Source organism: Flagellimonas sp. 389 (assembly GCF_018449435.1).
In the GTDB taxonomy this organism is placed as follows: domain Bacteria; phylum Bacteroidota; class Bacteroidia; order Flavobacteriales; family Flavobacteriaceae; genus Flagellimonas.
Map to the genome: position 1 here is coordinate 57,672 of NZ_JAHCMU010000006.1, position 57,671 is coordinate 115,342.

Consider the following 57,671-nt stretch of genomic DNA (forward strand, 5'->3'; position numbering starts at 1 on the left):
ACTTGTCAGTCCGGAATATAAAACAGCTTGTGCATCTGCATATTGAAAGATCATGGATGTTTGAAGCTCTGTCCCATTCGGATGGAAATTGGAAGAAGCAAGCACTTCATTGGGCATTCCCAAGATAAGGTATGCTAAAAAAATAGGGTAGATACCAATATCCAATAGTGACCCAGAAGCTAAATTTGGGTTTAGAAGCCTAGAATCTTCCCCCCTATCCAAGCCATAAAAAGCAAAATCTGCGTGTACATATGATATTTTACCTATTTCACCCATGTCAATGAGCTCCTTTACTTTTTGAATGGATGGGTTAAACCTTGACCATAAACCCTCCATTAAAAATACTTTACTTGTTCTGGCGACTTTTATAAGTTCCTCAACTTCAGATCTGGATACGCCAAGTGGTTTTTCGCAAAGGACATGTTTGCCAGACTCCATGGCCTTTATAGCCAAATCTTTATGAAAGTTGTGTGGCGTAGCAATGTAAACAACATCTGAGGTTTGCGCTGTAAATAATTCTTCATAGCTGCCATAAGCATTTTCAATTCCAAACTCATTGGCAAACTTTTGTGCTTTTTCCAAGCTTCTGGAAGCTACTGCCCCAATTTCTACATCTTCAAAAAGTTGAAGATCTTTAGTAAATTTTTTAGCAATATTTCCAGGGCCTATGATACCCCATCTAATTTTAGTTTTCATATGAAATCAAAAGTAATGATTATAACTCCTTATCTTTAACCATCAAGACAAAACTGGTTTAATAGCTATGGATATTAACTTCAATAAAAATGAAGACCACAACAAATTAAAGCTTTCAGAACTTCGGAAAAGACTGACTGCAGTAAAGCTTGGAGGAGGTAAAAAGCGAATTGAGAAACATCATGCCAAAGGCAAAATGACAGCGCGTGAGCGTATTGAACATCTTTTGGATACTGATACCGATTCTATTGAAATTGGAGCTTTTGCAGGTGATGGAATGTATGCGGAACATGGAGGTTGTCCATCCGCAGGGGTTGTTGTTAAAATTGGCTATGTGCAGGGCAAACAATGTGTTGTCGTTGCTAATGATGCCACGGTAAAAGCTGGGGCTTGGTTTCCCATTACGGGAAAGAAAAACCTAAGAGCCCAAGAGATTTCTATAGAAAACAAATTACCGATTATATATTTGGTCGATAGTGCCGGCGTTTACTTACCCATGCAAGATGAGATTTTCCCCGACAAAGAACATTTTGGTCGGATTTTTAGGAACAACGCCATTATGAGCAGTATGGGTATCACTCAAATATCCGCTGTCATGGGTAGTTGCGTAGCTGGCGGGGCTTATTTACCCATTATGAGCGATGAAGCAATAATAGTCGATAAAACAGGGAGTATCTTTTTAGCCGGGAGCTATTTAGTGAAAGCTGCTATTGGTGAGAGCATCGATAATGAAAGCTTAGGGGGCGCTACCACTCACTCTGAGATTAGTGGAGTCACCGATTACAAAGCCAAGGATGACAAAGATGCACTGGATAAAATAAAGAATATCGTTTCTAAAATCGGTGATTTTGAAAAAGCTGGTTTCAATAGAATCGAAAGTAAAAATCCTGCTGAAAATGGTGATGATATTTATGGAATTCTTCCGGCTTCGAGAGGTGATCAATACGATATGTTGGAGATTATAAAACGCTTGGTCGATAACTCAGAATTTGATCAATACAAAGAAGGTTTTGGTAAGAGCATTTTAACAGGCTACGCCCGAATTGATGGATGGGCCGTTGGTATAGTTGCCAATCAGCGGAAAGTTGTGAAAACCAAAAAGGGTGAAATGCAATTTGGAGGAGTTATTTATTCCGACTCCGCCGATAAAGCCACCAGATTCATTGCAAATTGCAATCAAAAGAAAATACCATTGATCTTTTTACAGGATGTTACCGGTTTTATGGTCGGCAGTAAAAGTGAACACGGTGGTATTATAAAGGACGGTGCCAAAATGGTAAATGCCGTGAGTAACTCCGTAGTACCAAAATTCACGGTAGTCATTGGTAACAGCTATGGCGCAGGAAATTATGCCATGTGTGGAAAAGCCTATGACCCCAGGCTTATCGTAGCTTGGCCAAGTGCAGAGCTTGCGGTAATGAGCGGAAACTCTGCCGCTAAGGTATTAATGCAGATTGAAAAGGCTTCGTTGGAAAAAAATGGGGAAAAATTAGATGCCGAAAAAGAGAAAGCATTGTTCGATGAAATTAAACAACGATATGACAATCAGATTTCGCCGTATTACGCAGCATCAAGACTATGGACCGATGCCATAATCGACCCATTGGATACCAGGAAATGGATATCGATGGGGATTGAAGCTGCCAATCATGCACCTATTGAGAAACAATTCAATATGGGGGTTTTGCAAGTGTAGCTAAGATGATGTTCTTAGTTTAAGCTTAACATTTAAAGAAGGTCTTTTTCTCACTTGTAAACTGGTGTTGAAATAGCCTTTTTTAGTAAAAAGAAGCCTGTCTTTGGGTTTTGCATGAAGTGTATACCTACCATTTTCATCGCTTGTAGTCCACTCTTTGGTTCTTAGATTTCGGACGGTCACATTAGAAATCATATTACTGTTTTCTATAACAAAACCAGAAATCATGGGCAGCTTTTCTTTGCGCCTTTTCTCTCTCTTTCTTATCCTTTCTGCTTCATTTACAGAAACGAAATACGAAGTTTCCATAAAAAAGGCCATGCTCTTCTCCGATATTTTCTCCCACTTATCTTGGCTGGCATATTTTCTAAAAGAACCATTACCATAAGAGACTCCTGCCAAAGCCATTCTCGGTTTTTCTTTGCCATATACTTGGAGTAATTCAATAGAAACAATAAAATCGTCCCTTACAAAAATGGAAAAAGGGATTAAATCTACATGTGCGAACATATCATTCTTCTTTATAGTATGCAGGATATTTTCTGTAGATTGATTCAGGTTATTTTTTGGAAAACCCCAAGACTTGTCTATATCATAAACATTTATCCGTACCAGAACACTATCAGATATATTTTCCCAGACTTCGAATCCAAAGGATTTAAGCTGCCGTAGTCCTTTAGCAATGGAAATATGAGAGGCTAATTCTCCACCAAGTGCAATATTGTCCTTCCAGTATCCATATACTTTTTCACCTGTATTTTTGTAACCAACGGATTTTTCTACAAAATCTCCTTTTTTGTCCGTTACGATGACCTCATTCAATTCTAAAATCGAAGGATTTAATTTTAGTGTCGGATATTCATTGTATACAAATTTCAAATTAGAAATGGGAATCTCTAGTGTTTCATATCCTAAGGAAGAAAATAAAACAACATCCTTCGAAGTGTAGAGATCAGGATTAAATTCCAGATGAAATATACCCTCCTCATCACTGACCGTACCAACACCCTTTTCAATTATTCCAATATTTACATAAGGTATGGGCAATCCACTTTTAGCATCAAGAATTTTACCCTTATAATCAAGTTGAGCAGATAGAATATTTGAAAGTAATATGGTACATCCCAAAAAAAGACCATAGCATATTTTCATAGCATCTATTTTGAGGCCACCGAAACATTTTTTGTTATGTTGAAAAGCTCCCTATTGGCATTTTTGATGTCCAGTTTGAAGACCTTTGTTTCACTATATTGGGATTTCTCTCCATAATTATGGTAAATCTTCGCTTTAAGATATGTAGGGGTCAAGCTTTTGTTGCCCAAGTACTTAATGTTCACTTTCCATGTACCCGCCAAAGAATCATCTATCAAGTATTCAGAGCATGAATATCCTAAATTCTTTTCTGTGGCAATAGTATCAGCATTTGCCTCTAGACTATGGTTCCAAATATAATATTGGTTATCTGGGTTCAAGAATTGTAAATCAAATTCTGCTTCACTGTCGTTCCATTCAAAAACCAATCGGGTTCCTTTAAAATCCTCATCCGCTACCTTTATTTTCTTACCTTCAGAACGTTTCATCATATCTGTTTTTTCCAAGGCCAGTAGGTTATTGAATTCTCTATTGATTATCTTGGAGAAACTGCTAGTATCTGCTTGCATAAAGTTTTCATCCAACAAATAAAAGTAACGTGCATAAAGCATCGCTGCTTTCTTAGGTTCACTTACAGTTCTATTGCTCAGCGCTAAGTCTCTATAAGATTGCGCATAGTTTGGTCTAAGAATAAAAACCTCTTTATATGCATCATTGGCAAACTCGTAACGTTCCTGCGACTCATAAATGTAAGCCAGTGCTTTTAGCAGAAGAGGATTATTACCGAAAATGGAAAAGCTATCATCAATAATCTTATCAGCATAGGCTTCTTGGTTCCATTTTTCGAAGAAATATTGGTAGGAATCCAGAATGAAGTATGGAGAATTCCTATACTTTTCAACATTGGATTCATACTTGGTTTTTGCCTCTTCAAAAGAATTGGAACTTTTTAATTCCTTAAGATAGTTGGGTGCATTTTTTAGAATATCCGCCTCGGTAAGCGCTGTTCCCATGTAATAATTATTCAAAAGTCTAGCACTATCCATCACTAGGTTGTTTTTATCCTTTGGAATTATAGTCCCGGTTTTTGTATTTATGACCACTACGCCACCACTACCTACATTTCCGTAACGAACAGTTCCTGCTGCTGATGCTATAACCGCAATACGTTCTATATTCTGGACATCGATAAAATCAGGGAAATCAGTAAATATTTGACCATCTACATCATAGATAGCCCTTTTGCCCCTGATTAGAACTGTCGCATTACTCGTTTGCGTACTTAAAGCGTTAAACTCTGGACTGCCAGGAATGGTAAGTACTCCGGTAGTAGCGCCCCTTAAAACAGTAACACCTGCAAATCTACCCCGTAATACCCTGACCAAATCATACTCTCCCTGCAAGAAGTCCTTACTGTCCAATATCCTCATAGAGTAAGAAGCCTTTTCTTTATTCAAATAGCCGAAAGCAGTTTTGATAATATTTGGGTTACTGGCATAATCTATCTCCAACTCCTTTTGACTGTTACGTCTTTTTTTGGTCACGGTTACGTTTTCCAATTTTTCAATTCTAGGAAATAGTTCCAGATTTAGTCTTTTGGTAACATCCTCTACACGAATTTGAACTGGTTCCATTCCTTCTGCACTATAAAAAAGCACATCTCCCGGTGATGCAGCAATCGTATAATACCCATCCGCATCAGAAGTCGCGGATACATCTTGATTTATGACTTGGATTTTTGCATTTTGGAAAAAATCACCTCCTCCATCAGTTATTTTGCCAGTTATCAATCGTTCTTGTGAAAAACAAATAGTAACGACAAAAAAAGATAGGAAACACGTAAATAGTATTTTCATAGCATGTGGGTTTTAAAGATTATACTTGATTTAGTACAACCAAAAGCTTACATGTTTAAGATACTGAAAGGCAACTATTTAAACAACCTTAATTTCCTAAATGTTCCTTAATTCTGGGGATTAAAAGAAGTTCGGTCTGTCTACCGTTAACATAGCGAAATCCATCTTCGCCATAAAACCCTGCTTCTTCAAGCATAATTCGAATGTCACGTTTCCATTCTGGAATTGTAATAGTGGTATTTAGCTCTATAGCATAAACTGTATTTGGATTTAAAGGGTAGTTTTCCCCGTCATCTTTCATCACACCGTCCTGGGCATCCCACATGCCGATTGTAGTACCAGCAGAATGTCCATAGAGCCCAAGCGGATGTGTATAAATTGCCGGACGCAATCCTGCACCTTTTGCTTCTTGTAACGACTTTGCCAAGATTTGGTTTCCAGTTCTTCCCTTTATCATATTTTGTGTAAGAAAATCTTGGACACGATTTCCATCTTTCAATCCATCGACCAAGAATTTAGGTGCAGCTTTTTCATTAGGTTTTAGCACATAAGCCAGTTCTTGACAGTCTGTGTTCAAACGTAAATAGGTTATACCAAAATCGCAATGCAACAAATCTCCCGGTTGAATAATCAAATCATCAGGTCTACCGGAGAATGAATACAAATGTCCTACCAATTCTTCACTGGTTCGTTGTACATCAACCGTTGGATGAAACCACGTTTCCAATCCCAAATCCGTAACTTTTTGACGCATCCACCACTCTACTTCCGTTGTTGTGGTAACTCCGGGCGTAATCGTCTTTTCTGAAAACGCTTCAGCAATGATATCATGGGTTATGTCCACCAATTGATTATAGATGACCATCTCCCTATTTATACGTGTCTCAATCCAACGGACTGCCAATTGTTCCGCAGATACTACTTTTGATTGTTGCTTTTTTGGCAGGTTGGCCATAAACTCATCATAATCTGTTTTATCCAAACCATCGGCAATATTATGATCTTTGGAAAAGTTAAGGCCTATTTTTTTGGGGTTTCGTTCTTCTATGAGCTGCATTAAGCGTTTCCATTGATTTGGCTCTTTTTCCTTATCCCATGCCGATTGAATGCTTTTTCCAACATTATAACGTGCCACGGCCAGTTTATCAATGGAATTCTTGGCCTTGTTCCTGTAAAAAAGTAAAATAGTCCTTCTGCGGGCATTCAACCATGTCGCAGGTAGCATTGTTTTTAGGACTGGATCCTCATTATACTCTCTGGAAATGAGAATCCACATATCTATTCCCGTATCGTCCATAAGTTTCGGAAGCAAATTGTTGAAGCGTTCTTCCAATATCTCGTCCACTACTTTGGCTCGTTCAACTTCTGGTAAAATCTGTTGGGCATATGCAATGGATGAAACAATACTGAAAAGGCAAAGGATACTTTTTTTCATGGTGAAAATCTTTACTCTAAAAATACATCATTTCACATAGACAAAAACAAGCTCTTTAAAAAAGCTACTTGTCATCTTTGTCAGGTTGAGTCTGTCGAAACCGATTGTAAATAATCGATAAATTAAACTATTCGACAGGCTCAATATAACAAATGAACACACTTTTTAGACGCTATCTTTTTACATACTTTCATTATATGATTTAACAAGCCTTATAAATTCTGTTCTGTACCCCTGGTTATCATTTACAATCCCGTTTTCGGCAAGATTAATGACATCATCTAAAGATGTATTATTGGTGTACTGGGATTTTCTTAAGTGAAGCCCGAACAACGCCACCGAAGCTGCAAAACTAAAATCTGGTGAAATAGCGGTTACATGGTCTTTCAATACTTGGTTGATTTCCGTGCTTACGTTTCCATCAGGCTTCTTGTACCTAAATTTGACGGTCAATAAGTCATTTGATTCTTCTTTGACCTTTAGATTTGAATATTTTAAATCGTGAACCTTTTTAAGATAGGGACTTTCTACTCCACTAGGAATTATTTCATATAGTGCTGTTACAGTATGACCACTGCCCAGCTCACCTGCATCCTTGGTATCATCGATAAAATCCTCATCTGCCAACATTCTATTTTCATATCCTATGAGTCGGTATGCCTTAACTGCTTGTGGATTGAATTCTACTTGAATTTTGACATCCTTGGCTATCGTGTACAGGGTTCCACCAAATTCTTGTCCAAAAACCTTTTGTGCTTCCTGCATTGTATCGATATATGCGTGGTTGCCATTACCTTTATCCGCCAACTTTTCCATTTTGGAATCTTTATAATTCCCCATACCAAATCCCAAAACGGATAAGAACACTCCAGTTTTGCGTTTTTCCTCAATCAATTCGACCATAGCCTTATCGCTTGAGCGTCCTACATTAAAATCACCATCGGTCGCTAGAATCACCCGATTGTTTCCGTTCTTAATAAAGTTTTTCTGTGCCAACCTATAGGCAAGTTCTATGCCTGCACCACCAGCCGTTGAACCTCCCGATTCCAAGTTTTCAATAGCATTTATGATTTTTTCTTTGTTACTACCTCTTGTCGGTGACAAGACCTCTCCAGCTGCACCAGCATAAACCACAATGGCTACCTTATCCTTTTCACGTAATTGGTTCACCAATAATTTAAAAGCGGATTTTAGGAGCGGCAATTTGTTGGTACTTCCCATTGAACCAGACACATCTATTAAAAAGGTAAGGTTGGATGGGGGTAATTCGTCATCTGAGTATGATTTGCCCTGCAACCCTATTCTAACCAGTTTGGTGTCTTTGTTCCAAGGAGTGCGCACTACTTCCGTGTTTATTGAAAAGGGGTGCTCTGTTGGTTGTGGATACTCATAATTGAAGTAGTTGACCATCTCTTCAATCTTTACAGCATCGATTGGAATCTGTTGCCCATTATTGATCATTCGTCTTACATTGCTATACGAAGCTTTATCTACATCAATGGAAAAAGTCGACAACGGGCTTAGGGTAACCTGTTCAAATTTATTTTCAGAGATGTGCGCATAGTTTTCATCATTTTCTATATGATAATTGCCCTTTTTGGTCGTGATGACGATACAACCATTTTTAGCAGAAGACCCGAACATCTGTCTTGCTTTGGCTCCATTGTACACATTTAATTTGTCTATAGCATTGGGGTCGATATTGGCAACAACACTATTGTTCATTTTTTGAATGGGAATCCCATCTACAATATATAAAGGTTCTTTTCCTGCTTTAATTGTGTTAATACCTCTAATTTTTATATTTGGTGCAGTACTGGGGGCAAGGCTTTTATTGGTTATTTGGACACCAGCTACTTTACCTTGCAAGACTTGCGAAATTGAGTTATGGTATGCTTTCTGTTTTTTTCTCCTTACTTGTGCGGGGGATGGAGCACTTTTTGGTGGAGAAATATATGAATCGTATGCTACGATAACAACTTCTTCAAGTGCTTGCGAGTCTTCTTTCATACTAACATTAATGATATTACCAGCACCGATTTTGGCTTTGAAAGTTTTAAACCCTATATAATTGAATACCAAAGTTTGCCCTTGGTGTGCAGTGATACTATAGTTTCCATCAAAATCGGTCTGGGTTCCTTTTGAAGTTCCTTCGACCATGACATTTACGCCCGGAAGTGGTTGTTTGGCTTCATCTGTTACCACTCCGGTGATATTTTTCGATTGGGCAGCTACTTGCAGTGTCGATAGAATGATAAAAAGAAAGATTAGATTTTTCATAATTGAAATGGTTTTTTAGATTTAATGCTAACCTACTATCAATCACGTCTGGAAAAAATCGCAAATTAGTTTGAAGGCGATATTTTAAAGTAACCGTACCTTTTGAATGAGTTTAAGCCTGAAGGGCTTCCACAGTTTTAATCCGGTCTATTTTACCACTTTTGGTTTCAACAAAGGATGGAAATGCGTAGATTTCCTTTGGAATTTCATATTTTCCGATGTCTTCCAAAGCTTCTATTTTCTGAAGTAATTCGGATTTTTCAATGTTCTCCGATTCCACAAATAAAACCAATTTTTCTCCCAGAGATACATCAGCAATACCAGTGATGAAAAAACGGCAACCGATCACTTGTGCCAATTTAGCTTCAATTTGTTCTGGAATCAATTTAATACCACCCGAATTAATGATGGAATCCAATCTCCCCAGCCATCTAAACCTTGACTTGTCCAATAACTCCACAATATCATTGGTGACAATTATACCATCGGAAACTTTGGGAGCGTTTATGACCAAGCAATCCCTATCGTCTTTTGAAATTGTTACATTGGGCAATGTTTCAAAATAGGTATCGACTGCGCTCGACCTGACTTGAGCCTTACCAATTTTTTTCATTGCAATATGGGTAATGGTCTCGGTCATCCCATACGTCTCAAAAATAGCACTGTCAGTTTGCTCTAGTTTTTTTTGCAGCGAACTGGATATAGGTGCACCGCCTATGATAATCGTATTAATTTGTGAAAGTTGTGTTATTGACTTTTTGGCCTGCAAAGGAACAAGTGCTACAAAATCATATGGCTTATGCAGTAATGCCAATGGTGTTGATGATGGTTCAATATAATCAAGTTCCAAACCTAAGACCATTGCTCTAACCAGCATCATTTTACCTGCTATACTTTCACAAGGCAGGCAAAGTAGCGATGTATCACCAGCTTTCAAATCAAGATATTTCCCTGTAGCATTGGCAGAATTTACCATATGCTCTTTTTGGAGTGTAATTTTTTTTGGTTTCCCAGTTGAACCAGAGGTGAAGACTTCGACTGTTGGTATATCGCTTATCCAATCCAATAAAAAATCACCTATCGAATTCTCAAAAGTTTGCCCTTCTTTGATAAGGCTATATCCAATTTCCGATAGTTCCATTTGGAAACACGGAACTCCGTTGAACTTAAAATCTGGATGTATGTTACGCCACGTTGGATTCACTTTCAGTAAGGGCTACAAATTCTTCTTTGGTCATAACAGTGCCAAACAGTCTATCTTTCCAGTTATTCCATTTATACTTTTTAGAAAACAAAAACAGTAGTATTGGAAAAATCACAAAAACAGGAATTAAGACGTCCCACCCGAGCACTGGTTCAGAAATATCCTTGTAAACAGAATTGGTCTGAAAAGCGGTCCATTCTGCAGTAACCAAAAGTGCGGTTATCAAGTTATTGGCAGCATGAAAGCCGAGCGCCAACTCCAATCCCTCGTCCATTAAGGTCAATATTCCCAGAAAAAATCCGGTCCCTATATAGTAGACCATGATTCCATAGCCTAGTTTTTCCACTTCTGGATTGGCAATATGCATCACTCCAAACAAAACCGATGTTATCACTAACGGCACCCATCTGTTTTTAGCCAGAATTCCCAAACCCTGCATCATATGGCCTCGAAACAGATATTCTTCAAAACTGGTCTGTAATGGAATCAAAATAATAGCAATAACCGCTAACGCCAAAAACTTGTTCAAATCAAAATTGAGCACATAATCATCTGGGGAAAGGTAAATATCAAGTCCAGTCAATAAAATAGTTACACCGCCCCACAATGTGAATGCAAACACTATTCGTTTCCAATCTATTTTCTTTCTAGAAGTCGTTAACGAAGTGATGGATTGTTGGTGTACGAGCCAAGTCCATCCTAAAACGACAAACAGCCCTACTGCCAAAGGAGCTAATAGGATTATGAGTACGATATTAGAACCCAATTGGTCAATAAGTTGCGCCATAGTATCTTCCACACTAATTGGAGAATTTACCGTTGCAATATAGTTTAGTACCATAAAACCAATAAATGCCAATGGAATAACAAAATACTTCCAAATTCCAATGTTTCCTTTATATCCTTGTTCTATGTACATACTTCCTCTATTATGTTGGTTTTCCAGTTTTTGGCCGATCTATAAAAAAGTTTACCATCAGATACCTCTAATGGCGATTCAAAATTGTTGGTATATAAACTTCCCGTCCCTAAACCTTGTGGCAGCGTTGTTTTTAGGGTATGCGTCCACTGTGCTATGGCATTTAGCCCAATATTGCTTTCCAAAGCGCTGGTTACCCACCAACCGATGTCATATTGCTCCGCAAAGTTTATCCACTCTTGGCTAGCTGCGTAGCCTCCTATTAAGCTTGGTTTTAAAATAATGTACTGCGGCTGTATGGTTTGTAGCAATTTTTCTTTTTCCGTTACAGCTTGTATACCAATTAATTCTTCATCCAAAGCTATTGGCAGTGGTGTTCTTTCACAAAGCTCCGCCATAGTCTCCCAGTTATTGGGTTTTATAGGTTGTTCAATGGAGTGAATTTGACACTCTGATAATTTTTGTAATTTTTCTAAAGCACTGGACAACGAAAAAGCACCGTTTGCATCTACACGCAACTCGATTTCATCAACTGTAAAGTTTGCTCGAATTGATTTCAGGATTTTAAGTTCGGTTTCAAAATCAATGGCACCGATCTTCATTTTAATGCATTTGAAGCCTTCTTTTAGCTTTTGTTCCAATTGTGATAGCATAAAGGCCTCGCTGCCCATCCATATTAATCCGTTTATTAAAACTGGTGACTCTTTTGTAGTAAATGCTGATGGAAATAATTCAAATGGATGATTGGATCCAAGTGATAAAAATGCTTGTTCCAGACCAAACCGAATGGATGGAAATTCAATAAGTGCTTCCAGTAACTTTCTTTCCCCTAAATGAATATTATCGCATACCCATGAAAGTTTTGATTCGTAATCGGGAACGTCATCGATACTGAGGCCTTTTAATAGCCCGCATTCACCTATTCCATAATTTTTAGTGTCCTGTAGTACCAAAAACCAAGTTTCTTTCTTGGTCATTACGCCTCTAGAAGTGCCACTGGGCGCTTTAAAATTGAGTGTGTACTTAGTGTAGCTAGCTTTCATGCAATTGTTTCAAATTTAGGTATATTTTGGGTTATACCAAGAAACAATATGCCTTGAGTACATACACACCAAAAAAGGTCTTAAGGGAATTGAAGAAGTTTAACTAAAGTTGAACCAAAAACGAACGCCATCATTTTCTTTATCGATGTTCATCTTTGATTGAAGTTGGTTTACAAGTCGGTTCATCAATCGAATTCCCATTGAAGAGTGGGCACGTTCATCGGCATCTTCTGGAAGTCCTACGCCATTATCGGTATATTCAAAATAGCCCTGATCACCATTCTTACGTAAATGGATATATATTTTTCCATGCTCATCGTTCTCGGGAAAAGCGTACTTGAATGAGTTGGAAACTAGCTCGTTTAAAATTAAACCAAATGGGATTGCTCGGTCTATATCCAACTCGGTTCCTTCAGCATCAATGGTAATGCTGATGTTATGTCCTCCTTTTTTATATACGGACTGTACACTATTGATGAGACTTTCAATATACCCTTGCATTTCGATTACAGATAGGTCATCATTTTGGTACAACTTCTGATGGATAAGTGCCATAGCCTTTACCCTACTCTTACCTTCTTCTAAAGCAACAATAGCAGCTTTGCTCCGTGTATTTTTAGTTTGCAAGCTCAAAAGACTGGAAACCATTTGAAGATTGTTCTTTACTCTGTGGTGGATTTCTTTGAGCAAGGAATCTTTTTCTACCAACGAATTTTCAATAATATGTTTTTGTTCGGCTATTAATCGTTGGTTTTTTATACTCTTAAGATAGGCATAGACCAAACCGGCGAAACCAAGTAGCGTGAAAATCAAAGAAATAAATACAAAATTGATTTGCTCGTCCTTTAACTTCATTTCGCTACGTGCCAACTCGTTTATTTTTTTCTGCTCATCTATTAGCCTTTGGGAGTTTTCCAAATCTTCATTGGCGACTATGGTAACCAATTGTTGTTTTATAAGGGACGACTGTTTTAAATTGAGGGAATCCTTGATACGTTCGTTCCGCTTGTAATACGTTGCAGCATTCTTAAAATTTTCAACTTTATCATAATACTCAGCCAATAAACTGTTTCGCTTAATACTTTGAAGTGTGCTGATATTCTCAAAATTGATATCCAGACTATTTTTAGCCGCAAAATATTTCTCCAATTGCAGATTGGCATCGGCCAAATGCAAGGTGTTTTCAATAACTTCGCTCTTGTAGTTGCTTTTAGCGGACGTACTTAAAACTTCGATACTGTTTTTTAAAAGGGGTATTGCCTCTTCGTATTCGTTCAAAAGCACATGGCATTTTCCAATATTACCTTCTATCTCTGCTTTTAGAAGATCACTTTCAAATAGCTGTTCCTCAGTTTTCTGCTTGGAAATATCGTTGATGAAAACATCCAAATAAGCTTTGGCTTTTTTAAGTTCGCTCAATGCGGTTGGTGCAGAATTATCCAATCTTAGATAATTGCCCACTTTGCTGTGGTACTTTGCCAGACCATAGGAATCATTATCCGCTATAGTAGGCTTTACTTCCATGATGTACTGGTTTCTAGCCTTTCTATGAAGTCCAAGATTACTGTAGATATCATAAAAAGCAACATTGTCAGATAATCCCAGCTCACGCTTTTCTTTGCGTATTTCTATTTGCTTGTCGTAGAGTTGTAAATTGGCATAATTGTCATCTAAAACGTTTAGCACTATACGTTTGGAATTGGAGTCCAAAGAATCTTTTGCGGCATATAGTTCTTTTGCTAAGGCCGTACTTTTATCGTATTCGCCTAAATCGTTATAGACCTGGGTCTGCATAACCTTATAAAGTCGAATGGCCACGGAGTCATTTACCTTTTGCGCATTTGAAAGGTAGACTTTAATGGTATCTAACCAATCATAAGCAGAATTTACATTGTATCTATTAACTGAGCTGAAGAAAGTATCGAAGCGGTTCGTTGAGCCAGAAGCATCTTGAAACTCTTTTAATACACTACGCTCTTGCGTGTCTACAGATTGTGCGGCAACCTGCATTACGAAAACCAATAACAATACCGAAAATAATCGCTTTAAATGATGTCCCATTAATTTAATCCCGAGGTACTTGTAGTAAGACTTGAAACACTATGATTATAAATGCTTGCTCTTTTAAAACTACCGTGTCCTTACATTACAATTCATTTTTTGCTTAACAAAAAGACAACCTTCAAGGTTTATTATTGTTTTATCTTTTCTTAAGCATAACCTATATAAAGAACGCTAGATTTACCGCAAAATTAAATCCAAACCCAAAGACTTATTCAGTATTGTTGTGAAAGTGCTCATTTATGTTGTGAAAGCGAAATGGTTGTATGTAAAATCGCACTTTATCGATGTTTTGTGCATTTCATGGATAATCAAAGTGACTTGCCATATTTAAATCACTAAAAAAGGCCTTGCTTTTACAACAAGACCCTTTTACGAGAACACTATATGAAAATGAAAAAATTTACTTTTTTATTATTAATTACACTGCTAAAGTATGGGCATACTTTCACAGTGAAAAAATATTGTTGTGAACGGGTTGAAAGTTGTGGTAATCCACCAAAACCTAGATATCAATGAATAAATAGGAGCATTAAAAATAGAGGTGATCAAGAAATATAATTAACTGTTCATCGAAGAAATGATAAACTCCTTAAAGTCTTTGGATATTGGAATCAAGTTGTTGTTGATCATGATATCCTTTGAGTTAATGGCATCAATATGGTCTACATTAACTATATAAGACTTATGTGCTCTGTAGAACTTGTTCTTTGGCAGTTTTTCTAGATAGTCCTTCAGCGGTGAACGCACCAAGAATTTTTTATCGACAGTATTCACTTCCAAATAAACATTATCAGCTTTTATAAATTGGATATCACCAAATTGTATTCTATAATAAAGATGTTGTTTTTTTACAAAAATTGAATCTTTTAACACCGAATTAGATGTAAAAGCATCACCTTCCGCACCAGCTATCTCTTTGCTATTCTCTTTCTTGGAATAATTGAAATTGGAGAGTGCGATCTCAATTGAGGTATATAAATCTTGCTGTTCAAAAGGCTTTACCAGATAACCATCGGGTTTAACCGTTTTTGCATTTTCTACAGTTGCTCTATCTGAATTGGAAGTGACGAATATAAAAGGAATATTATATGCTTCTCTTATGTGCTTCCCAAGGTCTATTCCTGTCTTGTCAGAGGCTAGGATAATATCAATAAGAACTAAATCAACATGATTGTTCTTTAAAACTTCTACCGCCTGTTCGTATACAATTACATTGTCAACAATCTCATAGCCAATTTCTTCTAGCATAGATTGCATGTCATCTGCAATTATTACATTATCCTCTACGATTAATATTTTGATGGAATGTTCCAAGTTAGTCTAGGTTTAGTGAGTGTATATCAAATTTACAAAAAAATATTAACTGTCAAATAAAACAGTATCGACAGTAAAAACGTACTCAAAGCCAGCTTCTTAAGCTCACCATCTAGCCGTATGGGCTCTTTTGTATTCAACACTTTATACAGATGGAAAAAGATAGGTACAAAGGCCAATAAATATAATGATTCTAGAATACCAATGCCTTCTAACCATGTGTACCCTAGCATACTAATAAATGCAATCAGAATTAGAAAAAGGTGATAAATCTTTCCGTTTTCAAACCCCATCTTTACCACAAGCGTATTTTTATTATGCTTTTTGTCCGAAACAACATCCCTTAAATTGTTCAAGTTTAAAACACCAACACATAACAGTCCAATAACTACAGCCGGTAATACAGTAACCCAATACAAAGACTTTGTATAAAGGAACATGCTTCCCAAAACACCTACAAGGCCAAAGAATAGAAATACAAATGCATCACCAAAGCCTTTATATCCATAAGGATTAGAACCCATGGTGTATTTTATGGCTGCCCAAATGCTGAAAATTCCAAGAACTAGAAATAACAGAATGTACTTCAGGTTCTCAAAGCCAAAAGCAAGGTAGATAAGTACTATTGCTAACAACAGACTCAAAACGGTAGCCACAATTATCCCTTTTTTAAGAACTGATGGGGTAAGAGACCCACTTTGAATAGCTCTAGAAGGCCCTATCCTATCTTCATTATCTGTCCCCTTAATACCATCACCGTAATCATTGGCGAAATTAGAAGTGACCTGAAATCCAATAGTCGTCAGTAATGCTAAAATAAAAATGGAAATATCGAAAAAACCTTGTTTGTGTGCTAAAGCTGAACCAACTATAATACCCGAAAGCGATAGCGGGAGTGTTCGCAATCTAGCGGCCTGTACCCAAGCCTTGAATTTATCCAAATTAATAGGGGTCTTCTATTTGTACTCTTTTCCCATCTTGGTAAGAAGCAACAAAAGCATCTTTAAAGCCCATGTCCACCAATTGTTTTCTGAAGGATTGTGCTTCATCCAAGGTTTCAAAGTTACCTAACGAATAGGCATAAAAAGGATTGGTTTTTACAAATAAAGTGTTTGTCAAGGCCTCTGATGCCAATGTCATATTGTTTTCTACAAACGACTTTACTTGAACTGAATATATGGTCTCTTTATCCAAGAATGCTTTAGCAAGGTAAAACTCCTTTACCAAGCTTAATTCTTCATTTTGAACTTTAAGATTATCTATACGTGTTTTTATGGCATCTAAACTATCTATTGAGACCAATAAGTTACTCTGATTTTCAAATGAGTTTTTGCTGCTTAGTCCAGCCGTAAATGAAGTTATGGCCAATAAACCGATAACAAAAAGACCCGTTATTCCTAATAGAACATTGCGCTGTAGCCTAACTTTTTGTAAATCTCTGTTCTTAAATTTTATTTGATCTAAAAGTCTTTCGTTGATAATCTGTGCTTTATCAACGTCCTTATGTAAATCCAGTAAATCGCTTTCTTCAATAAATGGCATATTAGTTGGGTTAAAGTTTATGAAAACAAGCTAAAAGCATAGCTTTCAGAGGGTTAATATACACTAACGCAAAAGTATAGTTTTTGTCCTAAGAAAAAAACTTACAGCTCTTAAATTACTAACTTTAATTTAACAATCCAACAGTTTCCCATTTCGTAAGAATTACAACATCCGAATTCCGTCAGATTCTATTGTAATTTTACGTTCTTTATATAAAGTTCCTATTGCTTTTTTGAATGCTTTTTTACTTAAATGAAGGGTGTTCCTTATATCCTCTGGAGCAGATTTATCGTTCAAGGCCAAAAATCCATCGTTATCTTTTAATTTTTCAAAAATCAAGTTAGCAGTGGGCTCTAGCATCTTAGCGCCAATTGGTTGCAATGAAATATCTATTTTAGCATCCGGTCGAACTGCTTTGATATATCCTTTAAGATTTTTTCCAATGGAAATTGGTTTAAATACATCGCTCTCGAATACCAGTCCCTTATATTTTCCGTTAATTATGACTTCCCATCCTAAAGGTGTTTTTCGATAGACCAATAAATCTACCTCATCATTTACTGGAATATCAAAACCGTCATTCGATAAAAACCTCTTAATTCGACTTGAGCCTGTTAATCTAAAGGTTTCTTCATCTAAATAACAATAAACAACGTATTTTTTCCCTTCTTCCATTTCAACACCCTGCTCCCTGAACGGTACAAGTAGGTGCTTTTCCAACCCCCAGTCCATAAAAGCACCAAAAGTACCAACTTCGGCAACTTCCAAAAAAGCAAAACTATTGCGAATTATATAGGGTTTAATCGTTGTAGCTATAGGTCGCTCGTTATTGTCCAAATAACAAAACACCTCTAAATGACTATCGATTTCAAAATCTTCTGGCACATATTTATTGGGCAAAAGAACTTCTGTACCCTCATCATCTCCCAAAAATAATCCTACACTTGTGCTCCTTAATACCTTTAAAGTATTATAATTCCCCAATTCTATCATAGCACAAAGGTATACTGAAATTTGGGTATAAAAAAAGCTGCCAAAGGCAGCTTTCCAAAACGTTTCGTCCTATTAATTATAAATGGATTCTTTTCCAAAATGTTTTGCTAACATATAATAGATAACAGCACGATGTTTGTTTCTATCGCTTCTTCCATATTTATCAATGACACTGTTGATAGCGTTCATTAAATCTGGACTATCCGAAAGACCTAGTTTCTTGATAAGGAAATTGTTTTTTACAGTTTCCAATTCTTTGTCATCCGATCCCGAAACTTTTGAAGCATCTAGATTGTAAATAGCTGGTCCAAGACCGATAGCAACTTTGGTCAAAAGATTCATATCTGGAGTTTCACCAAACTTATCCTTTACATCTGCTGCGTACTTTTCAATTAATTCGTCTCTTTTACTCATGATTGTTAGTGTTCTTTATAAGATTACAAGATTTCTTAGCTTCTAAGATATAAAATCAAAATAACTAAGCAAAATTTTATCATTTTGTAATCGAGGGGTATCTATTTCCAATATTTTGGCATACTGGGATTTACTGTAAAAGTCTTTCAAGCAATTTTTAAGCTCTTTTTCGTTATCAGCTTTTAAATATTCCAAGCCATACATCTTGGCCATATGCTCAGCTGTAAGCCCGTGTTCAGTTTCAAAAAAAGTAGCAAACTCCTTTGTTTCTTCTTTTCCCGGTAAAATTCTAAAGATGCCTCCACCAGAATTATTAATAAGTATAATCCTAAAATCTGGTCGAATATAACCGTTCCATAGCGCATTGCTATCGTAGAAAAAACTCAAATCACCTGTTATCAAAAGTGTTGGTTCTTTGGCATAAACCGATGCTCCAATTGCCGTAGAGGTACTTCCGTCTATACCACTTGTGCCCCGATTACAATAGACTTTTAAAGACGCATCCATCGGAAACAATTGTGTATACCTTACGGTTGAACTATTTGCCAGATGAACCTGATATCCATGCGGAATGGTTTTCTGTAACAGGTCAAAAACAGTAAAGTCCGAAAACTCAATTTGATTTATATATGTTTCACGCCCAGCATCATACTTTTCTTTTACTTTACTCCAATATTGGTAGTAGTCACTGCTGATATTGCTATTTGAGTCCAACATTCTTCGTAGAAAATAATTTACATCTAGCTTTATATGTTCAGACAAACAAAAGAAAGTGTCATATGCTTTTTTAGTATCGATATGCCAATGCGCCTTAGGCTGGTACTTTCTTAAAAAGGATTTTATTTTTTTCGAAACAATAAGTCCGCCAAAGGTAATTAACAGTTCAGGTTGAAGCGCTTTAAAAAGTTCTTCGTGCCTTTCTGATTTTTCTATTGGAGCAATTATACTGTCTATACTGGAGAAAAATTTTGGATGATGAATATTCGAAGTTGTCTCTGTAAACACCAACATTGTATCGTCATCTGCAAGTGATTCCAAAATTCCTTCATCAATTTCATTGGGATGGTTCACCCCTACTAGAATCATTTTACGTTTACTGGAGTTCCAGGTTTTTAGGAATGCATCCCAATTTTTAATATCAGATTCAATCTCTCTGTTTTTTGTAACCCCGGGGACTTTAATGCTTGTTGTCTCAACACAACCATATAAGGGCTCTTCAAAAGGTATATTGATATGAACAGGTACATTCTTTAAAATTGCTATGTCCAGTACCTTGCTTATTTCCGATTCATTATAAACCTGAACAATGTCTTGGGAATCTATATCTTGTGGTTTAGTAAAATGGGCGACCTTGTCAGGAGAATGGGCAACGTCTTGCTTTAAATTAGCATTGTAACCAATATGTTTTTCAAGAACATTTTCCTGCCTTATCGTTTGTCCATCACCAATATCAATTTTATATAAGGGCCTATCCGCGGATACGACAATAAGCGGAATATCACTATAGAATGCTTCCGCTACCGCAGGATAGTAATTTAACAGGGCACTCCCCGAAGTACATACAACCGCAACCGGTTCCCGTAGTTGTTGTGCCATCCCCAGGGCGAAGAAACCGGCACACCGCTCATCAACAATACTAAAACAATTAAAAAATGGATTTTTAGTAAAACCAAGTGTTAACGGGGCATTTCTAGATCCCGGCGAAATCACAATATTTTTTATTCCCCTCGATTTAAAATAAAGAACAAGCGTCTGTGCCGAAGGAATATTCGAATACATCATGGATTACAAAAATACGTTCCAAAAAGACATTCGCCCAAAATTAATATGCATCAAATTAAATTGTGCGTAAGATTGTTTTGCTTTTGTTCTGTGTTTCAGACCATTCACTTTCAGGTTGTGATGCCGATGTTATTCCGCCACCAACAAAAATAGAGGCCTCATCATCTTTTAACTCCATACACCTTAAATTAACGAATAAGGCTATCGTTTTTGTCGCTCCTAAATTGAGTTCCCCTAAAAACCCAGTATAAAAAGTACGTTCATAATTTTCATTTTCCTTAATAAAAGCCTTTGCCTCATAAGTTGGGATACCACAAACGGCTGGTGTAGGATGTAATGCGGCTATGATACTCTTTATTTTTGTTTCTGATGTTATTGTTCCAGTGATTTCAGACTTTAAATGCCACAATTTTCCGGCTTTTACAGACTTAACTTTTCCAACCTTGAGGTCTTCTACAGCATCACGAAGCTTGTCCTTGATGTAATCGGTAACCATTTTTTGCTCTTCTATCTCCTTACTGCCCCAATCAGGCAAAGAAGTTTTCTCCACAGGCAAAGTTCCCGCGAGCGACATTGTGCGTAGGTTTTTGTTATGGGTTCGCATTAAGGTTTCGGGTGTTGCTCCACACCATGTTCCAACTTTTGGGTGATAAAACCAATAACAAAATGCATCTTGATAGCGGTTTAAGAGATTTTGAAAGATTTCATAAGGTGGTTTTGATAAAGGCACATCAATTTTACGGGACAATACCACTTTTCTTAATAGCCCCTTATTAATTTGTTTGATTCCTTTTGCTATCAAATTCAAATGAAAGTCTTTTCCTGACTCTGCTAATGTAACATTCACATCTAAATCTAACCGCTCCGCTTCAAAAGGGACAGTTTTGCTCTCATCCGCTTTAATCAAAATAGCATTGTCATCTAAATCAAAAGGCGCAAAAACAAATCCGCTCTCCTCAAAATCCAAAGTAAAATTTAAGTCAGGGGTAGTTTGAAAAACGGCCCTAACTTCATTTTCTGAAGGTTTTCTATAGATTGAAAATGGCAATCCTTCTTTTATATAAAGATTCGCCTTTTCTAGAAGTTGATGAAAGTCGCTATTCTTTTGGTAAGGCAATGGTAGTCAGTTTACAATTGGAAATTAAATCTCCTTCCTCGTTTGTAATTTTTATTTCCCAAAGTTGGGTAGTTCTACCTTTATGTATTATTGAAGCTTTGGCATATACAAAACCTTCGCGTATTCCTTTAACATGATTCGCTGCAATCTCAATACCTCTTACATAAAATTCTTGTCCATCCAAGAAAATATAAGATGCAGCACTACCAACACTTTCCGCCAGTGCAACAGAAGCCCCCCCATGCAACACGCCATCTGGCTGGTGCACCTTAGGAGTCACTGGCATTCGCGCTATCAAAAAATTCTCTCCCACATCAACATAGGTAATGTCCAAGGTCTCCATTAAGGTTCCTTTGCAGATACCGTTGCAAACTGCTAGAATTTTCTCTTTATGCTCGTTCATACTTCATTTTTTTGTAAAATTACGCAAAGCTTGATCAATTGTCCCCAAGTTTTTAAACTCCTAAATGTATCTATGGAAAAGACCGTCTCCTACAATACTAAAAATACATATGTAACCTTGAATACGTTGACCCATGAAACAAAAAATGTATGGGTCGTCTTTCATGGAATTGGTTATTTAAGTCGCTATTTTATTAAGCATTTTGAACGTTTAAATACCAATCAAAACTATATTATAGCGCCACAAGCACCATCAAAATATTATTTAAAAAACGAATATAAGTATGTGGGCGCGAGTTGGCTTACCAAGGAGAACACCCTGATGGAAACAGAAAACGTATTGAACTATATTGATGCAGTGTTCAATGCAGAACAAATTCCTCCTGAAGTCAATCTTATCGTTTTTGGATTTTCACAGGGAGTTTCGATAGCAACACGCTGGGTAACCAAAAGAAAAATACAATGCGAGAGCTTGATTCTTTATGCTGGTGGAATTCCCAATGAATTGACCAAAGAAGATTTTGAATATTTAAATTGGAATGCGACAACTGTTAAAATCGTATATGGTGAAAAGGACGATTATTTAAATGAAGAACGATTGAAGCAAGAGAAAGTTAAAATCGATAAGCTATTTCAAGGAAATGCTAAACTCATTCGTTTTGAAGGTGGCCACGAAATGAATACAGAGGTGATTAAAAATTTGGTTTGAAAATCTCTACAGAAACCTTTGGGATTTGCTTCAACTAAAAAAGAAGTTTTAACCTTCTTTCTCATCAACAGGAAAATATGTAATTCTACGTGTGGTGTAGGTATTGTCCGGTGTTATGATCTGTTTTATCCAATTTTTCTCCTTATTACTGTCAAACTGAAAAATATACTCCTTTACAGATTGGGAAGTCGCTGTTTTTGAAGTGACTTTATCCAACATGCCGTCCTTATCATAGGTGTATAATAACTTCTTTTCTTGAACAAATTTCTTTTCGGTGGTACTGTACCTAAAAAATTCTTTGGAAATCAGTTTTTCATTCACATCAAAAATCTCTTCTACGGCAGTATTTGGTTCACCATCAATGTACTCCTTGGTCAAAACTATTTTTTGGACTCCTGCCTTACCTTTTCTTTCTGAGGTTCTAATTGATTTTTCAAGCACTGAATTAATGAAAAAACTCTTGGTCAATTCATTTTTGTATGGGGTATATTCCACCGTGGTTTCGTCAACCCCATCTTCATTTGAAGTCGTAATTTTTACCAACCTACCTTTGGCATCGTAAACATATTCTTGTTGCTCTAAAAACTCCTTGTCGTAGGAGATGATTTTTTCAAGAACTTTTTTTTGGGGCAAACTGTCAACCGAATAAAAATTAGCCATAGAAGTGGTGGCGTCAAGGATATTGTTTTTATAACTCTCCATACGCTTTTCCAAAAGCTCGTTGTTGCTGTATTTATAATAGGTGATATCCTGGTCCGTATCATTGTATTGTGTTACAGTCTTTACAAGAAGACCGTCTCTATTGAACTCAAAAGATTCTTTTCCATAATCCGTAATTACTAAACACGACTTCACCTTCCCTTTAAGGTCAAAATCTTGAACCTTAAATATTTGCATATCCTGCGACTGAAGAACAGCAAGAAAGACAAGATTAAAAAATAAAAGTGCAACGTAGTTTTTCACCATATTGCAAAATTACTTCTTAATGAGGCAATTAAAAAATTAAAAACGTGTCTTGCTCTTAAAAATAACCTAAAGAAAATATGATTTAAAACTTTCGCTGCGGAGCAAATGGAACGATCTCCATAGACAATTTCTTTCCAGAAATTAGTTCTGTGACCAATTTACCTGTTGCGGGGCCCAAACTCCATCCCATCATTGCATGGCCAGTAGCAAAGGTCAAATTCTTATGTTTTAGGGAGGTTCCGATGTAGGGAAGTCCATCTGGTGTCACGGGTCGTAACCCACATTGAGCATTACTTTTATCTTCTTCAGATATTTTAAGACCTTTATAATAACGCGCAGCACCATGGGCAATAGCTTCTACTCGTTCTTTACGTATTATTTTGTTGATGCCAGAGAATTCCATGGTTCCAGCAAAACGAGTAAATCCTTTCATAGGCGTAACTGCCATCTTAGCTTCCATTAAAATAGCTGGCATTGTTATATTGGTAGGACCCGCTACATTTATTCGATACCCTTTACCTGCTTGCAAGGGTAAATTTATGTTCATTTTTTTAGAAAGTGCTGAAGTCCATGAGCCCGCAGCAAAAACCACTTCATCCGCATGGTACTCATTCTTGTTGGTCTTTACTTTTGTTATTGCATCTCCATTGGAAACTATATCCAATACTTCTTCGTTCTTCCGAAGCTTCACTCCTACCTTGGGCAAAAAGTTGACCATTCGTTCCATAAACTGCGAGGGAGTTGTATGTCCATCACATTCATAGTGGATAGCACCCAAGGCATTCAAATCAACATTAGGCTCTACCTTTTGTAAGCCACTAGCATCCAAATAATTAACTTCCAGTCCAAGATCTCCAGCTTTCTGTGCTACTTCCATTTCATGGTCTCTGGCCTTTTCTGTTTGGTAGAGCATCAATAGACCTTTGCGCTCTAAATGAAAATCCCCTAAATCTCCAGAAGCTTTTATATCCTCATAGAGCTCCCTGCTCAGCAGATTAATATCCCTAATAATGGGCATGGCACGCTCCACCTTTTCCTTTGAGGATGATTTTTTAAAATACCAGGCCCATTTCATAAAATCCAAATCAAATCTTGGTTTCATGTAGAAGGGGCTGGAAGAATTGAACATGTACTTGATTCCTTTGGAAATCATTCCTGGAGACGCCAACGGGACAATATGACTGGGAGTAATGTACCCAGCATTTACAAAAGAAGCTCCAGAAGTAATATCGCTTTTCTCCAACACCGTAACCTGATGCCCTTCTTTTTGAAGAAAATAAGCTGTGGAAAGGCCTACTATACCTCCGCCTACAACAATAACACTCTTGTTTGCTCCCATATTACAACACTTGAAATCCCATTGCATAAGGATCATTATCCGTATCTATGGTAATGGTATTCCTTCCATAGATTTTTGCCCATCCCTTTATGCTAGGTATGATTGCCTTTTGATTCATTATTGTGGTCTCCTGTTCCACTTTCCCAACAAATTTAGAACCAATAAAGCTCTCATGTATATATTCTTCTCCAATTTTTAATAGTCCCTTGGCGTGTAGCTGCGCCATACGAGCAGAAGTACCTGTACCACAAGGAGACCGATCTATAGCTTTATCACCATAAAAAACTGCATTTCTACCCGAAGCATTTTTGTCGATTGGATTGCCTGTCCATAAAATATGGGAAATCTTGTTGATGTTGGCATTCTCTGGATGGATAAAACGATTTGGGTAGGTATCGTTGATTTTCTTTCTGATCTCCTGTGAAAACTGAATCAATTCACTAGCCTTAAAACTATGCATTCCTGAAAAATTTTTCTGTGGGTCGATGATGGCATAGAAATTACCACCAAAAGCAACATCAAAAAAAAGCTCTCCAAGTCTGGAAGAGTGGACCTTTAGTTGTGTTTCTGCGAGATAACTTTTAACATTGGTAAGTTTTACCCACTCCACTTTCTTATTTGGCTTATGATAGTCTATTTCTACCAAACCCGCTGGGGTTTCCAATCGTACGTTCCCCTTTCTTTTTGGTTGGATCAATCCTTCTTCCAATGCAATGGTAATGGTTCCTATTGTCCCATGTCCGCACATTGGCAGGCAACCGCTTGTCTCTATAAAAAGAACCGCAATATCATTTTTGGAATCATGTGGTGGATATAGGATACTTCCACTCATCATATCATGTCCGCGTGGTTCGAACATTAGTCCCCTGCGAATCCAATCATATTCCCGTAGAAAATGTTGTCGCTTTTCCTCCATCGTCTTTCCTTCGAGCTTGGGTCCACCATCGACAACCAAACGCACAGGATTTCCACAGGTATGCGCATCAATACATTTAAATGTATGAACTGCCATTTAGAATGATGGTATTTCGGGTCTGGTCTTCACTCCTTCCTCAATAATCGATAGTACGCGGCTACGTTCCTTGCCCTGTAATGGCATTCGTGGTAATCGTACATGTTCGGTTCCTATGCCAGTCGCAACTTCGGCCAGTTTTATGTTTTGTACCAGTTGTGGATTTATATCCAACTCTAGTAAAGGCATAAACCACCTATAAATTTTAGTGGCTTCCGCTACCCTGCCCACCTTGATCAACTCATAAATTGCCACAGTTTCCCTTGGGAAGGCACAAACCAAACCTGCGACCCAACCTTCGGCACCCATTACAAGACTTTCCATAGCTAGGGTATCAACTCCACAGAGAACCTTCAAACGTTCCCCAAATCTATTTTTAATACGGGTTATATTGGTAAGGTCCCGGGTGGAATCTTTAACTGCTTTCACATTTTCGTTTTTTACAAGTTCCGCGAACATATCAAGGGTTACCTCAATTTTGTAGTCCACTGGATTGTTATAAATCATTATTGGTAAGGAGGTGCTTTTTGCTATTGAATCAAAGTAAGCCAGCGTTTCATAATCCGTTGCTTTATATTGCATTGGAGGAAGGATCATTAATCCTGAAGCTCCGTATTGCTTAGCTTTTTCCGCTGCAGCAATAGCATTTTTCGTTGTCTTTTCGGCTATGTTCATGATGACAGGGATTTTACCGTCAACCAACTCCACCGTATGCTCAATCAATACCTTTTTCTCGTTATCGTCAAGTGTACTCGCTTCGCCCAATGATCCACCTAGTATTATGGCGTGTACTCCAGCTTTTATCTGGGCATTAATGTTTGTTGTAAACATTTGCATGTCCAATTCATCATTTGCGGTAAACTTGGTGGTGACCGCAGGCATTACTCCTTCCCAATCTATTTTCATTAGTATAAATAGTTGATTATTAAGTTACCAATATACATAAAAGGCATCTTAAAAGTATATGTTTTCTTTAGCTATCTTTTGATTATTTTTGGGAAATTTTGAAAACATATTTCATGAAGAAAATTTCTTTGATAGTTATAGGTATTATATGCTCCTGTAACACTTCGCAGAAAACAATTTCTGAATACTCGACTCCAAAAAAAGAGGTAGATCCAATAGCGTATGCTCAAACCATAACGGAAGAAGATTTAAAAGAGCACCTCTATACCTATGCTTCAGATGAGTTTGAAGGTCGTGAAACTGGTAAACCCGGACAAAAAAAAGCGGTTGCTTACCTTAAAGCAGCATATGAAAAATTAGAAATACCCGCAGCCAAAACAGATGGAGATTATTTTCAAAATGTACCGTTAGAAGTCGCCAAAGTTCCAAAAGGAACAGTTTTGATTGATGGGAACACGTTTCAATTAGGTGAAGATATCCTCACTTTTACTGCAGCTGAAGGCGATTTTTCCAATGTGGTCTACGCTGGCTACGGTATTGAGGAAGGTGATTATTCCGACTATAGCGAATTAGATGTAAAGGACAAATTAGTCCTGATCAAAGCTGGTGAGCCAATGAACAGTAATGGCACTTACGTGCTATCTGGCACAGAAGAAAAATCGGCATGGAGCAACATGTCCGAAGCGATGGGGAAAAAATCCAACTTAGCCGTTGAAAAAGGAGCAATTGGTGTCCTGTACTACGATGCACAGAATTTTGCCCGATTCAAAAATTATTATGAATTCATGAAAGGGAACAATAGTGGAAAAATGGCGCTTAAAGATGAAACCAGTTCCAATTTTATTGTGCTATTGAACAATAAATCCGCTACTACTTTTATGAATGATATTGATGGGGACAATGTTCCAAAATCAATTTCAACAGATGTGAAAATCGATATAGTCAGTGGAAACGACCAGATAAATTCAGAAAACGTTGTTGCTGTCCTAAAAGGTTCTGAAAAGCCTGACGAATACGTGGTTATATCCTCACATTTAGATCATATTGGTGTTACCGCTAACGGACAAATAAACAATGGTGCCGATGATGATGGATCCGGTACTGTTGCGCTCCTTGAAATTGCAGAAGCTTTTAAAAAAGCGGCAGAAGCTGGAGAAGGTCCAAAACGTTCCATTGTTTTTCTACATGTCACTGGTGAAGAAAAAGGTCTTCTGGGCTCAAAATATTATACGGATTATAATCCTATTTTTCCATTGTCCCAAACAGTAGCAAACCTCAACATTGATATGATAGGAAGGATTGACCCAAAGCGTGTAGGAGACCGAAACTATGTCTATTTAATAGGTTCCGATAAACTGAGTACTGAATTGCATGACCTTTCTGAAACTATAAATCAAAAGTATACCAATATCGAATTGGATTATACCTATAATGATGAGAACGACCCTAACAGATTTTATTACAGGAGCGATCATTACAATTTTGCCAAAAATAATATCCCGATCATCTTTTATTTTAATGGTACACATGCCGATTATCACCGTCCCGGAGATACACCAGATAAGATAAATTATGATTTACTATCCAACAGAACTAAACTTGTTTTTCATACAGCTTGGGAAGTTGCAAATAGGGAAGAAAAAGTTATTGTGGATAAGCCATCCAAGTAAAATAAAACTTATCCAAGAACAAAAAAGCCCCTTTGAATAAGTGGGCTTTTTTGGATGGAATGTCCCGTCCTGAAATAAGTCGACTTTGCGTCAACTTATTTTAGGACGACTCATAAAACGGGATTCACTTCGGCTGAGCTTCTCACCCCTCCCTTTAATACCAAAAATAAAATCCCGAGCCTTGAAACAGACCCGGGATAGATTTGAAATTATGGGTGGAAGACGGGATTCGAACCCGCGACCCTCGGTACCACAAACCGATGCTCTAACCAACTGAGCTACAACCACCATTTAAGCGGTGGCAAAAATACTTCTTTTTATTAATTCAATCAAATGAAATTTAACTTTACTTACTAAAAAAAGACAAAAAACAGCACATACAATACCTATTCATTTCTAGTACTCAGTATCAGTACTCTTATGTAATATTTTGTGGCAGTAGAGACAAAAATTTGGTTGATTGCATGCATGATTTAGTACAAAACTTCGGTGAACAACACTTTAAAATAGTTAAAACACACAATTATTGAGCTTTCACAACATTTTATTCCTAAAAAGTGCGCTCTAAACTATTTTTATGATTCAAGATTTTGAAAATATATGCCCCAATCGACCTGCTTTTATAACCTACAAAAGTTATTGTACAGAATAACATTGATCAGTTGTGTCGTATTCATAGTATACCCCCTCCAATCCCAAAAAATAAAGAGGGACAGTATTGTCTACAAATTAAATCGATTACAATCCTCAAAGCAGTTTAATCCACAGGATACCACATACATAAACTTGCTCTCCAGCCTTGCTTCTACTTATCGTTTTATAAACAAGGACAGTCTGTATGTTATTTCCAAAAGAGTATTAAAACTTAGTAAGGATGTAAATTATACAAATGGTAAAATTAAGGCCCTGGAGGCAATAGGTGATTTTTTTTCTGATGAGGGAAATCATAAAAAATCAATGGCCTACTTTAAAAAAGCACTCCATCTAGCGCGAAAAACCGGCAATAAAGAATATGAACTTAGTATTATAAACGGGCTTGGTCATGATTATGACTATGAAGGAAATAATGCCGAAGCGCTAAACCTTTATCTAGAAGGAATAGATGTAGCTAAACAAACGGACAATAAACACATGTTGTCAATTCTTAATGAAAATATCGCAAGTCTATACATTCGACAAAAAGATTATAAGAATGCACTTGTTTTCTATGATACCGTACAGGCCATAAATGAAGAAATGGGGAATGAAGTTTTCCATGCTGAAACACAAAGCAACATGGCATCCTTATACAAGGATATTAAAGATTTCGAGCAAGCCATGTTCAATGTTAACAAAAGTATCTCCACATTTGAAAAGCACAAGATCTATGATTGGCTGGCATATGCGTACGAAGTCAAGGGAAGCATATATCTAGAACAGAAAAAATACCAATGGGCTTTATATTGGTATGACCAGGCCAATATGCTCCACAAGCAGCAATTGGACGACGAAAGGGAAAAAATACAATTATTAAACGGTATGGCCAAGGTCTACCTTGGTCTTGAGAAGGATAGTCTATCCTTACAATATGCAAAAGAAGGTTTTCAATTATCCAAAAAAATCAAATCATTACAGGGGCAAATAGACTGTTCAGAAACTTTGTACAAGCTGTACAAAAAGAAAAATGACTCGGATAACGCTTTGGTGTATCTGGAGACTTTCAAACAGCTTTCCGACTCTCTCTCCAAAGACAAAAGCAAGCAAAGTCTTGCCTTATTAGAAACAAAACTACAATATGAAAAAGAAAAAGATGATCTAATTACTGCCAACGAAACCGCTCTGGCCAAGCATAAAAGCTATATTTACTTGACTGTTGCTATTTTAGTTATCTTAACTTTCATAACTTTCTTGATACGCCGCAGTGAGCACATTCAGAAAAAATTGAACAAGGAGCTTCACGAAAAATCCAAAGTGGTCAGTGAACGGGAAGTGGAACTACACGAAAACAATAAAACGAAGACCAAATTATTTTCCATCATTGGACACGATTTACGCGGGCCTATCGGTGCGCTACAAGGGATGCTCAAATTATTTACAGATGGTGAAATTGGTAAAGATGAGTTCATCTCTTTTATTCCTAAGTTAAAATCCGATGTAGAAAACATATCCTTTACATTAAACAACTTATTATCATGGGGGCAGACCCAGATGAATGGGGTTACCACCAAACCCAAAAGGCTTTCTTTAGATAAGCTGGTGAGCGCCAATATTAAATTACTATCGGAAATAGCCTCTGGAAAATCAATAAAAATAATCAATCAATTACCCGAGAATCCTTTGATATATGCCGATCACCATCAAATAGATATCGTAGTGCGAAATCTTCTGAGCAATGCCATAAAATTTACTCCGGAGAATGGTCTAATTACAATTGAAGCAGAAGAAAAAAAAGACATGTGGGAAATTATTATTCGTGATACAGGTATAGGCATGAACAAAGAAATACAGAAAAAAATCTTTAAAAGCACTACCAATATCACCACATATGGTACCAATAATGAAAAAGGAACTGGTCTTGGCCTTTCACTTTGCAAGGAAATGATTCAGAAGAACAAAGGTGAGATTTGGGTAGAAAGTATACTCCGCAAAGGATCATCTTTCCATTTTACAATTCCTAAAGCAGAAAAAAGATACCAGAACGCCAGCTAAAGTTAAACTTAAAGCGATTATATTAAATCATCAAGATTATCTACCGCCACATAGCGCTCAGCCGTAAAACCTTCTGCATACTCGACCCCAATTAAACGTCCTAAGTCCCTTGCTCTGTAATTTACACTATCGATAAAATTTTTACTACTTATAGGTGTTTCGGGTTCATCACTATTCGGGTCAAAAAATTGAGACCTGTACGCTAGAATGGATGCTGTCTTTTTCTCGATAAAACCAGATACATCAACTACAAAATCTGGTTCTAAATTCTTCCATTGAATAAAATGATATACAACTTTAGGCCGCCATGCCTCCTGCCATTGTTCCTCGCCATCCATTTTGGTGTCTATTTTGACCAAACCACTTAAAAAGCAGGAATCGCTAACCAACTTACTCCCTTTGGCATGGTCAATATGTCTATCATCGATTGCATTGCAGAGCACAATTTCTGGACGGTATTTTCGGATTGTTTTAATGATCTCTAATTGATGTGCCTTGTCATTGGTAAAAAAACCATCGGCGAATTCCATATTCTCACGGACGGAAACCCCTAATATCTCGGCTGCATTCAGCGCTTCTTTATCCCTAATTTCAGCAGATCCCCTAGTACCCAACTCGCCACGGGTCAAATCAATGATTCCGATTTTTTTCCCTTTTGAAATCTCTTTGGCAATGGTGCCTCCAGCACCTAACTCTGCATCATCTGGGTGAGCACCAAATACTAAAATGTCTAACTTCATGTATCTATTTTATGCAAGTACTGTTATGGATTTAACTTTGGCAATGGCTTGTTCAATATCTTCTATTAAATCTTCCACCTCTTCAATACCTAAAGAAAACCGTATCAGTGTATCTTTAATTCCTTGCTTTTCCCTATCCGCTGGTGTCATTAGTGCATGCGATGTTTGGGTTGGTGAAAGCACCGTACTTTCAACTCCTGCCAAACTCATGGATGGTTTTATGAGCTGTAAATATTTAAAAAACAAGGAAGTATCAAGTGAAGCATTTAACTCAAACGAAAGCATTCCCCCAAATCCTTTCATCTGTGACTTTGCCAATTCATGATCAGGATGGGTTTGAAGTCCAGGGTAATATACATTTTCAACATTCTTGTTTCCATTTAAATAGGTTGCCATTTTCATGGCATTTGCATTTTGGGCATTTACCCGAATCGCCATTGTTTTTATACTTCGCTCCAAAAGCCAAACGGTGTAATCACTAAGACTACCACCAAAACAAATAGCTGTTTGGAAAACCTTGTCCATATTCTCTTGGGTCGAAGCAATTACTCCTGCACAGATATCTGAGTGCCCTCCCATATATTTTGTAGCACTATGCAACACCACATCGATGCCAAAATCAATTGGGTTTTGGTTGATGGGGCTCGCAAACGTGTTATCTATCATGGAGAGGATGCCATGCTTTTTTGCCAATTTACCAATAGCATCCAAGTCAGTTACCGTTAACAAAGGGTTAGATGGGGTTTCTATATAAATTACCTTGGTATTCGACTTAATTTCTTTTTCAAAATCATCTACTTTCCAACCATTGGTGAACGAATAATTGATGCCGTATTTCTCAAACTGGGTGACAGCAAAATTGTAAGTGCCTCCATATAAGGTCTGTTGTAGCACAATGTGATCTCCCGCTTGTAAGAAAGCCATCAAAGCAGTACTTATTGCCGCCATTCCACTTCCAAAAATCAAGGCAGCTTCAGCATGTTCCAAAGCTGCCAGTTTTTTGCACAACGCTTCTTGGTTGGGCGTATTAAAATATCTAGGATAGCGTTTTACATCAACATCCTCAAATGCATAGGAAGTACTCATGTACAAAGGGGATACAGCCCCTTTAAATTGTACATCTTCCAACTCTCCCGTGTGGGTACATGTCGTATTCAGACCTTTAGTGCTCTTTTTCATAGGTTTAAAACTTTAGGCTAAATATACAAAACCCTTACACTTGAAACTTCTTCCAGTCCCCTTTTTTAAACCATACTATTGCCATAATCGCAAGAAGTATTTCTGCTGATGTGATGGCAATAAAAACGCCTATCGCACCCCAGTCCAAAACCAAGGCCGCAATATAGGCCAGCGGTAATTGAAACATCCAAAAAGAGAAAAAATTAATCTTTGTTGGTGTTTTGGTATCTCCCGAACCATTGAATGCTTGCGTCAATACCATACCATAGGCATAAAACACATAGCCTATCGCTATTATCTGAAGACATAGTGCTCCATTTTCGACAACACTGGGCGTTACATTGAACCATGAGATGATTGTTTCTGCAAACACTAAATAGAGTATGGATACCAATCCCATAAAGTAGGCATTGTACTTTCCCGTTTTCCAAACAGATATTTCTGCCCTTTCAGGTTGTTTAGCACCAAGGTTTTGACCTACCAAAGTTGCCGCAGCATTGCTCATTCCCCATGAGGGCATTAAGCTGAACATCATCACCCGTATGGCGATTGTGTACCCTGCAAGTACTTCACTGCCAAACTCGGACATGATGCGCATTAGGAATACCCAACTGGACGTGCCTATCAAAAACTGGGCAATTCCGCCTAAAGAGACCTTCACCAAGTTTATCATTACGTTCAAATTGAAAACCAAATCTTTGAGAGCCAATTTTATTTTGCTCCATCCAAAAAACAAAATCCCTAATTGAAACAGTACTGCAGTTCCCCGCCCTATGTTTGTAGCAATCGCTGCACCCATTACACCATATTCCGGAACAGGTCCCCATCCAAAAATAAAGATCGGGTCAAGGATAATATTCAACCCATTGGAAAGTATTAAGGCCCACATGGCAATGGAGGCGTCACCAGCTCCCCTAAAGATAGCATTGATCATGAAAAGTAGCATAATAGTTATGTTACCTCCAATCAAAAACTGAGTGTAGCCATAACCTTCGGCAATCAAATCTGGCTCGCCTCCCATCAACCCAAGAATTTCTTTGGCGTAAAAGATACCCATTATGCCTAGTCCAATAGAAATTAGTATTCCGAGACCAATGGCCTGTACCGCAGCTATCCTCGCACCTTGAACGTCCTTCTCTCCTATTCTACGTGCAACGATTGCAGTAGCAGCCATACTTAAACCAATGGCAAGAGCATATACCAAGGTAATTACAGATTCTGTTAAACCAATTGTAGCTACTGCATTTACGCTGACTTGTGAAACATAGGCAATGTCGACCAATGCAAAAATGGATTCCATTAGCATTTCCAGAATCATGGGAATGGAAAGCATAAAAATAGCTTTGCGAATACTGCCGGAGGTAAATTCTGTTTCCTTGCCCGTAACAGCAATCCAAAAATAGCTAAGTGATTTCTTTAAAAAAGATATATTGAAGTTTGTCATTATATTGAATTATGTGTAAAAAAAGAATGGAAAATGTCAATTCGTCGGGAAAGTCTCCCAATTACTTTTTTGGCTTATTGCCTATGACATCTATAGTGTACATAATTCTTATAACTTCATGATGGTGCAAAGATGTAAAAAAAATCAATACTATTTTAAAAAATTGTATTGCTTGCCTAAAAAGTTGTATCATGAAGCTCGAAAACTTTATTTTTAGACCGAAAGCCAAACTAAAAAGTTTTTTATGCGATTTGTTTTTTTTCAATGCTGTCTATTCTTATTTGTGTTCGTTTCATGTAAAAACACTGCAGTTCCAGTTGTAAGTAAACCTAATGGTTATCAAGGGCAGGGAGCAAATCCTGTTGTGCCTACTGTAAACAAACCCGTTCAAAAACAGTGGAAAGGGGTATGGTCTTTTGATAACGATACTACTTTTTTTACCAATGATTTTGATGGAGCTCGTTTAAATGGGGTTGCTGCAGACGGAAATAATCATTATACGGTTTTGATCACTGCGGAAAACACACCAATAAACGTTAGTCCCTGGTACGCATTTAAGATTTGGACAGAGCGTCCAAGAGAAGTAACCCTTAAACTTACTTACCAAGATTCTAGAAGTCGTTATTATCCAAAAATAAGTTCGGACGGAATTCACTTCAAATCCATCGACAGCATGGCATTCAAAGCCATAAATCCAGGTGAAGGTGAATTTGGAATAAAAGCTGCACCAGAGTTTGTGGAGCTGACCTTGTCCATCAAAAAAGAACCCATTTGGATAAGTGCGCAGGAACTTTATCCTTCCAAACGCGTCAACAAATGGATAGATTCACTTTCTTTAAAACCATACATTTCGAACTATGAAATAGGAAAGACCACAGAAAATAGAGCTATGCAGCTTATGGAAATAAAAGGAGACGGTGCCACTAAAAAAGCAGTGATGATAATCGCTAGACAGCATCCCCCAGAAGTGACGGGATTTCTTGCCATGAAGTCCTTTATTGAAACAATTTCCAGCGAAACGACCCAAGCAAAGAAATTTAGAAAAACCCATACTGTTTTTGTGGTACCCTTAATGAATCCAGATGGTGTGGACAATGGGCATTGGCGTCATAATATGGGTGGTATTGACCTAAATAGAGATTGGCAAAACTTTAATCAACCTGAAACCAAAAGTGTACGAGACTTTTTGAAAAAAAAGAACAAGGAAGGATACGAGTTCGTTTTTGGGGCCGATTTCCATTCCACTTGGGACGATATCTACTATCCTTTGGATACTACCGTAACGGGGCAAAAGGGTAAAATTGTCTTTGATTGGATTGAAAGCATCAGTAACGGACTTCCCCAGAAAAAATCCAATGTAAAGCCATCCGACAAGCTGGATCCAACCATGGTATCGCGCACTTATTTTTTTGTGGAACACCAAATGCCCGCAATTGTTTTTGAGCTTGGTGACAATACGCCACGGGATTTCTTGAAACTCAAAGGTAAAGTAGCCGCTGAAGAACTAATGCGATTATTGGACACTTCCAAATAAAACTATTTAGTGTAATTAACGCGGTATCGCCAAAAACTTATGCCGCCCAAAATAAATACACCCAATACGGTATACCATATAAAGTTTGGGGTAATCACTTGATCGCCGCTTGCATAACTATGCAGACCAACAAGGTAAAAATTTACTCCAAAATAGGTCATCATAATACTGGCAAAGGCAACAATGCTCATAAAACTGAATAGCCATTTACCGCGAAGGCCTGGAACCAAACGCATGTGTAATACAAAAGCATAAATCATGATCGAGATCAGTGCCCAGGTTTCTTTTGGGTCCCAGCCCCAATAACGACCCCAACTCTCATTGGCCCATTGCCCCCCCAAAAAGTTGCCAATGGTCAACATAATAAGCCCAACGGTCAACGTCAATTCATTTATGATGACCAGCTCTTTGATATTAAGGTCCATTCGTTTCTTGTTCTTTTTTGTGGTGAGTATGATCAATAAAAGCGATACGACTCCTAAAATCATTCCTACGGTAAGCGGACCATAACTTCCAACGATTACAGCAACATGAATCATAAGCCAGTAACTGTCAAGAACTGGTTGCAAGTTAGCAATAGAAGGGTCTATCCAATTTTGATGCGCCTGCCATAAGAGCATAGCGGTCACAAAAGCACTTGCTGCAATGGTCAGCTCACTTTTTCTTCCAAAAGCCAGTCCCATGGCCATAGTCGCCCAAGCAACATATAAAATACTCTCATAAGCATCGCTCCATGGGGCATGCCCCGAAATATACCAACGTAAAATAAGGCCCGCAGTGTGCCATAAAAAGAATATGATGATAGTGCCCTTAAGTACATAGGATGCAGCTTTCCAGATTTCCCGTTCTTTAAAAATTTTAAAAATCAGTACAAACAACAACAATCCGCCGACCATAAAATAGTATGTCCACAGGCGATTAAAAATATCCAGCCTATTGTACAAAATCTCGGTTTCTATCTTTTTCTTAGGTGGTAGAACTTCAGAACCATGGTTTTTTTGATTTTGATGAAACGCTGCCAATAACTTATCCGATTCCGTATAATCACCTGTTTTTATGGCTCTTTGTAAGGTGTTCAAATAATAAGGTACACCATTTGTCATAAAATTTGCATATAGTGAATCCTGTACTTGATATTGTCCCGACCTAAATTCTATTGCGGATATCCATTTGTTGTTATCATCATTTAATAGTGGAAATATTTTGATAATATTCCCGCTGAGGGCCAAATTCAATAAACTTAGGCGTTCATTTACTTTTTTAAAATCCTTTTGAAATTTGTTGGGTATGTTGGTGGAAGTGGCATCTTCTAAGTATTCTTGTAATTTGTACCTACCCTCTTCATTAAAAAAATCGGTCGTTTTAACAAACTTCTGTCCTTTTGGTGCCCCAATAATTTTACGAATACTGTCGTTCTCCGTTTTACCAAGGGAAATAAACTCTACATTGAACCATACAGCTGGGTTCAACATCATGGACAAGAAAACCTGATCGGAATTCATGTCCCTGAATTTATCGTTACCGCTCAATTTTCGTAACAATTCGGAAGAAAAAGTATGGATAGGTTTCATACGACCTCCTTCATCTTGAATGACCAAAGCACCAAACCTGTCAGCATGTTCTTTTGAGACCGTTGTAGCATTTAAGACCGAATCAACCTCTGCTTGCGTGGGCAAATTGGAATGTGCATGGTCGTTCGAAGTATTTTGCTGCGCAGAAGTAAAGGTGGTAGCCAACAACAAAGTAAGTACTGCCACTGTGGCTTTCTTTGCCTTTACCTTTTCCAAGGATTTGGCCAAATCCTTGAATCGTGTCTTCCCAAAGAACATTATCCCCATCAATCCAAGGTATAACAAAAAGTAACCTATATAGGTTATCCAAGTTCCCCACGCATCATGATTTACAGATAAAATTGTTCCCTTCTCATCGGGATGAAAGCTTGACTGAAAAAAGCGGTACCCTTTGTGGTCCAATACATGGTTCATATAGATATCATAATCAAAATTACGTTCGTCCTCAACCGTAATCTTGCTCATAAAAGAAGCGTAGCCAGCTTCGGTACCAGGATATTTTTCAGCTATAAAATCGTTCAGTTGAATTGAAAAAGGGAGTTCGTATATTTTGGAACCATAACTCAGTGAAAAATCCAATCCACCTACCTGTATTTTATCCGAAAAATTGGATGTCCCCTTACCTCCCAATAGTTTTTGCTCCACGGTTTGCCCATTAGCCGTAATCGAGACGACCAAGGCATCCTGTGTAGCTTCTGTAATCTCTTCTTCGGGTACCTTTACGATTCCGTAACTACCCTTGACCAAAGGCTCAGGGATTACAAACTGCATGTTCGCCATATTATACAAGGAACGTAATTGCAATGTCTGTAAACTATCACTGGCAACAGAACCTCTTAACTGGTCTGCCATACGCATAAAGTCGCCTTCAAAGGGAGAGTTTATTTGATAGTTATCCCCCACGGCATAAATGTTTATTGCTCCTTTGGTCTCTTTATTGAGGGCAAAAAGAACATTATGAATGCTAGCGATCTTTCCATTTTCCAAATAATGCTCGTGACGTTCTCCGTCTCCAGCCTCAACTATTTTTAGAAATTCATTTCCGTTTTCATCTGGAATCAAGTCTTCTTTGGCTCCACCTATAAAATCAACATATGAAATGGTAAATGGATTCCCATCAAAATTGGATTTCCATGGAAGACTGGAACGTTTTCCCTCTGGTGTCACTAGAATATCGTCTTCCAATACCTTCCTACGGGTCTCCCCTTCTATATCACCGTCTACAAAAACTGTTAAATACGTTTTATCGGAATAGAATCTATTTTCTGAGTTTCCCTCCCTAATGGGCATCATCCCCTCATAACTTATGTAGCGTGTCACAAAAGCACCGACTATAATCAGAATCCAAGATAGGTGCAATGTAAGAACGGGCCATTTTTTAAAGGTAAATAGCTTGTAACGAAACATGTTGCCAATAAAGTTTATAACGAAAAATACCATTATGGCTTCAAACCAAGTAGCATTGTAAATGTAGATTCTGGCTGTCTCCGTACTGTACCAAGTTTCCACAAATGTTCCAACGGCCATTGCTGTGGCAAAGACCAAAAAAAGAACGGCCATAAGTCTTGTAGAAAAAAGGGTCTTTTTAAGTAGTTCTATCATCTAACTCAAGATGGTTTTAAACATGCAAAAGTACCACCTTTTTGCTATTTATTGTCTTTAAGTCGGTCACAAAAGGTTAAACAAATTTGTTAATTATTCCAAAAAAGTATGTTCCTAAATTTGTAGTTTTGACGATGCTTTCAATAGTGATTTTAGGAACGGGAAATGTTGCACAACATTTGTTCAAGGCGTTTACCCGATCCAACATGGTAGTGGTGGTTCAGGTTGTAGGCAGAAATAATTCCAGTTTAAATCGCTTTTCCAAAGCTGTCGAAACTACTAGTGACTTTGACCGTATTATAGATGCCGATGTTTACATTATAGCAGTCAAGGATGATGCAATACCCTCTGTTTCAAGATTTCTTAAAGATAGACCGGGTATTGTTGCACACACTTCAGGTGCAGTGTCCATGGATTTCTTAGAATCAAAAAACAATGGTGTATTTTATCCATTGCAAACCTTTACAAAAGGGAGGGAGATTGATTTAAAATCCGTACCCATTTGTATTGAAGCAAAACAGGAATCGGCTATCGAAACCTTAAAACTATTGGGAAATGCTATTTCCGGCCACATATATGAGATAACTTCTTCGCAACGAAAAAAACTACATCTTGCCGCAGTGTATGCCAACAACTTTGTCAATCATCTTTATGGTGTGAGCGAGACTATTTGTTTGGATGAAGGATTACCCTTTACCCTATTACACCCTTTGATTATGGAGACGGCCAAGAAAGTACAATCCATGTCGCCAAAGAAGGCACAAACAGGGCCAGCCGTTAGAAACGATAAAAAAACAATGGACAGTCATTTAAAATTATTAAAAAAGCAAAATCAAACTGAGCTTTACAACTTAATAAGCAAAGCCATAAGAGAAACCCATGAAGAAAAATTATAAAGAACTTTTAAAGGATATCAACACTTTTATTTTTGATGTAGATGGTGTGTTTACAGATGGTTCCATATTAATAACCACTCAAGGCGAAATGCTACGGAAAATGAATGTAAAAGATGGCTATGCTTTAAAGACTGCAATACAAAAAGGATATAATGTTTGTATCATTTCTGGTGGTACCAACGAAGGTGTAAAGCAACGCTTAAAAGGCCTGGGCGTTACCGATATTTATCTTGGAGCACATCACAAGCAAGAACCGTTGGAAGAATATATGAGCGCTAATCATATTGACTCAAAAAACATACTATATATGGGTGATGACCTACCTGATATTCCTCCAATGAAAATGGTCGCCCTTGCTACTTCTCCCCAAAATGCGGTAGCTGAGGTCAAAGCTATTTCGGACTATGTTTCCCATAAGAATGGTGGTGATGGATGCGTTCGTGATATTATTGAACAGGTCTTAAAAGTAAGGGGCGATTGGAACGACAATTTTAGTGCTAAAAATGATTGAAAACTCACCCTTAAAAGAAAAGCTAAAGGATTACAGACTTATTCTGGGTTCTGGTTCACCTCGAAGAAAAAGATTTCTTGAAGAAATGGGGCTTGATTTTGAGGTACGAACTAAATCGGTAGAAGAAATCTATCCAGAACAGTTACAAGGTGGGGAGATAGCTTCCTATTTGGCCAAATTGAAGGCAAATCCTTTTCAAAAAGAACTGCAAGTAAACGAAATAGTATTGACCTCTGACACCGTTGTATGGCACAAGGGAAAATCCTTGGCCAAAGCCGAAGACAAAGCAGATGCTCTTTACATGCTACAAACGCTATCCAATGATTGGCACGAAGTAATAACTGCAGTATGCTTTACTACCCAAGCTATGCAAAAAACCGTAACCGAAACCACTTTAGTGCAATTTAAGAAACTCACAACCAAAGAGATACGTTATTACATCCACAACTATAAACCTTTTGATAAAGCAGGTGCTTACGGCATACAGGAATGGATAGGGCTTATTGGTGTTTCTAAAATAAAAGGGTCCTACAATAACGTCGTCGGATTGCCTACTCATTTAGTTTACAAAACGTTAACAAGTATGGTTTCCTAAAAAAGGATGCTTAATTTTATTGAAATTTATTAGCTATGAAAAAAGTTTATAAGACCCAACTTCCCTTTTTATTATTGTTATCGGTTTTTTTTGCCCTTACTTCATGTGTTGACAAAACAAATGCTTCCAATAAAGAAATAGCTTTAAATGATGAGGGAACAACCAACTCTGAAGTCGTTGAAACCCCGAAAAAAAAACTCTCCGAAGATTTTAAAAAGTATTGGTATGCTGGCAATGCCGAAATTACCTCATATACCCTTGAGCAAGCAAGATATGGCGAGCTAAGAGATGGAAACGCTGTGCTAGTTTATGTTACCGAGCCTTTTTTACCCAAAATACAGGTCAAGGCAGAACGTAGCAATCCCAGTAATATTCCCGTTCTTAAATTAAATGCCACAAAAAACTACTTGACAGGTATTTATCCCTACTCTGTGATGGGAAGCACTTTTTACCCCGTTCATGACAATCAACATGCATTAAAGACAAGTCTATCCATTCAAGAGTGGTGCGGACATGTCTATTCCCAAATCAATAACAGGGACTCATTTGAATTTACATCCCATTCCTATTTTGAAGGTGAAGCCGACCAAAACCTAAAACTGGAAAAGAGTATAATGGAAAATGAAATTTGGAATAAAATAAGAATTAACCCCAATGATTTGCCTGTAGGGGATGTAGAAATTATTCCTTCCCTTGAGTATATTAGACTTCGACATAAAGAGTTGAAGGCTTACAAAGCAACGGCTTCATTGGATTCAAAAAGTGGAATCGCAACCTACTCCATTGCCTATCCAGAATTAGATAGAAGGCTTACCATCAATTTTACTTCAGAATTTCCATACACTATTGAAAGTTGGACGGAAAGCTTTAAGAGCGGTTATGGACCAAAAGCCAAAATAATGACCACTAAGGGCACTAAACTAAAATCCATTAGAACGGCTTATTGGGGTCAAAATAGTAATAAAGATTCGATACTAAGGGACAGTCTAGGCCTTTAAGGTAGGTTATACCTTGTTAAAGATGTTTTAAATAGCGCCCTGTGTTATTTTGAAACTTTTATATTTGGTGCAACCACTAAAAAACTACCATGCAAAATATTTGGGTCAGTATCCTTACTGTTATTATAGTTGTCTCAAATTCTGTAGCCCAAAAACCAAATAAACCTTCTTCTACAGAAATTCATCATAACCTTCAAAAATTAAATTTTTTGGGTACTGCGCTTTATATCGCAGCGCACCCAGACGATGAAAATACGAGATTGATTTCATACCTGTCCAATCATGATAAGGCCAGAACGGTCTACCTTTCGCTCACAAGAGGTGACGGAGGGCAAAATCTGATAGGTTCTGAATTAAGAGAGTTGTTGGGGGTACTAAGAACACAGGAGTTGTTGGCGGCAAGAAGGGTTGATGGCGGTGAGCAATGGTTTACCAGAGCCAACGATTTTGGATATTCCAAACATCCAAAGGAAACGCTCAAGATATGGGATAAAGAAGAAGTTTTAAGTGATGTGGTTTGGGCCATCAGAAACTTAAAACCCGACGTAATCATAAATCGTTTTGACCATAGAACTGCTGGTACTACGCATGGTCACCATACTTCTTCTGCCATGTTGAGCATGGAGGCGTTCGACTTGGCCAATGATGCTAGCGCATATCCCGAACAATTAGAGCTGACTTCTACATGGCAGCCAAAAAGAGCTTTCTTCAATACCTCTTGGTGGTTCTATGGAAGTCAAGAAAATTTTGAAAAGGCGGATAAATCAAACCTGATAAAATTGGACGTAGGTGTATACTATCCAGAGCTGGGTCTTTCCAATAATGAGATAGCATCAATAGCCAGTAGCCAACACCTATGTCAAGGTTTTGGACGTTTGACCGCAAGGGGCTCCCAAGACGAATATGTGGAATTGCTAAAAGGTGACCTGCCCAAAAGTGCTAATTTGTTTGAGGGCATCAATACAACTTGGTCCAGAATAAAAGATGGAAAAGCTATTGGTGATATTTTGTATGCCGTTGAGGAAAATTTCAATTTTTCAAATCCATCAAAACATATCCCCGAATTATTACAAGCGTATCAACTCCTTCAGAAAGTTGATGATAAACATTGGAAAACCTTAAAATCCGAGGAACTCAAAGCACTTATTTTAGACTGTGCGGGTCTTTATTTAGAAGCTAATGCTCTATCGGCCTCAACAACTGTTGAGAATAAGGTTGAACTGAGCATAGAAGCCGTAAACAGAAGTGCCGCGAATATTGTATTGAGAGAAATTAAGATTTCAGGAACGGATAGCACCCATTCCGCTGATAAAAATCTAGAAAACAATAAAAAGGAAGAGCTCAAATTGACATTCATGGTCCCCAGTACAAAAACCAATTCTGGGCCTTATTGGTTAAATGAATCAGGTAGTCTTGGGATGTATACGGTAAAAAATCAAAAAATGATTGGCAAGGCCGAAACACCAAATGCCTTTAATGCGATCTTCACCTTGGATTTTGATGGAATCGAAATTGAATTTGAAAAACCGATTATCCATAGATATTCAAAACCAGAAAAAGGGGAACTGTATGAACCCTTCGTAGTTTTACCCGAAGTAACAACAAGCATTAAGGACAAAGTATTGATTTTTTCAGATGCCAAAACAAAAAATGTTACTGTGAGTATTAAGGCTGGAAAAAATAATGTCCAAGGAAAAATTGGATTAGAACATCCAAAAGGTTGGAATGTAGTCCCTAATAAAATAGATTTTTCGATACTACAAAAAGGACAGGAACAATCTGTAACTTTTAAAGTTACCCCGCCGTCAAATGATAGTGAAGGAAAGATTTCCCCCTTCGTCGCCATTGGTAATAAAACCTACACTAAAGAGCTTATAGAAATAGATTATGACCATATTCCAAAACAATCCGTTCTCCTCCCTTCCGAAACGAAAGTAGTTCGAATGAACATTCAAAAAACCGGGGAACATATCGGTTATATTATGGGAGCTGGTGATAAAGTCCCTGAAAGCTTAAAACAAATAGGGTACCAAGTCCATCTCATAGATCCAGATGCTATTAAAAAAGGTCAACTGGAAAAGTATGATGCTATAGTAGTAGGCATAAGAGCCTACAATAAAGTGGACGCTCTAAAATTTAAGCAGCCTATTTTGTTCGATTATGTAAAAAATGGCGGAAACCTTATTGTGCAGTATAATACGGCTGGAAGATGGAGCAAACAATTTGAAAATATAGCTCCTTTTGATTTAACACTTTCCAGAAACAGGGTAACTGATGAGACAGCAAAAGTAAAAATAATCGCTCAAGACCATTCACTTATCAACTTCCCAAATTCCATAGCGGAGCGTGATTTTGATGGATGGGTTCAAGAAAGGGGCCTATACTTTCCAAAAGAATGGAGTGAAGAATTTACCCCAATCCTTTCCATGGGCGATGAAGGTGAAAAACCTACAGAAGGTAGTCTTTTAGTAGCACCCTACGGAGAAGGTCATTATATTTATACGGGATTGAGCTTTTTTAGAGAACTCCCTGCCGGAGTTTCTGGAGCATATAAGCTTTTTGCAAATATGCTTTCCATAGGAAAAAGCGAGGTCAAAATCGAAACTAATGTCAAAGGATAGCATGGAAAATAAAGCGGAATGGAAGAGGGAATACACTATTGTCCTTTTGCTCAACGTATTTTATATCCTAATTTTCTACTTCATCATGGTATTAAATAACTAAAAAACCTTAATGGGTATATTAGACTGGATCGTTCTTGGCAGTGCACTGCTGTTTATTGTTGGTTACGGAGTTATTAAAACCCGTGGCAGTAAAAATGTAGAGGATTATGTTCGTGGTGGTAACGACGCCAAATGGTGGACCATTGGACTTTCTGTTATGGCGACACAGGCAAGTGCCATTACTTTTTTGTCCACTCCCGGACAGGCTTTTCATGATGGTTTAGGATTTGTACAATTCTATTTTGGGTTGCCGCTGGCCATGGTAGCTATCTGTGTGGTCTTTATTCCCATATATAGAAAGTTAAAAGTATACACTGCATATGAAATGCTGGAAGGCAGATTTGACTTGAAAACACGCTCCCTTACCGCTATACTCTTTTTAATCCAACGTGGACTGGCAGCTGGAATCACCATATTTGCTCCGTCCATTATTTTATCCGCTGTATTAGGATGGGATTTACGCACGCTAAATATCATTATTGGAATTTTGGTTATCATATACACAGTTTCCGGAGGAACAAAAGCGGTAAGCGTAACCCAAAAACAGCAGATGTTCATTATCATGGTGGGAATGTTTTTCGCTTTCTTTTTTATCTTGGGCTCTCTACCAACAGGTGTATCTTTTGGTGAGGCCCTCAAGATTGCAGGGGCAAATAATAAGCTACAAATTCTTGATTTTAGCCTAGATACCGATAACAGGTATACATTTTGGAGCGGTATTACCGGTGGATTCTTTTTGGCATTGGCTTACTTTGGGACAGATCAGAGTCAAGTACAACGTTACCTCTCGGGAAAATCGATAAGAGAAAGTCAGTTAGGACTCATATTCAATGGAATTTTTAAGATTCCCATGCAGTTTTTCATTCTTTTGGTCGGTGTCATGGTCTTTGTTTTTTATCAATACAATCCATCTCCCCTAAACTTTAACCCTGCAGCTACACAAGCCGTAATGGAATCAGAGTATGTTGATGAATACAAAGCATTACAGCAAGAACACCTGAACCTGGAAAAAGAAAAGAAAATGGCACAGAATGCCTTTTCAGCAGCATTGGAACTTAAAGAATATAATGCGGTACAGCAAGCCAAACAGGATATTCTAAAAATAAATCAAAAGGAAAGAGCAAGCAGAAATACGGCGAAAACTCTCATTGCCAAAGCCGATGATACTATTGAGACCAATGACAAAGACTACGTTTTCATTCATTTTATTTTAGACAATCTACCTACAGGACTTATTGGATTGCTTTTAGCAGTTATTCTTTCCGCAGCAATGTCTTCTACAGCTTCTGAGTTAAATGCACTCGGAACAATTACTGCGCTCGATCTTTATAAAAGAAACACTAAAAAGAAGCTAGACGAAAAGCACTATGTCCTCGTAACGAAGGGGTTTACCTTACTGTGGGGAATTGTAGCCATCATTATTGCTTGTGTTGCCAATTTATTTGACAACCTTATACAGCTGGTCAATATTATAGGCTCTATTTTCTATGGCAATGTATTGGGTATTTTTTTGTTGGCATTCTTCTTTAAGTTTGTGAAGGGCAACGCTGTTTTTATTGCTGCTCTAGTAACCCAAATCATAGTAATTATAGGATGGTACTTAGATTGGATGTCCTATTTATGGCTGAACGCTTTTGGATGTGTGTTGGTCATAGGTATTGCTTTTATTATTGAGGGCTTTGATAGCTTTTTAAGAAAACCTCCAATAAAAACATAAAAAAACCCACGATTAACGTGGGTCTTACTTTTTAAAAGAATACCGTTTTATTTAAAGTGCCCCCCACTCCTTTAAGGAATCCTTGTTCATTTTGACGTAATCATCATTACCGGCGGCTTCAGCAGCGGTAAGGGATTTTTTAGCAGTCTCTATTGCTGCTTTTTTATCTCCAGCCTTTGCATAAATCAAGGACTGCTGGCGAAGCTGCCAGAATCTTGGCTCTTTCGTCATGGACATAGCTTTGTCCATCCATTCTTTAGCCTTAGAGATATCTTTATCTTCATTTAGATAGTATACCGCAGCTGTGTAATAGTCACCGGCACTTGGTCCTGCCATGGTAGCTTCAATGTCTTTCATGACTGTAACGTCCGCTGGAACTCCGAAAGGAACTGCCAGATATGTTTTTTCCCACATGATTCCTAAATTGGCACCATTGTTCGTTAAATCGTCAATGGTAATGGTAAATGTCTCTACGTTAACCGGCATTTGAAAAGTTTCGACCGTAGCTTTAGCTACAACTTTACTATCATCCCAATCTCTTGGAGTTCCGCCTCCTTGTGTATCCGTATAAAAGAATACTTCCCAATTGGAAGCCGTTGGCTTCGTGAAAATGGAATACGTTCCAGCCTTTACTTCTTGACCAGCTATAGTCACATCAGTACTAAAGCTAATCGTAGTGTAGGCATTTGCACCTGTACGCCATAGTTTATCATAAGGAACCAAATTTCCAAAAATTGTTCTACCACGCATAGAAGGTCTTGAGTAATCTACCGTTACATCGGTCAAACCGACTTTTTGCATGAGTTTAGAAGCAGGACTAGGTGCAGGTGTTGTAATCTGTGCTTCCATAGCAAAGGAAACAGATACAACGCATAAGAAAATGAGTAATTTTTTCATTTTGAAAGTGTTTTAGATTGTTAGTGAAACAAAACTAAAGATAAAGCCATGTTAGATTTGTTAAGGGATTCTTAAAAGAAAATGACTCTCAACGAATAACAAACGGTTTGGAAATCCTACCTTTCTTTAAGTAAAAGGTTATAAAATAAATTGATGGACGTAATGAAGATGTATCTATTTTCCCATTTTTGATAGCAGAATCAGAGTCATAAAAAATTAGCCTGCCCGTCATATCAAAAATGGCCCTTTCAAAAACAGTATCATCTGTAGCTAATTGGTAGTTTAAGGTAAATGGTCCCATAGGCTGGTATAACAACAATTCGATGTCTTTGTCTATATTTTGGGGTATTATCTTTGGTTCTAGTTCAAAAAAAAATAAGCGAGACAGAGAAGTAATCTGAAATGAGGTATTAGTATAGTTTTCACATGTAAAAAAATACCTATTTTCTGAATGAGCAATAGATTCTACCTGAGCAATACCTGTGTTCAAGGGTGATTTAGAAACCGTACCTGAAAATATAGAAGTATCGTTCAAACCCGATACTTCAACAAAAAACGGCAATAATAAACGAGAATAGCCAATTAATATCAACTGCTGTTTTAATTCATCGTACGTTGCACCGGTAATCAATCCCTCTACTTGATAACTATCTAACCTTTTGGCCATATGCACTCCAGAAGTTTTTGGAAGTTTATAGGCAACGGTTCCAGCACTTTTCCACTGCTTGGTCAACACAACAAGTACGTCTTCATAAGCAAACAGCGCTTCCGCATCCCAGTCACTATTGGGTGCAGCTGTAAAATCCGATTGGTCTTCGTAGTTGAATTCGATTAGTGCTGCCGTAACAGTATCTGAAGCCAAATATTGAGCTTTGGAAATTTTATAAATGCGTAAATCTGTCCGGTTTCCATTAAAATTCCCAAAATCCCCAATATAAATATAGTCCTCATCTTGGGCCAGGTCTTCCCAATCCCTATTCTGCGCATTTATTATCTGAACGATTCTTAAAATTGCTCCGCTAGTTGGGTCGATTTCAAAAAGTTCTGCAGTATTTCCTGAGTCATTGTGGGTTATCAATTTATCATCAAAATAAATGAGTCCAGATGTCTCTCCTATGCGTTCCTCCAAATTACCGATTTCAATAACTTCGGTTTGCGCAAAAATTGATAAGCCCAAGAAAAAGCATAAAAACCATGTGTTTTTACAAGCTATGTTATTGATAATCTTAAACATGATGCATAAAATAGCGATAAAACAGGTAATTCTATACATCATTACATCGCAAAAATCAATTATGTTTAACTTTTAAAATTTTTTGTTAAACAAATTGAGGGTATATTTGTAAAAACAGTTTTATGAAGCTATACCAATTACATGCAAAGCAACAATTGCCCATATCCAAATCCGATGCATGGGATTTCTTATCCAACCCAAAAAATCTTAAGGTAATTACGCCGGAAAAGATGGGGTTTCAGATAGTTTCAGGAGCTGAAAGACCAATGTTTCCAGGTCAAATTATCCAATATAAAGTATCTCCGTTTCCAGGTTTTAAAACAAAATGGGTATCAGAAATCACCCATGTAGAGCAAGGAAATTATTTTGTAGATGCCCAGTTGTTCGGTCCTTATGCACTGTGGCACCACAAACATTTTATTTCAGAGATTGAAGGCGGGGTGGAGATGGAGGATATCATAGATTATAAAATTCCTTTTGGCATTTTGGGACAAATAGCACACCCCATATTGGTAAAAGGTCAGTTAACGTCAATTTTTAAATTTAGAGAGCAAAAACTAACGGAATTATTTGGTTCTATTGAAGGCTCCCAAACAGAAATACATTTTAAATCGTTTTAAATTATGAGCAAGAATATTCTTTTAATAGGTGGTTCACATGGGATTGGCCTAGCAATGGCGAAGCAGCTGCAAAAGGACAATAACGTCTATATAGCTTCTCGTACCAGCGAAGAATTGGGCAGTTTAAATGTAACGCACATTCCGTTTGATGCCACTACCGATACGCTTGATAGCTCGATATTACCAGATGAAATCCACGGATTTGCATACTGCCCGGGGAGCATCAATCTAAAACCTTTTAAAATGATGAGTACGGATACATTTCAAGAGGATATGCAACTTAACTTCTTTGGTTTGGTCAAAACAGTAAAAGAAATTATTGGTAAAATGGTCGAAGGGAGCAGCATGGTATTCTTTAGTACTGTTGCCGTTGGTACGGGAATGCCCTTTCATACCAGTGTTGCTGCTGCTAAGGGAGCAATAGAAGGTTTTGCAAAGTCAATGGCGGCCGAGTATGCACCAAAAATAAGGGTGAATGTAGTAGCACCATCTTTGGTTGATACGCCACTTGCAAAACGTCTGCTAAGCAATGATAGAAAAGTAGAGATGATGTCGCAGCGCCATCCCTTAAAAAGGGTTGGAACGGCTAATGATATTGCCAGCATCGCCCTATTTTTACTAAGCGACAACAGTACCTGGATGACAGGACAAATTGTAGGTGTAGATGGTGGAATGTCTACCTTGAATATTAGCTAAAATGAATAAAGAGATTGCAATTTTTTGGTTTAGAAGGGATTTACGTTTAGATGATAATGTAGGTTTTCTAAAAGCATTGAAAGGAGACTATCCCGTACTGCCTATATTTATTTTTGATTCGGAGATTCTCGATAAACTCCCTGCAGATGATCCACGGGTGACCTTTTTGTATGAAACACTTCAAAAAATGCGGGCGGAGCTTCGGGAAAACCATAACAGTTCCATTGCATTATATCATGGAAAACCTGATGTTATTTTTGAGGAACTGATCAAAGATTTCAGTGTGAAACAAGTCTACACTAACCATGATTATGAACCCTATGCTAAAGAACGTGACCAACAGATGAATAAACTGTTTTCCGAAAAAGATATCGAATTCAAGACCTTCAAAGACCAAGTCATTTTTGAAAAAGATGACGTTGTAAAAGATGATGGTGCCCCTTACGTTGTGTATACACCGTATAAAAACAAATGGAAATCCATCTTCAAAGAAGAAGATTTAAAAATCCATCATACTAGCCAGCACATGGGTAATTTAATACAGGATTCTGGACTACCAAATCTATCACTTTCGGAAATGGGATTTGAAACTGCATCAATAAAAGTGCTCGATTATACCGTTACCCCTGCGCTAATTCAAAACTACGAGGACACTAGAAACTTTCCTGCAAAGAAAAATGGAACTTCCCGTTTAGGGCCACACTTACGTTTTGGTACCGTCTCTATTCGAAAAATGATGAAAAAAGCGATAACCGAAACAAATGAGGTGTTTTGGAGCGAACTCATTTGGCGTGAATTTTTTATGCAGATTCTCTGGCATTTCCCCCATACTAAGGATAAAGCCTTCAGACCAAAGTATGACCGAATTGAGTGGCGGAACAATGAAGAGGAATTCGAAAAATGGAAAAATGGGGAAACTGGTTACGCTTTGGTCGATGCCGGAATGCGGGAACTGAACCAAACCGGATATATGCACAATCGCATACGAATGTTGGTAGCCAGTTTCCTCTGTAAGCACCTTTTGATAGATTGGCGATGGGGTGAAGCTTATTTTGCGGAAAAGTTATTGGATTACGATATGAGCTCCAATGTGGGCAATTGGCAATGGGCGGCTGGTAGCGGTGTTGATGCGGCTCCATACTTTAGAATATTCAATCCCATGACCCAAATCGATAAATTTGACAAACAAAAAGAATACATCAACAAATGGGTTACGGATTTACAGGAGTTTACGTACCCAGATAAAATGGTAGACCATAAAATGGCACGGGAACGTTGTTTAAAGGTTTACAAAGAGGCGGTAGCTTAGTACTAGATCATTTAGACAATTGTCGTTCAATCTCTTGTTGATCCGCCAATCGCCTTCTTAGAATATTTACGTAACGTAGCGCTTCTCGTGTTCCATAATCAGAATAGGATTTAGAGGCCCAATCTATGGCTTTTTGTAAATCTCCATTGATTTCATTGATGATGGCCATGTTATAATATGCTCTTCCCGCAACCTTTCGTTTTGGATTCTCCACCTCTGCATTCCATAAATCTGCTGCACCGTCCCAGTCGCCTGTTTGTGCCCTTCTTTTGGCAATTATAAAGTTATCTGTGCCTCTCACAAAATAATCTCTGGCTACCCTTCTATGTAATTGTCGCAAATTGAGCCCATAATTGGTCCCCAATTGATTGCTCACCTGCATAACCCCTTCTTTTCGGGCAATAACCGCCTCAACAGCTTTTATTGGGTTGATTCCTTCACCCCTAGAAACAATTTCGTCATTAGAAATGAATTGATTAAGGATTTGTTTGCTCTTTGAATCATAAATCCTCCATCCATTTTTAATTAAGGTACGTAGGGTTACCCTATGACCGGGAACTTTAGCTTTGATGCCCAAGTCGTTGGGTATGTTCACTATGGTAGCTTGGTAATCCGCTTGAGTGTCCGTATCATAAAACTCCAGTGAGAACAATACATCAACATTATTTTCAGCACAAATCCGTTCCACAAGTTCCCATGGTAACTGAGCTGGAAAGACACCAAGTCCTTTTCGTATAGCTTTAACGGAATCTATTATTTTAATGGCTTCAAACTGTCCATTTCTCTCCAGTTCAGTGGTTAGTCCTTTAATTGCAGCCGATGCCCCTTCCCTATCTAAGTTTAACCCCTCCAAGGAAAGAATCTTATCGATTTTATCAATTGCATTATGCTTCTCCGAAGCCAAACTTCTGTTGATAACACCAATGGTTTTTACATCTTGTGGCAATGATACAAGAGCAGGTTCGGTTACACCAAGAGTCAACCTATTGGTGGCACTACAACCCATTACTAAAAGGGTTAAAACAACTACAACAGCTATTTGGTTGAATATTTTCATAGGTTACGATTATTTACGACACGAATAAACCGGCCAAATGGTTGATTTTTAACGCAAAACATATACGATTATTGTTTGTTTAGAAGCCAAAACCAGAAAGACCAATATGAAAATTCTAGAATTCAGGCCACTCGGAGGAAACGATAGAAAATGGTATATTTACGTATAAACATCTCATCTTTCAAAGTTGATTATCCAAACAGAAAATAAAGTCTAAACCAACTACACTAAAAATGAAGAAAATCACATTATTACTGTTGACATCGCTCATGATGGTCACACTATCGGCCCAGAAAATGGGAACAAATAAAAAGGCGGTTATTGAATCCGTAGAGAAGCACAAAGAAAACCTTATCAAAATAAGTGACTCGATTTGGACATTTGCAGAAACCGCATTCAACGAATCCAAATCAGCTGAAGTATTGGCCAAGTATGCTGAGGCAAATGGTTTGAACGTAACAAGGGGCGTAGCAGATATTCCGACTGCCTTCACAGCTACCTACGGTTCAGGAAAACCCGTAATCAGCATTCTAGGGGAATTTGATGCACTTCCTGGGCTGTCACAAAAAACAGTACCTACCAAAGACCCAAGAATTGATGGTGCTCCCGGACATGGCTGTGGTCACAATATGTTTGGTGCCGCCAGTTTGGGCGCAGCGATCGCTATCAAAGAACAAATTGAAGCTGGAAAACTAAAGGGTACGGTCAAGTTTTTGGGTACTCCTGCGGAAGAAAAATATTTTGCAAAAGTATGGATGGTAAAAGCAGGGCTTTGGGACGATGTTGATGTAAACATTAGCTGGCACCCAAGCTCTAAAATAGAGGCAGATGTACAGAGCGGACTTTCTTTAATAGATTTTATAGTTGAATTTACAGGTCAGGCTGCGCACGCTTCAGCAGACCCATGGAACGGACGCAGTGCATCTGATGCGTTAGAGCTCTACACTACAGGTATCAATTACTACAGGGAACACATACGCCCAACTTCGCGTATTCATTACCACATTCAAGATGGAGGTCAGGTTGTCAATGTTGTTCCTGATTATTCCAAAATCTGGGTGCGTGTTCGAGACCCAAAACGTAAAATAATGCTTCCAACTTACGAACAAGTCAAAAAAATGGCCGAAGGTGCCGCAATTATGGCCAATGTAGACTATAAAATTTCTTTGGTTTCCGGTATTTATGAAACTTTAGTGAACCGTTCTGGTGGAGAAATCATGCAAAAGAATCTGGAACTTTTAGGTCCAATATCTTATACCGAAGAAGAAACAGTTTTCGGGAAAGCCATACAAAAAGCCACTGGAAAACCAGAAATTGGTATGGATAGTGAAATTAAGCCTTTGCGGGAAACAGAAGAGAATCCTGGTGGCGGTTCAACCGATGTGGGTGATGTAAGCTGGAACGTGCCCAATATCAATCTAGGAGTAACCGTAGCGCCAAAAGATACCCCTTGGCATTCTTGGGCAGTGGTTGCATGCGGTGCCATGAGTATTGGTCACAAAGGGATGATCTATGCTTCCAAAGCTATGGCAATGACCATGACAGATCTTTTTGAAAATCCGAAATTAATAGAAAAAGTAAAAGAGGAATACAAAACCCGAAAAGGTGATGAAAAGTATGAAGCCATGATTGACGGCCCACCACCTATTGGAGGGAATTAACAAAATATCGACACACAAATTCAAGTATCTTAAATACCTTTTTTGAGCACATGGGTCGATATGAATTATAATAAAATAATCACTGTCGACCTTTATTATCGAATGATGGAGAAAACTATACTACTATTGGCGTTGGGATTATTTACAAAGTCACATAGTCAACAAAATAAGCTTGTTTTTTTTGATAACCTTATCAATAAGAATTGGCAGGCCGAAGGCAATTGGACAGACGGTTCAAAGTTTAAACAAGAAATTGAATTTCAATATAGCTTGGACAGTATTTTGGTTCTTGCCAAAGCCAAAGGGTTTACCAACAAGGAACAAACAGCTTACGGAGAACGAAATCACGGGATACGCAAATATGATTCTAAATCAGATACCGTAAGATTTTGGGAGTTTGATGTTTTTGGCGGAGTTACTGAAGGCAGTGTGACCACAAAAGGCAAGGACATCATCTACTCTTACAAATATGGAGAAACTACAGTAACTGATTACTGGGAATATGTAGATGCCAATACCTATAATTTTACAGTTGGGGATTATATAGATGGGAATTGGGAACAGACCTATTTGAGCACACAGTTTACAGCAGCTAAAAGACCAGATATGGCCTTTACCTTTGACCATCAATCTTTGATAGTGACCAACTTGATGAAAACTGGGGATTTTTATAAAGAGGTATTCAATTTTAAGGAAATTGAACATCCAGAGAAAAAACCTGGGTTTCGATGGTTCAATATGTATGGGAATACGCAATTGCATTTAATCAAAAAGGATGTTATTGAATTTAAAAAGGATAAGAGCATACACTTATGCCTTGCTGTCGAGAATTTGGAAAAATTTATAGACCATCTCATTGTTAAGGACATAGATTTTTACGATTGGCCCGGCAATAAGGGTTCGGTCACGGATAGAGCAGATGGCGTAAAACAAATCTATATCCAAGACCCAGAAGGGTATTGGATTGAAATTAATACAACAAAACATTGATTATGAGCAGTGCAATCATTCAAACCATTCCTTTGGGCTTTCCATGGCAAACACAAGATCCCTTTCTCTTTTGTGTATATCACCTGGATCATTATCCTAAAGGAAATGAAGATATGGGGCCAGACCCTATTCTTCTTGAAGGTAGAAACTTGGGCAATGATTTTACCATAAAGGATGGTTGGCGTATGTATCATGGGCAAACTATACCTGGGTTTCCATATCATCCGCATCGTGGTTTTGAAACAATTACAATCGTAAACAAAGGGTATTGCGACCATTCGGATTCCCTAGGTGCTGCAGGAAGGTTTGGTGAAGGAGATACACAATGGATGACCGCTGGAAGAGGCGTACAGCACTCTGAAATGTTCCCATTACTTAACACAGATAACGATAACCCTTTGGAGCTTTTTCAAATTTGGTTGAATCTTCCAAAAGCCGATAAATTTGCAGAGCCGCACTTTAAAATGTTATGGCATGAAGACATCCCTGTAATCGATGAAGGTAATGCACAGATAAAGGTGATAGCGGGAAATTACAGAGGAACCCAAGCCAATGAACCTGCACCGAATTCATGGGCTTCGAATGCCGAAAATGAAGTTGCAATTTGGAATATTCATGTAGACGCCAATACTGAATTTATAGTACCAAAAGCGAATTCTGAAGTTAGCAGAACACTCTATTTTTATGAAGGTTCCGAAATTTACTTTGATGAACGAAAAGTCAATCCAAATTTTGGTATCCTTTTAGATGCCTCACAAGATGTTGTTATTAAAATTGGAGAAAAGAAAGCTCATTTTCTAATGCTACAGGGAAAACCTATTGACGAACCCGTAGCCAAATATGGTCCTTTTGTAATGAATACGGAACAAGAGATACAACAGGCCATGGAAGAATACCAACTTACCCAATTTGGCGGATGGCCTTGGCCCCATGCCGACAATGTCCATGACAAGGAAAAAGGGCGTTTTGCCAAATACCCAGACGGCACATTAATTGAAAAATAAATGACACTTACATTAAAACTCGCTGCATTCTATAATGTACTTTGGGGTGCTTGGGTCATTTTATTCCCGAATCATTTCTTTGAACTCGTAGGCATGGAACTGCTTAATCATCCTATGGTGTGGCAAGGCATGGGCATGGTAATAGGGGTTTACGGATTAGGCTATTGGTGGGCTTCTTACAATCCTATGCGGCATTGGCCCATTGTAGCCGTTGGGTTTCTGGGTAAAATATTTGGGCCTTTAGGATTTCTGTTCAACTACATTCAAGATATTGTACCATTTGAATTTATTTATACACTCATTACCAATGATTTTATATGGTGGATTCCTTTCTTTCTTATCTTGAAAAAAGTACACACTGATTACAAGTGGAAACTAACGCAATGAAAAAGATTTTCTTGTATGCATTCGTTATTTTCTACCTGCTTGCAGGCATATACCATTTTGTAAATTCTGAATTCTACTATGGCCTAATTCCAGATTATCTTCCTTTTCCTAAGTTGTTGAACTTTGCAAGTGGCTCGTTTGAAATACTCTTTGGAGCTTTGATCCTGTTTTATAAAACAAGAAAAATAGGTGCCTATGGCATTGTAATACTCCTTTTACTATTTATACCATCCCATATGTATTTTATCCAAATAGGTTCCTGTACCGAGAACAGTTTATGTGTTTCGCCTTGGATTTCATGGACTAGATTAATTGTGGTACATCCACTGCTCCTATTTTGGGGCTTGTGGGTTTCCCAACTAAAACTACACCATGAAAATTGAATTTATACGAATACTGTTCGATTTTGGTCTACTCGTACTCATTTGGATGGTACAGCTCATTATCTATCCTAGTTTTATTTTTTATGAAAAAGCAGACTTGATTAAATGGCATCAGGTTTACGTAAAACGTATTTCATATGTAGTGATTCCATTACTATTTGGACAATTGCTTATTAGTCTATGGCAGATTTATGCGTTTGTATCCATTTACACCATCGGGAGTTTTGCATTGATAGTTTGTGCATGGATTTCTACGTTTACACAATTTGTGCCCATGCACAATCAAATCTCGTCTACCAAATTTGATACAAAGCTTTTACAACATCTTGTACATCGTAATTGGTTGCGAACGGCGCTATGGTCTTCAGTATTTATTTGGACAGCGCTAGAAGTTTTTATACGCGCGTAATGTCGGCCCCAATAGCTCTTAAGCGCTCATCTATATTCTCATAACCGCGGTCTATCTGTTCAATATTGTGAATGGTCGAAGTGCCTTTGGCCGAAAGTGCCGCTATCAAAAGGGAAACCCCTGCTCTAATATCCGGAGATACCATGGTCGTAGCTTTTAACGTGGATTTAAAATCATGGCCTATGACTGTGGCACGATGTGGATCACATAGAATAATCTTTGCACCCATATCTATTAATTTATCCACAAAGAAAAGTCGGCTTTCGAACATTTTTTGGTGAATCACCACTTCTCCTTTGGCTTGTATGGCCACAACCAATAGAATGCTCAGTAAATCTGGCGTTAATCCGGGCCAAGGTGCATCAGCTATGGTCA

General features: G+C 37.9%; 49 protein-coding genes and 1 tRNA gene (2 of these 50 cut by a window edge). 20 read left to right on the forward strand and 30 right to left on the reverse strand.

Features of this window, described 5'->3' with window-relative positions; genetic code table 11:
• On the reverse strand, nucleotides 1-696 hold the 5' portion of the coding sequence (locus tag KIM67_RS06710) for a Gfo/Idh/MocA family protein (RefSeq protein WP_213830577.1). Its footprint begins 288 nt before the window's first position; 696 of the gene's 984 nt are visible here — the first part of the coding sequence; the start codon lies at nucleotides 694-696; the stop codon falls past the left edge of the window.
• 67 nt (nucleotides 697-763) lie between these two features.
• On the opposite strand from KIM67_RS06710, the gene KIM67_RS06715 reads away from it, so the two are divergent.
• Nucleotides 764-2,392, forward strand: coding sequence for an acyl-CoA carboxylase subunit beta (locus tag KIM67_RS06715; RefSeq protein ID WP_213830578.1), 1,629 nt, complete (start codon nucleotides 764-766; stop codon nucleotides 2,390-2,392).
• Here the strand turns inward: KIM67_RS06715 and KIM67_RS06720 are convergent, their stop codons facing one another.
• The 16 genes from KIM67_RS06720 to KIM67_RS06795 all read right to left on the reverse strand — a co-directional run bounded on the left by KIM67_RS06720 (nucleotide 2,393) and on the right by KIM67_RS06795 (nucleotide 21,850).
• Complete coding sequence (locus KIM67_RS06720; protein ID WP_213830579.1) at nucleotides 2,393-3,544, reverse strand: carboxypeptidase-like regulatory domain-containing protein; 1,152 nt, start codon at nucleotides 3,542-3,544, stop codon at nucleotides 2,393-2,395.
• Between the two features lie 5 nt (nucleotides 3,545-3,549).
• Nucleotides 3,550-5,340 (reverse strand): hypothetical protein, encoded by a 1,791-nt coding sequence (locus KIM67_RS06725; protein ID WP_213830580.1) that lies wholly within the window; start codon nucleotides 5,338-5,340, stop codon nucleotides 3,550-3,552.
• Between the two features lie 88 nt (nucleotides 5,341-5,428).
• Nucleotides 5,429-6,775 (reverse strand): M24 family metallopeptidase, encoded by a 1,347-nt coding sequence (locus KIM67_RS06730; protein ID WP_213830581.1) that lies wholly within the window; start codon nucleotides 6,773-6,775, stop codon nucleotides 5,429-5,431.
• 180 nt (nucleotides 6,776-6,955) lie between these two features.
• Nucleotides 6,956-9,055, reverse strand: coding sequence for a VWA domain-containing protein (locus KIM67_RS06735; RefSeq protein WP_213830582.1), 2,100 nt, complete (start codon nucleotides 9,053-9,055; stop codon nucleotides 6,956-6,958).
• Between the two features lie 112 nt (nucleotides 9,056-9,167).
• Nucleotides 9,168-10,259: an AMP-binding protein gene (locus KIM67_RS06740; RefSeq protein ID WP_213830583.1), complete on the reverse strand. Its 1,092-nt coding sequence runs from the start codon at nucleotides 10,257-10,259 to the stop codon at nucleotides 9,168-9,170.
• Entirely contained in the window at nucleotides 10,240-11,178 is a 939-nt protein-coding gene (locus tag KIM67_RS06745; RefSeq protein ID WP_213830584.1) for a CPBP family intramembrane glutamic endopeptidase, read from the reverse strand. The genes KIM67_RS06740 and KIM67_RS06745 overlap by 20 nt, the downstream gene beginning before the upstream one ends.
• Nucleotides 11,169-12,221, reverse strand: a complete 1,053-nt coding sequence (locus KIM67_RS06750; RefSeq protein ID WP_213830585.1) for an o-succinylbenzoate synthase — start codon at nucleotides 12,219-12,221, stop codon at nucleotides 11,169-11,171. The genes KIM67_RS06745 and KIM67_RS06750 overlap by 10 nt, the downstream gene beginning before the upstream one ends.
• 99 nt (nucleotides 12,222-12,320) lie before the next feature.
• Nucleotides 12,321-14,282 carry a sensor histidine kinase gene (locus tag KIM67_RS06755; protein ID WP_213830586.1) on the reverse strand — a complete coding sequence of 654 codons (1,962 nt, stop codon included), beginning with the start codon at nucleotides 14,280-14,282 and terminating at the stop codon, nucleotides 12,321-12,323.
• Between the two features lie 561 nt (nucleotides 14,283-14,843).
• Nucleotides 14,844-15,599 carry a LytTR family DNA-binding domain-containing protein gene (locus KIM67_RS06760; RefSeq protein ID WP_213830587.1) on the reverse strand — a complete coding sequence of 252 codons (756 nt, stop codon included), beginning with the start codon at nucleotides 15,597-15,599 and terminating at the stop codon, nucleotides 14,844-14,846.
• Between the two features lie 32 nt (nucleotides 15,600-15,631).
• Nucleotides 15,632-16,540 carry a 1,4-dihydroxy-2-naphthoate octaprenyltransferase gene (gene menA, locus KIM67_RS06765; RefSeq protein WP_213830588.1) on the reverse strand — a complete coding sequence of 303 codons (909 nt, stop codon included), beginning with the start codon at nucleotides 16,538-16,540 and terminating at the stop codon, nucleotides 15,632-15,634.
• 1 nt (nucleotide 16,541) lies between these two features.
• Complete coding sequence (locus KIM67_RS06770; protein WP_213830589.1) at nucleotides 16,542-17,141, reverse strand: SPOR domain-containing protein; 600 nt, start codon at nucleotides 17,139-17,141, stop codon at nucleotides 16,542-16,544.
• Nucleotides 17,142-17,303: 162 nt separating this feature from the next.
• The gene (locus tag KIM67_RS06775) at nucleotides 17,304-18,134 is read right to left on the reverse strand and encodes a S1 RNA-binding domain-containing protein (RefSeq protein WP_213830590.1); all 831 of its coding nucleotides are present in this window, start codon (nucleotides 18,132-18,134) and stop codon (nucleotides 17,304-17,306) included.
• Between the two features lie 72 nt (nucleotides 18,135-18,206).
• Nucleotides 18,207-18,548 carry a DUF2853 family protein gene (locus KIM67_RS06780; protein WP_213830591.1) on the reverse strand — a complete coding sequence of 114 codons (342 nt, stop codon included), beginning with the start codon at nucleotides 18,546-18,548 and terminating at the stop codon, nucleotides 18,207-18,209.
• A 42-nt stretch (nucleotides 18,549-18,590) separates the two neighbouring features.
• The gene (gene menD / locus KIM67_RS06785; RefSeq protein WP_213830592.1) at nucleotides 18,591-20,330 is read right to left on the reverse strand and encodes a 2-succinyl-5-enolpyruvyl-6-hydroxy-3-cyclohexene-1-carboxylic-acid synthase; all 1,740 of its coding nucleotides are present in this window, start codon (nucleotides 20,328-20,330) and stop codon (nucleotides 18,591-18,593) included.
• Nucleotides 20,331-20,385: 55 nt separating this feature from the next.
• Nucleotides 20,386-21,447 carry a chorismate-binding protein gene (locus KIM67_RS06790; protein ID WP_250149182.1) on the reverse strand — a complete coding sequence of 354 codons (1,062 nt, stop codon included), beginning with the start codon at nucleotides 21,445-21,447 and terminating at the stop codon, nucleotides 20,386-20,388.
• Complete coding sequence (locus tag KIM67_RS06795; protein ID WP_163419072.1) at nucleotides 21,428-21,850, reverse strand: PaaI family thioesterase; 423 nt, start codon at nucleotides 21,848-21,850, stop codon at nucleotides 21,428-21,430. The genes KIM67_RS06790 and KIM67_RS06795 overlap by 20 nt, the downstream gene beginning before the upstream one ends.
• Nucleotides 21,851-21,922: 72 nt before the next feature.
• Here KIM67_RS06795 and KIM67_RS06800 point away from each other — a divergent pair, with 72 nt between their 5' ends.
• On the forward strand, nucleotides 21,923-22,558 hold the full coding sequence (locus KIM67_RS06800; RefSeq protein WP_213830593.1) for an alpha/beta hydrolase: 636 nt from the start codon (nucleotides 21,923-21,925) through the stop codon (nucleotides 22,556-22,558).
• Nucleotides 22,559-22,606: 48 nt separating this feature from the next.
• On the opposite strand, the gene KIM67_RS06805 is transcribed toward KIM67_RS06800, so the two are convergent.
• The 4 genes from KIM67_RS06805 to KIM67_RS06820 all read right to left on the reverse strand — a co-directional run bounded on the left by KIM67_RS06805 (nucleotide 22,607) and on the right by KIM67_RS06820 (nucleotide 26,781).
• Entirely contained in the window at nucleotides 22,607-23,455 is an 849-nt protein-coding gene (locus KIM67_RS06805; RefSeq protein WP_250149183.1) for a hypothetical protein, read from the reverse strand.
• A 151-nt stretch (nucleotides 23,456-23,606) separates the two neighbouring features.
• Entirely contained in the window at nucleotides 23,607-24,863 is a 1,257-nt protein-coding gene (locus KIM67_RS06810; protein ID WP_213830595.1) for an FAD-binding oxidoreductase, read from the reverse strand.
• A 1-nt stretch (nucleotide 24,864) separates the two neighbouring features.
• Nucleotides 24,865-25,875, reverse strand: a complete 1,011-nt coding sequence (locus KIM67_RS06815) for a 4-hydroxyproline epimerase (protein ID WP_213830596.1) — start codon at nucleotides 25,873-25,875, stop codon at nucleotides 24,865-24,867.
• Nucleotides 25,876-26,781, reverse strand: a complete 906-nt coding sequence (locus tag KIM67_RS06820; protein WP_213830597.1) for a dihydrodipicolinate synthase family protein — start codon at nucleotides 26,779-26,781, stop codon at nucleotides 25,876-25,878.
• A gap of 113 nt (nucleotides 26,782-26,894) precedes the next feature.
• Here KIM67_RS06820 and KIM67_RS06825 point away from each other — a divergent pair, with 113 nt between their 5' ends.
• Nucleotides 26,895-28,451, forward strand: a complete 1,557-nt coding sequence (locus tag KIM67_RS06825; protein WP_213830598.1) for a M28 family peptidase — start codon at nucleotides 26,895-26,897, stop codon at nucleotides 28,449-28,451.
• A gap of 213 nt (nucleotides 28,452-28,664) precedes the next feature.
• On the opposite strand, the gene KIM67_RS06830 is transcribed toward KIM67_RS06825, so the two are convergent.
• Nucleotides 28,665-28,740: transfer RNA gene (locus KIM67_RS06830), tRNA-His, on the reverse strand.
• 350 nt (nucleotides 28,741-29,090) lie between these two features.
• Between KIM67_RS06830 and KIM67_RS06835 the strand changes: the two genes are divergently transcribed.
• The gene (locus KIM67_RS06835) at nucleotides 29,091-31,139 is read left to right on the forward strand and encodes a tetratricopeptide repeat-containing sensor histidine kinase (protein WP_250149184.1); all 2,049 of its coding nucleotides are present in this window, start codon (nucleotides 29,091-29,093) and stop codon (nucleotides 31,137-31,139) included.
• A 17-nt stretch (nucleotides 31,140-31,156) separates the two neighbouring features.
• On the opposite strand, the gene bshB1 is transcribed toward KIM67_RS06835, so the two are convergent.
• From bshB1 to KIM67_RS06850, 3 genes are read right to left on the reverse strand one after another with little or no spacing between them, the layout of a single operon-like run.
• Nucleotides 31,157-31,879: a bacillithiol biosynthesis deacetylase BshB1 gene (gene bshB1, locus KIM67_RS06840; protein ID WP_213830600.1), complete on the reverse strand. Its 723-nt coding sequence runs from the start codon at nucleotides 31,877-31,879 to the stop codon at nucleotides 31,157-31,159.
• A gap of 9 nt (nucleotides 31,880-31,888) precedes the next feature.
• Nucleotides 31,889-33,058, reverse strand: coding sequence for a PLP-dependent aspartate aminotransferase family protein (locus KIM67_RS06845; protein WP_213830601.1), 1,170 nt, complete (start codon nucleotides 33,056-33,058; stop codon nucleotides 31,889-31,891).
• 34 nt (nucleotides 33,059-33,092) lie between these two features.
• Nucleotides 33,093-34,502 carry an MATE family efflux transporter gene (locus KIM67_RS06850; RefSeq protein WP_213830602.1) on the reverse strand — a complete coding sequence of 470 codons (1,410 nt, stop codon included), beginning with the start codon at nucleotides 34,500-34,502 and terminating at the stop codon, nucleotides 33,093-33,095.
• Nucleotides 34,503-34,746: 244 nt separating this feature from the next.
• Here KIM67_RS06850 and KIM67_RS06855 point away from each other — a divergent pair, with 244 nt between their 5' ends.
• Nucleotides 34,747-36,036, forward strand: a complete 1,290-nt coding sequence (locus KIM67_RS06855; RefSeq protein ID WP_213830603.1) for a M14 family metallopeptidase — start codon at nucleotides 34,747-34,749, stop codon at nucleotides 36,034-36,036.
• A gap of 2 nt (nucleotides 36,037-36,038) precedes the next feature.
• On the opposite strand, the gene ccsA is transcribed toward KIM67_RS06855, so the two are convergent.
• Nucleotides 36,039-39,209, reverse strand: a complete 3,171-nt coding sequence (gene ccsA, locus KIM67_RS06860; RefSeq protein ID WP_213830604.1) for a cytochrome c biogenesis protein — start codon at nucleotides 39,207-39,209, stop codon at nucleotides 36,039-36,041.
• 134 nt (nucleotides 39,210-39,343) lie between these two features.
• Between ccsA and KIM67_RS06865 the strand changes: the two genes are divergently transcribed.
• From KIM67_RS06865 to KIM67_RS06890, 6 genes are all read left to right on the forward strand, one after another.
• Complete coding sequence (locus KIM67_RS06865; RefSeq protein WP_213830605.1) at nucleotides 39,344-40,105, forward strand: Rossmann-like and DUF2520 domain-containing protein; 762 nt, start codon at nucleotides 39,344-39,346, stop codon at nucleotides 40,103-40,105.
• Entirely contained in the window at nucleotides 40,089-40,616 is a 528-nt protein-coding gene (locus tag KIM67_RS06870; RefSeq protein ID WP_213830606.1) for an HAD family hydrolase, read from the forward strand. The genes KIM67_RS06865 and KIM67_RS06870 overlap by 17 nt, the downstream gene beginning before the upstream one ends.
• On the forward strand, nucleotides 40,609-41,211 hold the full coding sequence (locus KIM67_RS06875) for a Maf family nucleotide pyrophosphatase (protein ID WP_213830607.1): 603 nt from the start codon (nucleotides 40,609-40,611) through the stop codon (nucleotides 41,209-41,211). Before KIM67_RS06870 ends, KIM67_RS06875 begins: the two co-directional genes overlap by 8 nt.
• A gap of 35 nt (nucleotides 41,212-41,246) precedes the next feature.
• Nucleotides 41,247-42,209 (forward strand): septum formation inhibitor Maf, encoded by a 963-nt coding sequence (locus tag KIM67_RS06880; protein WP_213830608.1) that lies wholly within the window; start codon nucleotides 41,247-41,249, stop codon nucleotides 42,207-42,209.
• Between the two features lie 89 nt (nucleotides 42,210-42,298).
• Nucleotides 42,299-44,830 carry a PIG-L family deacetylase gene (locus KIM67_RS06885; protein WP_213830609.1) on the forward strand — a complete coding sequence of 844 codons (2,532 nt, stop codon included), beginning with the start codon at nucleotides 42,299-42,301 and terminating at the stop codon, nucleotides 44,828-44,830.
• A gap of 112 nt (nucleotides 44,831-44,942) precedes the next feature.
• On the forward strand, nucleotides 44,943-46,649 hold the full coding sequence (locus tag KIM67_RS06890) for a sodium:solute symporter (RefSeq protein WP_213830610.1): 1,707 nt from the start codon (nucleotides 44,943-44,945) through the stop codon (nucleotides 46,647-46,649).
• A 51-nt stretch (nucleotides 46,650-46,700) separates the two neighbouring features.
• Here the strand turns inward: KIM67_RS06890 and KIM67_RS06895 are convergent, their stop codons facing one another.
• Complete coding sequence (locus KIM67_RS06895) at nucleotides 46,701-47,546, reverse strand: DUF2911 domain-containing protein (protein WP_213830611.1); 846 nt, start codon at nucleotides 47,544-47,546, stop codon at nucleotides 46,701-46,703.
• An 88-nt stretch (nucleotides 47,547-47,634) separates the two neighbouring features.
• Nucleotides 47,635-48,780 carry a T9SS type A sorting domain-containing protein gene (locus KIM67_RS06900; protein WP_213830612.1) on the reverse strand — a complete coding sequence of 382 codons (1,146 nt, stop codon included), beginning with the start codon at nucleotides 48,778-48,780 and terminating at the stop codon, nucleotides 47,635-47,637.
• A gap of 122 nt (nucleotides 48,781-48,902) precedes the next feature.
• Here KIM67_RS06900 and KIM67_RS06905 point away from each other — a divergent pair, with 122 nt between their 5' ends.
• Genes KIM67_RS06905 through KIM67_RS06915 form a run of 3 tightly spaced genes read left to right on the forward strand, consistent with a single transcriptional unit; the run spans nucleotide 48,903 to nucleotide 51,405 of the window.
• Nucleotides 48,903-49,400, forward strand: a complete 498-nt coding sequence (locus tag KIM67_RS06905) for an SRPBCC family protein (RefSeq protein ID WP_213830613.1) — start codon at nucleotides 48,903-48,905, stop codon at nucleotides 49,398-49,400.
• Between the two features lie 3 nt (nucleotides 49,401-49,403).
• Complete coding sequence (locus tag KIM67_RS06910; RefSeq protein ID WP_213830614.1) at nucleotides 49,404-50,096, forward strand: SDR family NAD(P)-dependent oxidoreductase; 693 nt, start codon at nucleotides 49,404-49,406, stop codon at nucleotides 50,094-50,096.
• A 1-nt stretch (nucleotide 50,097) separates the two neighbouring features.
• Entirely contained in the window at nucleotides 50,098-51,405 is a 1,308-nt protein-coding gene (locus tag KIM67_RS06915) for a deoxyribodipyrimidine photo-lyase (protein ID WP_213830615.1), read from the forward strand.
• Nucleotides 51,406-51,412: 7 nt separating this feature from the next.
• Here KIM67_RS06915 and KIM67_RS06920 read toward each other — a convergent pair whose 3' ends face one another.
• Nucleotides 51,413-52,462 carry a DUF6340 family protein gene (locus tag KIM67_RS06920; protein ID WP_213830616.1) on the reverse strand — a complete coding sequence of 350 codons (1,050 nt, stop codon included), beginning with the start codon at nucleotides 52,460-52,462 and terminating at the stop codon, nucleotides 51,413-51,415.
• Between the two features lie 233 nt (nucleotides 52,463-52,695).
• Here KIM67_RS06920 and KIM67_RS06925 point away from each other — a divergent pair, with 233 nt between their 5' ends.
• From KIM67_RS06925 to KIM67_RS06950, 6 genes are read left to right on the forward strand one after another with little or no spacing between them, the layout of a single operon-like run.
• Complete coding sequence (locus KIM67_RS06925) at nucleotides 52,696-54,123, forward strand: amidohydrolase (RefSeq protein WP_213830617.1); 1,428 nt, start codon at nucleotides 52,696-52,698, stop codon at nucleotides 54,121-54,123.
• A gap of 60 nt (nucleotides 54,124-54,183) precedes the next feature.
• Nucleotides 54,184-55,113, forward strand: a complete 930-nt coding sequence (locus KIM67_RS18580) for a VOC family protein (RefSeq protein WP_250149185.1) — start codon at nucleotides 54,184-54,186, stop codon at nucleotides 55,111-55,113.
• A 2-nt stretch (nucleotides 55,114-55,115) separates the two neighbouring features.
• The gene (locus KIM67_RS06935) at nucleotides 55,116-56,117 is read left to right on the forward strand and encodes a pirin family protein (RefSeq protein ID WP_213830618.1); all 1,002 of its coding nucleotides are present in this window, start codon (nucleotides 55,116-55,118) and stop codon (nucleotides 56,115-56,117) included.
• Nucleotides 56,118-56,504 carry an alkyl hydroperoxide reductase gene (locus KIM67_RS06940; protein ID WP_213830619.1) on the forward strand — a complete coding sequence of 129 codons (387 nt, stop codon included), beginning with the start codon at nucleotides 56,118-56,120 and terminating at the stop codon, nucleotides 56,502-56,504.
• The gene (locus tag KIM67_RS06945) at nucleotides 56,501-56,887 is read left to right on the forward strand and encodes a hypothetical protein (RefSeq protein WP_213830620.1); all 387 of its coding nucleotides are present in this window, start codon (nucleotides 56,501-56,503) and stop codon (nucleotides 56,885-56,887) included. The genes KIM67_RS06940 and KIM67_RS06945 overlap by 4 nt, the downstream gene beginning before the upstream one ends.
• Nucleotides 56,877-57,296 (forward strand): hypothetical protein, encoded by a 420-nt coding sequence (locus KIM67_RS06950; protein ID WP_213830621.1) that lies wholly within the window; start codon nucleotides 56,877-56,879, stop codon nucleotides 57,294-57,296. Before KIM67_RS06945 ends, KIM67_RS06950 begins: the two co-directional genes overlap by 11 nt.
• Here the strand turns inward: KIM67_RS06950 and murA are convergent.
• Nucleotides 57,283-57,671 carry the end of a UDP-N-acetylglucosamine 1-carboxyvinyltransferase gene (gene murA, locus KIM67_RS06955; RefSeq protein WP_213830622.1) on the reverse strand. It continues 919 nt past the right edge of the window, so 389 of the gene's 1,308 nt are visible here — the last part of the coding sequence; its start codon lies beyond the right edge, outside the window; it ends in the stop codon at nucleotides 57,283-57,285. The two genes, KIM67_RS06950 and murA, sit on opposite strands and share 14 nt — an antisense overlap.

What these genes read in the sequence shown, in the direction of transcription:
- KIM67_RS06715 (WP_213830578.1), top strand. Translation starts at nt 764, where the DNA reads ATGGATATTAACTTCAATAAAAATGAAGACCACAACAAATTAAAGCTT.
- KIM67_RS06720 (WP_213830579.1), bottom strand. Translation starts at nt 3,544, where the DNA reads ATGAAAATATGCTATGGTCTTTTTTTGGGATGTACCATATTACTTTCA.
- KIM67_RS06725 (WP_213830580.1), bottom strand. Translation starts at nt 5,340, where the DNA reads ATGAAAATACTATTTACGTGTTTCCTATCTTTTTTTGTCGTTACTATT.
- KIM67_RS06730 (WP_213830581.1), bottom strand. Translation starts at nt 6,775, where the DNA reads ATGAAAAAAAGTATCCTTTGCCTTTTCAGTATTGTTTCATCCATTGCA.
- KIM67_RS06735 (WP_213830582.1), bottom strand. Translation starts at nt 9,055, where the DNA reads ATGAAAAATCTAATCTTTCTTTTTATCATTCTATCGACACTGCAAGTA.
- KIM67_RS06745 (WP_213830584.1), bottom strand. Translation starts at nt 11,178, where the DNA reads ATGTACATAGAACAAGGATATAAAGGAAACATTGGAATTTGGAAGTAT.
- KIM67_RS06750 (WP_213830585.1), bottom strand. Translation starts at nt 12,221, where the DNA reads ATGAAAGCTAGCTACACTAAGTACACACTCAATTTTAAAGCGCCCAGT.
- KIM67_RS06755 (WP_213830586.1), bottom strand. Translation starts at nt 14,282, where the DNA reads ATGGGACATCATTTAAAGCGATTATTTTCGGTATTGTTATTGGTTTTC.
- KIM67_RS06770 (WP_213830589.1), bottom strand. Translation starts at nt 17,141, where the DNA reads ATGCCATTTATTGAAGAAAGCGATTTACTGGATTTACATAAGGACGTT.
- KIM67_RS06775 (WP_213830590.1), bottom strand. Translation starts at nt 18,134, where the DNA reads ATGATAGAATTGGGGAATTATAATACTTTAAAGGTATTAAGGAGCACA.
- KIM67_RS06780 (WP_213830591.1), bottom strand. Translation starts at nt 18,548, where the DNA reads ATGAGTAAAAGAGACGAATTAATTGAAAAGTACGCAGCAGATGTAAAG.
- menD (WP_213830592.1), bottom strand. Translation starts at nt 20,330, where the DNA reads ATGATGTATTCGAATATTCCTTCGGCACAGACGCTTGTTCTTTATTTT.
- KIM67_RS06795 (WP_163419072.1), bottom strand. Translation starts at nt 21,850, where the DNA reads ATGAACGAGCATAAAGAGAAAATTCTAGCAGTTTGCAACGGTATCTGC.
- KIM67_RS06800 (WP_213830593.1), top strand. Translation starts at nt 21,923, where the DNA reads ATGGAAAAGACCGTCTCCTACAATACTAAAAATACATATGTAACCTTG.
- KIM67_RS06805 (WP_250149183.1), bottom strand. Translation starts at nt 23,455, where the DNA reads ATGCAAATATTTAAGGTTCAAGATTTTGACCTTAAAGGGAAGGTGAAG.
- KIM67_RS06810 (WP_213830595.1), bottom strand. Translation starts at nt 24,863, where the DNA reads ATGGGAGCAAACAAGAGTGTTATTGTTGTAGGCGGAGGTATAGTAGGC.
- KIM67_RS06815 (WP_213830596.1), bottom strand. Translation starts at nt 25,875, where the DNA reads ATGGCAGTTCATACATTTAAATGTATTGATGCGCATACCTGTGGAAAT.
- KIM67_RS06820 (WP_213830597.1), bottom strand. Translation starts at nt 26,781, where the DNA reads ATGAAAATAGATTGGGAAGGAGTAATGCCTGCGGTCACCACCAAGTTT.
- KIM67_RS06825 (WP_213830598.1), top strand. Translation starts at nt 26,895, where the DNA reads ATGAAGAAAATTTCTTTGATAGTTATAGGTATTATATGCTCCTGTAAC.
- bshB1 (WP_213830600.1), bottom strand. Translation starts at nt 31,879, where the DNA reads ATGAAGTTAGACATTTTAGTATTTGGTGCTCACCCAGATGATGCAGAG.
- KIM67_RS06845 (WP_213830601.1), bottom strand. Translation starts at nt 33,058, where the DNA reads ATGAAAAAGAGCACTAAAGGTCTGAATACGACATGTACCCACACGGGA.
- KIM67_RS06850 (WP_213830602.1), bottom strand. Translation starts at nt 34,502, where the DNA reads ATGACAAACTTCAATATATCTTTTTTAAAGAAATCACTTAGCTATTTT.
- KIM67_RS06855 (WP_213830603.1), top strand. Translation starts at nt 34,747, where the DNA reads ATGCGATTTGTTTTTTTTCAATGCTGTCTATTCTTATTTGTGTTCGTT.
- ccsA (WP_213830604.1), bottom strand. Translation starts at nt 39,209, where the DNA reads ATGATAGAACTACTTAAAAAGACCCTTTTTTCTACAAGACTTATGGCC.
- KIM67_RS06865 (WP_213830605.1), top strand. Translation starts at nt 39,344, where the DNA reads ATGCTTTCAATAGTGATTTTAGGAACGGGAAATGTTGCACAACATTTG.
- KIM67_RS06870 (WP_213830606.1), top strand. Translation starts at nt 40,089, where the DNA reads ATGAAGAAAAATTATAAAGAACTTTTAAAGGATATCAACACTTTTATT.
- KIM67_RS06875 (WP_213830607.1), top strand. Translation starts at nt 40,609, where the DNA reads ATGATTGAAAACTCACCCTTAAAAGAAAAGCTAAAGGATTACAGACTT.
- KIM67_RS06880 (WP_213830608.1), top strand. Translation starts at nt 41,247, where the DNA reads ATGAAAAAAGTTTATAAGACCCAACTTCCCTTTTTATTATTGTTATCG.
- KIM67_RS06885 (WP_213830609.1), top strand. Translation starts at nt 42,299, where the DNA reads ATGCAAAATATTTGGGTCAGTATCCTTACTGTTATTATAGTTGTCTCA.
- KIM67_RS06890 (WP_213830610.1), top strand. Translation starts at nt 44,943, where the DNA reads ATGGGTATATTAGACTGGATCGTTCTTGGCAGTGCACTGCTGTTTATT.
- KIM67_RS06895 (WP_213830611.1), bottom strand. Translation starts at nt 47,546, where the DNA reads ATGAAAAAATTACTCATTTTCTTATGCGTTGTATCTGTTTCCTTTGCT.
- KIM67_RS06900 (WP_213830612.1), bottom strand. Translation starts at nt 48,780, where the DNA reads ATGTTTAAGATTATCAATAACATAGCTTGTAAAAACACATGGTTTTTA.
- KIM67_RS06905 (WP_213830613.1), top strand. Translation starts at nt 48,903, where the DNA reads ATGAAGCTATACCAATTACATGCAAAGCAACAATTGCCCATATCCAAA.
- KIM67_RS06910 (WP_213830614.1), top strand. Translation starts at nt 49,404, where the DNA reads ATGAGCAAGAATATTCTTTTAATAGGTGGTTCACATGGGATTGGCCTA.
- KIM67_RS06915 (WP_213830615.1), top strand. Translation starts at nt 50,098, where the DNA reads ATGAATAAAGAGATTGCAATTTTTTGGTTTAGAAGGGATTTACGTTTA.
- KIM67_RS06920 (WP_213830616.1), bottom strand. Translation starts at nt 52,462, where the DNA reads ATGAAAATATTCAACCAAATAGCTGTTGTAGTTGTTTTAACCCTTTTA.
- KIM67_RS06925 (WP_213830617.1), top strand. Translation starts at nt 52,696, where the DNA reads ATGAAGAAAATCACATTATTACTGTTGACATCGCTCATGATGGTCACA.
- KIM67_RS18580 (WP_250149185.1), top strand. Translation starts at nt 54,184, where the DNA reads ATGAATTATAATAAAATAATCACTGTCGACCTTTATTATCGAATGATG.
- KIM67_RS06935 (WP_213830618.1), top strand. Translation starts at nt 55,116, where the DNA reads ATGAGCAGTGCAATCATTCAAACCATTCCTTTGGGCTTTCCATGGCAA.
- KIM67_RS06940 (WP_213830619.1), top strand. Translation starts at nt 56,118, where the DNA reads ATGACACTTACATTAAAACTCGCTGCATTCTATAATGTACTTTGGGGT.
- KIM67_RS06945 (WP_213830620.1), top strand. Translation starts at nt 56,501, where the DNA reads ATGAAAAAGATTTTCTTGTATGCATTCGTTATTTTCTACCTGCTTGCA.
- KIM67_RS06950 (WP_213830621.1), top strand. Translation starts at nt 56,877, where the DNA reads ATGAAAATTGAATTTATACGAATACTGTTCGATTTTGGTCTACTCGTA.